We start from the raw sequence: 57671 nt of genomic DNA on the forward strand, positions 1-57671 counted from the left end.
CGCTTCGCAAATCGCTTCTGCATCGGCCATATCGTTTTTCTGACGCTTAACAAACGGCTTTATATAGGACGGTGGAATCAGACGCACGGTGTGACCCAGCTTGCCAAGCTCACGAGCCCAGTAATGAGCGCTGGCGCAGGCTTCCATCGCTACCAGGCACGCAGGCTGCTGGGCAAAGAAACCCAGCACTTTGTCACGACGCAGCTGTTTGCGGCAAACAACACCGCCGCTAGCGTCTGCGCCATGTGCCTGAAAAACATGTTTCGCCAAGTCTAGTCCAATCGTGCTAACTTCGTTCATGGACGCTTCCTCATTGTGACGGTTCAACACCCTTCACTTTGGCACATCGATGCCGTCAAGGGGCGTCCACCCCATCATAGCAACAGCAGCAGACAGAATCTCTGGCTGCGTGAAAGGAATCAGGAGCGATCAGTGTCCAACTAACAAGCCGGTTCAACCGGTCCCGCTCCGCGGGTCCATTTCAATACTGATCGGCTGAGTCGGAGGCAACCTCGCCTATTGCGCGTGATCTGTAGTAGTTGAGGCACTCGTCGATATGCGCCTCGAACCGAGAAGATCGCCGCCCATTCGAGAGAATGACTGGCTGGTCGTTGTGGCGCTGAGCGGTGCAGGACTTATCAGCTACGGCACACTTTATTATTGCGTGGCGGCCATTGTAAAAGAGGCTTCCCATGACCTCGCAGTCACAGAGGAGTGGTTAATTGGCTGTTTCTCCTTTGCTTTGCTTGCCAGTGCGCTGATATCGCTGGTTGCCGGTCGCCTGATGGACCGATACGGCGCAGGCACGACAATGAATGTCGCCTCGTTCGCTGGAAGTGCTAGCAAGTTGTCTAGCGAAAGGGCTGCACATTGCTTGCCGTAGAGCCGATCCAACGTGGTCATCATCGTGCCATCGACGGAGCAATCCGTGAGTGCCGGCATTGCGTTTATGCACGCGGTGCAATGATCGATGGCTGCAGATATCTTGTCCAAAGTGCATTGTAGCGGTCGACCAACTGTCCTGGCACTAAATTGGCCTCGGTGTCTTCCGGGCAAATTTCCGACAGGTACACTCTAAGAACATCGATGGAAAGATTTGGAATTCGAGCGATTGCACCCGCCCAGATTACGTGCCCCCGACTGGTGGAGAACTTCGATCCGTTCAGCCGAAGGAAGTGATTAAAGAAGATCCGATCAAATGGGCGAAACGAGTTCTGGCCCAACGCGCATCCGGCAACGCGACAAGCATCGGAACCGTGTTATCGATGCCGGTAGCGCTGATGAGGAACGCATCGGAATCGCGAGAAAACGGGCTTTGCTTGCCGGAGCCCGCCGTATCCTTGTCGCCGCAACAAAGAGAATGCGCGTAGAGCAGAGAGAAGTAGCTAAACAATATCTGCCGAGTGTTGAAATGCCGCGAATTCCAAGCCAGCCCGTGCAATCCCGGTACAGTCACCCGGATCTGCTGCCCTTTGCGACATACCGCTTTCCTATCTCCAGAAAGCTGGATTCGACGGCCGCGTCGTGCCACGTCCGTAGAAGCCGGTCTGTTCCCGCAATCGAAAGATAGGCGGAAATGTTGTCCGTCCATTCTACGATCCGTGCTCGCCTCGATACTGGTTTCAGTGCTTCATCAGTCGAAATGATGGCTGCATTCTTCGGCAGAAGAAGCTACCCGCAGATGCCCCGCAGACAGGACAAGTTGCACTAAACCAGCCTCCAATGCAAAATCGCTCTTCTTGTGGCAGCAGAACCCGCATCGTCCATTGGCAAGCGCACTGCGCGGAAATGTAGGGAGCCAGCTGCATATAACGCGTCCATCAGGGCGTTGCTGACATCCGCAAATCGCTGCAGATTGCTGCCATGCGCTGGATCGTCGAATGATCGAAAACGATCCCGACCGAGGCGAGATCGTCAAGAATCTTGACATGGAAGCCGTGTGCCATGTCCGACGGGTCAATGTTCTCACGAGCCGCTCGGACCAGAACATGGTTCTCGAAACCATCAGTCCTGCCATTGGCTGTCAAGTTGACGGGGGAAATATACACATCAGCAGCTTGGCTACATCGATCCGTGAGATAGGTAGGCTTCTGCTCATCTTCATTCATCCACAAATGACTCCACGAAGACATGATGACGCGTGCCAGCGGCGTGATAGCCGTCACGCATCATACGTCAGATGCTCGATGCAAAACGTTTCTTCGTAGCAGACGGCGTAACGGCGTAAATGGACCAGCGTTCAATTACCATTTGGTAGTTGATCGGAGCGTATCTGGTGATAAAGGTGCAGTCGGGGCGGCGGCTTTCCCTAACAGACTCCCTTATGGGGCGGCTTCAGAACTCAAAGGCGCGCCATCGTCGAGAGTCGGTCATCTGCATGGTGCATCTTGCAAAGACTCTCGGCGTTCTGAGATCGCCGAACGGGCTCGTTCTACCCGCCCAGCGGCTGCTAAGAACGTTTGACGGATATTGCGGTCGCCGACCGGCATTGCGATGGCTCCTTACGACTGGAGTAATTGTGTTGTGGAGCTCTATTTGTAGCCAAGATGGCTGAGCGTTCCGTCGTCAGAGCCAGGATGGCGTTGCTGATCAGCGGTCTGAGCCAATCCTCCAGCGGCTCCGAGTCCACCTCCACCCGCCTGCGGGAAAGCAGAGTGTTAACCAGGTACAGTCAAGTGCTCGCGCAATAAACAGCACGACGCATCTTGGCTTTTCCCCCTCTCAAAAATGAACTCAATATGCCGCTTGGCAGCCACATGGTGTCGTCGTCCCTTAACCGGCAGGCGCGATACGCTTGGGGAAAGTGCAAATGCGCTTTAATGTATTCGACGTTGTTCGCGCGCTGAGCTGCTTTCTGCCATCGTGGGTGTCTCAGTGGTTAGGCGCCTATGCTCAATATGCCGCGACGTGCCTGTTGCTGGCGGGCATCATGGGAGGTTTGATCATCAGCGGCAAGCGCGTCGCTCATGCGATTGATGACAGAATGACAGCGCTTTGGCGCAGAGCCGTCACGCCAACGCTTCGCGCACTCAATATTGCTCCCAGCTCAGCATCCAATAGACGTGACCTCATCCTGATGGGATTGCGTTCGGGATGGCGCCATTACATGAGTCCAGCGCTTCCGGTCGTTGCCATTGCTTATCTAGGAATCACGGTGGGCAACCGCCTTGTGTTCACAGCCGTGGATCAAGCTGGCTTTTTTTGCAAGCCGACGAAGAACCCTGAATCCATCCCGGATGCAGGTGCGCTGGTCTCATTTGAGACCTCCAACATTTGCTTTGCTACGGGCTACAAGGTCGCTCGTCTTGAGCGATACTATGTCTGGACCAATCCGGAGCCGGCAGCCCTTGCCAGGCAGTACAAGGATTATGCGACCAGCAAGGACACCTGCAAAGTCACCGCGGCGACCGGACCCTCCATTCTTGCAAACGGTGGCGTTGAGACGGACGCAAGAGGGTACTCGACCTTTCGCCATCAGGGTGACGGCACCCAGCTCTCCTGGACAGAGACTGCTGTTCACATCCTCATATTGCCACTTCGGCGCTACTATTTCCAGTCTTGGTTCCAGCCGGTGGCGCGCTACGGCTGCTCGGCAGCGGAGTGGACTTCCTGGAGCCTGACCCCGGCGGGCGCGTGAAGAACATGTCTGCGTACGTCAGGCCCAAGGTGACAGACGAGCTGTTCTCTTACGTGAACGATGCAGTCCTCGCCCTCCCGCGTAAGTATCAGTGGCTCTACAAGGACAATGCGGGATGCATCTCATTCTTCATCAAGCCGTCGAAGTAGCCTTTACGGACGGACGTGGGGACCTGGTGGGCTCCGTAAATGGGGCTGGCCGCCCCTGGCGTAGCGACGATTGGCTTTCACCATGCGAACTATAACCTGAAGCTGCGGTGAACGAGGACGTTGCTCTCTTTTGAATGAGTCTGGCTCTTTTAGACTTCAGGACGGTCGCCTTTAGCCGGCCCACGACGGCCGGCAAGTCTGCTTTCGATATAAACGCGAATGCGTTTGAGTCATCGACATCGGCTTCTCGATTCAGCGGCTGAGCTCGAATGGATCGTCCTTATGGACAGTCCACAAGCGCAGTACTCAGTTTGAAGGGATTGAGGTGGTCGAAACTGGTCGCCGGCGGCGCTGGTCGGATGACGAGAAGCTGCGAATCGTCACCGGATGGTTATGATAATGCTCTAGAGCAGGCAACGAAGCCGCTGTGCGCCGGTCGCGGCGTCGAACACTGGCACCTTACCGCCCACGCATTCGGCGCCAGAACACACCGGCAGTATTCGGCGGAAGAGAAGATGCTATCATTGGAAAGACTGCGGGGCGAGGAGAGTATCTTTAGAGCTCTGCCGGCGCGGGGGCATTGCCGCCTCGATGTAGTATGGCGGGCCAAAGGAGTTCGTGGGGTGCGGCAACTTCTGGCGAGATGAAAGATCTGCGTCGTGAGACGACGGCGCCAAAGGAAATCGGTGGCCGACCTTGCGCTGGGGAACCGGTCGCCCGAAAAAGCATGAACGGGGATGGGGGGAGGACGAGGCATGAGATATCCTGCGTTCGAGGAAAACCGACCATTTAGCTGGTGGAGCAATCGCATTTCTGGCCAGGCGGGACAGTCTTGGTATCCCACGCGCCACATTCTATCGCTGGTATGAGGGTTACCGGGAGGGCGGCAGCGACATGCTGACCGATCATCGATTTCGACCGGAGCGGGTCTCGGCGAAGACGAGAACTGGCTGTCAGACGTCGCCTTTAAACCTTAAATGGACCCCGAGGACGGCCTCATCTGATCTTCGGTCTCGGTGACCGTGGCATCATGGCGTTGCGAGAACCTTGGTGGAGCTCATCAGGATACACAAGGAAAGCCTGAACTCCTCAAGCGGTGACATAGGTGGGTCCATTGTCCGCCCCGGTGAGGTTTGCGGCAGTCGCGAAATTGATGTGAGCGGCTTGGGCAGCAAGTACAAAGCTCGTGCGTGAGGAGTGTTATTTCTTTCTGCTACGTGGGGGTAGGGGCTTTCGACCCTTACGCAACGGCTTGGGAGCCGTCGCCCCTTTGGGTGGCTGAAGAAAGAATTCAGACAAATGAACCCCAAGCGTTTCCGCGATACGATCGAGAAGATCGATTGTCGGGTTCTCCGATTGCTGCTCGATACCGCCCATATAGGAGCGGTCGATCTTGGCATCGTATGCCAATCGCTCTTGCGAAACACCGCGATCTACGCGGATCCGGCGCACATTCCAGGCGACAAGCGCACGAGCTTTCATGCGCTAAAGCAGCCATTCCGACGGCCATCAAACCACTGGCTATAACCATACTATTGCGGTACGTTCGCCCAGCTGAGCAGAGTCCGTAATCCGAATGAAGGAGCGGTACTGAATTCAGATGGCGCGCCGAATCAGCCTGTGCTGACGAGCTACGACGAGCTGCGTCCCATTTCGGCCTCTTGATTCGAAAGGCTGGACGACAGTTCTGCTGATCGAGCGGAACGGACTGCGATCAAATGCATTCGGACGATGATCGGAGCGAACGAATTGAAGGGAACGACGGCAGTCAGCGGTGTTAGGTATTCATTGACTTTGGCAAGAATGCTCCTGCAGGCCGCGACAATCGGCTCTCTACGAAAAGGTTCTGAATACGGCTACCGTCCCTAAAATCGAGGCTTCTCAATCTGTTAGGACTTTCAGGCCGTGCCGTCCGATCCCAAGATCGCAGATTTCGCGCCTAACGCGCCGCAGCTCACGCCCTATGACGAGCAACATGCCGTCACGTATATGCGTCTGCTGGATGCCGAGGCCGATAACGCTGATTGGCGAGAAGTTGCGCGCATTGTGCTTGGTATTGATGCCACCCTGGATCCGGATCGCGCCCGGCGTATCTTTGAAAGCCATCTGGCTCGCGCCAAGTGGGCGGCACGTCATGGCTTTCGGCAGCTCCTGCAGCGCGGTTGGCCGAAGAGTGAGGAATAAGTGCGTTCGAAACGGACGTCCCTTCTGGTGATGACCGATCGCAAAATTAGATCGTCATATCGCGCAAACTGCATCAATCGCGAAGACCTGCATTGGGTCAACCAGAAATAGTCACATTCGTCGGGCTGCAATTCCCTGCATGTGTGTTATCAACATACGGGGAAAGTGGTGCGATGCCAGGTGCTGACTGGAGATCAGAGAAGGCCTATCCCGATGCCAACAAAGCAGGGGCCGCGGACATAGCTTGGGAGTGGCTACGCCGCAACGGCGAGTACCAACGAGACTATTTGGCTCTCGCCATGAGCGAACGATCCGACGCGATGCCGGACCATTTCCGGCAGCAGTGGGGGCTGTCTTTTCGCAGCTGATCCGCAAAAGACCTTCGACCAACAAGCCATTTTCTGGGCGCCCGAGGTGCTCGCGACCGTGCTGCCCTTGCGCGCGGCTGTCCGCTCGGCAGCGTCGTACGATCTGGATTTCAGAAAATTGGCGGGTAGCGAGCTTCGCCATGCGCCGGATGGATGGCATGCCATCGTGGCGCTCGGAGGAGCAAAGCATCGCCTGTGGCTAACAGAACTTCCACCGAGCGGCTCCTCGCTTGCCGTCGACCTGCCGTTCGACGGCAGTTTCGAGGTTCGTTTGCGGGCAGCACATCGTTTTTGGCTGGCGCTCGAACGGCGCCCCATCGGACCACCGCCTCTGACGCTGCCAATCTTGACCCGCCGTCGGCTCATCCTCGCCTTGCGTGCGGTCGATGGGTCGTTGGAGGGACACAGCTATCGCGAAATCGCGCAAGGCTTGTTCGGCAAGCATCGCATTCCCGATCGCGGCTGGAAAACGCACGATCTGCGCAGCCGGACCATTCGCCTGGTCAAGACCGGGCTGCTTCTGGTGCGAGGCGGCTATCGCGCCTTGCTCCGTCGCAAGCGCAAAGGCGAGGGCGACCCGTCCTGAGCTTTGGCTGATCGGCTAGCCCGTATCTTACAAAACCATCGTAGTCGGCCGGTTTGAACGCGTTTTGGCAGGGCGCGGGTAACGTCTTCACTTGCAGGCTGGCCGCGGTGCTCGCAAAATGACGAGCTCGCCGGCAATCGGAACAGTCAGCATGTGGAAATGGATACGCTAAGATTCCAAAGATTGATCAAACGTCTGCCATCACGCAAATACGCGATTAGGCGGCTTCCGGAATCGCGGCCTTCTTACAGAGCCGCGCGACCCATCGGCAAAAGGCGCGAGCGACTTCGAGATTGTCACTTCGGTCCACCGCATAAGCCCGATATTGCATGCCGCTTGAAGTACGCGATCCCGGTATGACATGGAGTGCCCCTGTACGCACGAGATCGCTGACAATGATTTCCGGCGCCACCAGCAGGCATTTCCCGGTTATGACGGCGGGCAAAGCAAGGTAATTATGATCGTATCGCGCCCCCGACTTGATGTCCTTCGCGGTCAGGTTCATGGCTCTGAGCCAGGTGGGCAGTATGTCGGGCCTCGATGTGATATTCAGAATCGGCATTGAGCGGGCAGTGGAGAGCGTTTTTCCCACGACGTGATTTGGAGAGCCTACGCATACGAGCATCTCATTGTAGATCGCCCAATCGTCGGCCGGTTCAGCGACACAAAGATCGCGGGTAAGCAGGATGTCGAAATTGTCCGAGGATCTCGGTGGAGACAATGAGCTGATCACGTCGACGATGACGCCGCCCATCTCGGCAGAGAACGCCTGGAGATTGGGTATCAGGAAGGAGTAGGCGAAGGTGGAAAGAGAGGTGTGGACTACGATTCGATTGGCGTCCGTTCGGTTCCTGCGCCGCATTCTCTTCGCGGTGAAACACACTGTATCAAGCGGTTCGGCCACGGCGTTCGCAAAGAGCCTTCCAAATTCTGTCAATTCGCTGCGTCGACCCCGCCGTTGAACGAGATCCGTGCCAAAGTAGTCTTGCAACACAGCCAAATAGCGGCTGACCGAGCTCTGTGTCGTTCCCAGTGTGCTCGCCGCACGCGTGACGCTTCCCTCGCGCGCAATGGTCACAAAGACCCGGATAGCATTGAGGGGCACTTCATTGTGTTCGGCAGCCATTTTCTGCTCCGGTAGCTTCTGGGCTCTGCGCTGATTGTCACGGCGGGCCATTGCCAGAAGCTCCATCACATTATTCGATGTCTATAGCCGGATTGCCGCTTATAAGTGATATCTCGTGCACAAAATCTGCCTTCTCGAGGATTCGGGCGATCTGGCTCGGCGACTTCCATTGCTGTCGACGGCTTTCTAAGAGGTGATCTCCAGGTGCCGGCAGGGGGATGACTGCTGATATCGCGATCGACATCGAGGGCCGTCGAGATGACAGGCCCGAGACTTCTTAGGTGCGTTCAGGATTGCGTGCGAATCAGAGCTCGCTGCTGAGTGCCGTCTCAAAATCTCGCTGGCAGGCATCGGTTCAGCGTTTAGCGAAGGAAGCGAGCTTCAGCCGCCTTGGCCTCTTCCATTTTCTGGATTCTGAAGATCTCATCCACCGGCAGAATATCCTTGTGGACATTCTGGACGCCACCATCCGCGATGATCCGGCGGAAGGTCTCCTGCATGGCGGTTGCAGCAGCACGAATGCCGTAATTGCCATAAATCATCACGCGGATGTTGCCGAGCATTTTGACCCGTTTGGCATCGAGGTCAGGGTAGGCGTTCGGCACGATGACCAGCGGCACCGTTCCGGTCCAGGCGCGCGCAAAGCTTTCGATCTAGCAAGGAGTCTTGCTTTTCGAATGGATCAGGATCATGTCCGCGCCAGCTTCCATATAAGCATGTGCCCGATGCAGGGCCTCCACTTCGCCGAGGCCGGCGATCAGGGCTTCTGTGCGGGCGATGACGAGGAAATCCGGATCTGATCTTGCCGAGATGGCAGCCTCGATCTTCCCCTGGAATTCTTCAATGCGCAACAGGTCCTGGCGGCCCTCGGCAGCAAGGCTCGTTACTTTTGGAAAAGTCTTGTCCTCAATGACAACGGCACTGGCGCCGGCCCGCTCATATTCCGTGATAGCGTGAATGACGTGTAATCGCATTGCCATAACCTGTATCAATGTCCGCGACGATGGGAAGCCTCGTGCGTCCGGCGATCGCCCGCAGCATGTCGAGATGCTGTGTCATTGAGATCAGGCTCATATCCGGCAGCCCATAAAGCGCAGACAGCTCGAAGCCGGACGCCCACACTCCGTCGAATCCGGCTTCTTCAGCGAGCATCGCTGAGAATGGGCTGTGGGCAGCCATGACGTGGACAAGGCCAATCTCGGCCATGCGGGCACGAAGGCGTTTGGCAGAGGACATCGGAAAATCCTTTTAGGACAGGCTCGCGCAGGCGGCGATGATCCGGTCGCAGGCGCGCGTGAGGTCCTGGAGCGAGGAAGCATCGGAGATGCGGATATAGGGCGAAGCCATGAAGCCGCTGCCAGGCACGACAGTCACGGCGAAAGCGTCGAGCAGATACACGGCAAAATCACTGTCGGTCTCGATCATCTTGCCGTCGGCCGTGCGCTTGCCAATGACCCCCGCGCAGGAGGGGAAAACATAAAAGGCACCGTCCGGCACACGGCAGGCAACCCCTTGGCCTGGTTCAGCTTGGCGATAACAAGATCGCGTCGCTGCATAAACGCGAGCGCGAACTCCTTGATATGGTCCCGTCTCCCTGACAGCGCCTCGAGCGCGGCATATTGAGAAACCGAGCTGGTGTGCGAAGAGGTCTGGCCCTGGATGACATTCATGGCTTTGATCAGCGCCAAAGGCCCGGCACCGTAGCGCGCCAGCCGGTCGTCGCGTCTGCCTTGGACACCCCGTTGACCGTTAAGAACGCCCGCACAGGTCCGGCGCGATTGCGGCCATCGTTGCAAAGTCGGCGTCATAGGTGAGCTTTTCATAGATGTCGTCGGATAGCACATGCACATGGCCATGCCGGCGCAATATCAGGGCGAGCGCGAGCAAATCATTTCGACTGTAGACCGCACCGGTCGGATTGCATGGCGAATTCAACATCAACCATTTGGTGCGCGGCGTGATCGCCTGGTCCAGTACCTCGGGGCGCAGCTTGAAGCCATCGCGTTCACTGCAGGCGACGAGCACCGGCTTGCCACCTGCAAGCGCCACCATGTCGGGATAGGAGACCCAGCATGGCGTCGGGATCACAACCTCGTCGCCCGGATCGAGGCTGGCAAATAGTGCGTTGAACACAACCTGTACTTCGTCTGCCCGGCACGGATGGCCCGGATGCCAGCTTCACAGATGACGGATGGCGTATCGAAGTCCGGCTCGCCTTGGCTGAGCGTGATCACATCGGTTCCCTGATCTCGCAGCTCGGCGGCGCGAGCCGTCATGACCTTGGTTTGAGAGGGACGGACGACCTTGAGCCGTTCTGAAACGAGAGGCAAGACACGATACCCTACGCGTTCGAATGAGCGATTGGGGGTCTATCCGAAGTCGAACGGCCAGACGAGCCAGGTGATCGCGGCTTTGGATATAATCATCGAAGATTACGATAATTGTATCGCTTCTTCGTGCGGCTCTGTTGGCGTTCGCATGAGGCCTTTGCGTCTCAGCTCCTCCTCATCATCGGCCTGCCGATCATCGCATAGTTGCAAGCACACATCGACTTATTCGATGTGTGTCATTCTGGTGTAGCAGTTCAGGCTTTTAAGCTCGCGCACAATCGCGAGATTGAGCAACACAAGCGCTCGATTTCGGGGATCGAGACTTTGTGCCGGTCGAACAATTCGCGGGCTGGCATTCGCATCAATCGACGTGGAAGCGGAGGCGGTGATGACCCGTATCGATCTGACGCGACGGCAAGCCATCGCAGGTAGCCTTGCCGCAAGCGTGGTAGCCAGCACAGGCGCCGGCGCTGTGGAGAGTGAGCCTAAGACATTGCCGCGTCGCCGCCTCAAAGTCGGCATGTCCGGATTTCCGCGATCGTTCGACCCGGTTATCGCGACCGATACTGCCATTCGTCGGGTCGTGCCGCAGCTTTTTGATACGCTGATCAGAGTAGACCATGCTCACGACATGACGCTACGGCCGGGCTTGGCCGAGCGTTGGGAGCGGATCAACGCGCAGTCATTGCGGCTGTTCTTGCGCAAGGAAGTCGTTTTCCACGATGGGGCGCCTTTGACGGCTGAAGATGTTGCCTTTAGCCTTGGTCCTGACCATCTGCTGGGACCTGGACGCAGCGGCATGTCCGAGGCGCTTCAGTCGCTTGATCGGCTCGAGAAGGTCGAAATCCTCGATCCTTACATCGTCATTGTGCATGCAAAGCGCGCCGACGCGCTCCTCGAGCAGCGTCTGGCTGCTTGGGGATCGGAGATCGTGAGCCAGCGTGCCTTTTTGGCGGCGGGCTCGTGGGAGCGCTGGACCACTGCCCCTGTCGGAAGCGGTCCCTATAAGCTCGTCGATCACAAGCTTGATATTCGTGTCTCATTGAGCGCCCACGATGCGTATTGGGGCGGGCGGCCGCCATTCGATGGCATCGAATACCGTATCATTCCCGAGCTTTCCGCGCGCGTGAACGGCCTGCTCGCCAGCGAGCTCGACATTGCCACTGACATTCCGCCCGACCAGTTCGCGGGCATCCAGAAGCGTGCTGATCTCGAGATCGTGGGTGGTGCCGTGCAGAATATCCGCTCGCTCGCCCTCGATCAGACTGATCCCATTCTGAAGGATGCGCGTGTTCGCCGTGCGATGAGCCTTGCGCTCGACCGCAAGCTGATCGTGCAAAGCTTGTGGGAGAACCGGGTCCCGATTCCGAACGGCTACCAGCTGCCGAGCTACGGGGAAGGCTACATCCACGAATTCCCCTCGCTTGCCTACGATCCCGGCAAGGCCAAGGAGTTGCTGGCTGATGCGGGCTACAAGGGAGAGCAGATCACCTATCGTCTGCTCAACAATTACTACCCCAATCAGGTCTCTGGCGCGCAAACGATGATCGAGATGTGGCGCGCGGTTGGCCTGAACGTCAAAATCCAGATGATGGAAAACTTCGCGCAAGTTCAGCGCCAGCCGGTCCGTGCCATCTTCGATACGTCGAATACTCCGCTGTTCCTGGATCATCTCGGCCATCCCTGGCGTGAATTCGGGCCCAGCGGCACTCTGCCAAGGTCGATCGGAGTCTGGAGGAACGAGGAATATTTTGCGCTCGGCGCCAAGCTCCTGGACACCGTGCAAAGCGAACAGCGCCGGCCGATCATCCGTCGCATGCTCGAGATCATCCATGAGGTCGATCCCCCTTGCGTGATCTTGCACGTCTCAGGGCAGTTCTATGGCAAGCGCCGCGATGTGCCATGGCTGCCGGGATTGACGCTCGACCTCAATTTCGGCCCATTCAACAGAGCTCTGATCCGGACAGAATCGCCATGACGCATACCTTGAATCGGATTAAAGCGGATGCGGCCTATATGATGGACGAGCAGGGGCCTCGCATGGAGGCGCTTCTTCATATCGCAGGTTTACGTGTCGCGTTCGACGGTGTGCCGACGCTGCGCGGAATCAATCTCACGCTCGCGCGCGGCGAGTCGCTGGGCATGGTCGGTGAAAGCGGTTGCGGCAAATCGGTGACATGGCTTGCTGCGCTTGGACTGTTGACGCGGCGCGCTAAAGCAACGGGCAGCGTACGCTTGGCCGGAGAGGAGCTGCTCCATGCACCAGCCTCTCGCCTGGACAAGATGCGGGGTGGGCAGATCGCCATGATTTTCCAGGACCCGGCGAGCGCGCTTAATCCTGTGCACAGGGTGGGCGATCAGATCATAGAATCCTTGCGGCTTCATCGTGGTATGGATCACCGCACGGCCCTTGCCGAAGCGCGACGTCTGCTCGACCAGGTCGGCATCCCCGATGCAGCGCGCCGGCTTGGCGCCTATCCGCACGAATTCTCCGGTGGGCAGAACCAGCGCGTCATGATCGCCATGGCGCTTGCAGGACAGCCCGACATCTTGATCGCTGATGAGCCTACCACCGCCCTGGATGTCACTATTCAAGCGCAAATCCTTGAGCTTCTGCGGCAAATCCAGCGCGAGACGGGCATGGCGCTGGTCTTGATCTCGCACGATCTCGGTGTCGTCAGCGAGATCTGTGAACGTGTCATGGTGCTTTACGGGGGGCACATCGTCGAAGAATTGCCCGCCGACCGTCTCTTGAACCAACCTGCTCACCCATATACGAAAGGTCTTCTTGCGGCTCTTCCAAGCCTGGATGGGCCGCGGCAACGCCTCTTCGCCATTCCCGGTGTGGTGCCAAACGCAGCCGCGTTTCCGCCAGGCTGTCCTTTCGCCCCTCGATGCGATCGGCGGATCGGACGCTGTCGTGAATGGGCGATTGAGCTCGCCTCGCTGGATGGCGACATCAGACACAGGACTGCCTGCTTGCATGTCACGAGCGAGCCACCCGCGGGCGAGGTCGTGGCTGCATGACCGGGGCTGCCCCGCCGATCCTCCAAGCAGACGGGCTTGTCCGAAATTATCGCTTGCCACAGGGCCTTTTCCAACCTCCAGCGGTGGTCCACGCGGTCAATGGGCTCTCTCTGCAGCTGGCTCCCGGCGAGACCCTCGGACTGGTTGGCGAATCCGGCTGCGGTAAGTCGACTGCGGGCCGGCTCCTGATCGGCCTGGACCGGCCGGATGCCGGCAAGGTGACCTTCGGCGGAGAAGCTTTGCCCGCTATCGGCGATCGTCGATGGCGCCGGCTCAGGATGCGAATCCAAATGGTGTTCCAGGATCCGCTGGCTGCGCTCGATGCCCGACTGACGATCGGCGCGCAAATGGCCGAGCCGCTCGAAATTCATCGGGTTGGCAGCAAGTCTGAACGAGAGGAGCGGGTCAATGCGCTTCTTACGGATGTGGAGCTCAGGACCGACCACCTCGGGCGCTTTCCGCACGAGCTTTCAGGCGGCCAGCGCCAGCGTGCCGTCCTGGCTCGTGCGCTGGCCACCGATCCGGATCTCCTTGTCTGCGACGAGCCAGTATCGGCACTCGACGTCTCGATCCAGGCGCAAGTGATCAATCTTCTGCGGGACCTGCAGGAGCGGCGGCGCATGGCGATGATCTTCATCAGCCATGATTTGCGAGTGGTCCGGCTGATCAGCAATCGGATTGCTGTGATGTATCTCGGCAGCATCGTCGAGGAAGGATCGTCTGAAGCGGTTCTTCTGGATCCTTTGCATCCTTATTCGCGGGCGCTCGTTTCCGCGGTGCCGAGGCCAGGACGACATCGCTCTCGCACCATCCTTCAAGGAGATCCGCCCAATCCGGCTGCGCGACCGGGCGGCTGTGCATTTCATCCTCGCTGCCCGGTCGCTCTTCCGCTTTGCGCGCGGCTCGCTCCAGAGCTCAGATACGCTCCTGACAGGCGGCGCGTCGCCTGCCATCTGATCGGCGATCATGGTGCCGAACTCGACAAGGAGACATGATGGCTCGTTTTATTCTGGTCCGCTTGGCGCGCGCGTTCCTGACCATCGCAATTGTGGTTACATTCGCATTCGTGGTGCTGCGTGCCTCTGGCGATCCCGCCCTGGCGTTGTTGTCGCCGGAAACCCCCGCGGAAGCGGTCGAGGCCCTCCGAAAGGCCTGGGGGCTCGATGCGCCAATCTGGGTGCAATACGTCAGATACCTCTTTGCGCTCGTTCATGGAGATCTCGGCCAGTCGATGCGTGACGGACGTGCCGCGATCACCGTCGTTGCCGAGCGCATTCCTATCACGCTGATGCTGACTGCGCCGGCGCTGATCCTCAACTTGATGATCGGCATTTCGGCCGGCGTCTACGCGGCCCTCAAGCGGGATAGTCTAGCGGATCGCTTGGTGATGATGGTCGCCGTCATCGGCTTCACCGTGCCATCTTTCGTGCTTGGCCTCCTGTTCATACTCGCTTTCGCAGTCGAGCTCCCCTGGTTCCCCTCGGGCGGCGCCGGCACTTGGCACCATGTGGTGCTGCCGGTCATCACGCTCGGTCTGGGCGGCGCGGCCGTTCTGGCCCGCTTCAGCCGCAGCGCCATGCTCGAGGTGCTTGGACAGCCCTATATTCGTGCGGCCAGCGCCAAGGGCGTGCCTTGGGTCAGGGTCGTGACCGGTCACGCTCTGCCCAACGCCGCGATAGCGGTGCTGACCATCGTCGGCTTCATGGTCGGCAATCTCATCGCGGGAACGGTGCTGGTTGAAAGCGTGTATTCGTGGCCAGGCATTGGCAGTCTGCTGGTCGTGTCAGTCGCCAGTCGCGATTTGGCTGTCGTCCAGTGCATCCTGCTCGTCGTGGCCGCCGCCATGATCACCACCAATCTTACGATCGATCTGCTCTATGGCATGCTCGATCCACGTTTGCGCCAGTTGCACTCTGGGAGGCGATAATTGAGCATTTTCGCAGACCAGGTTCTGCCGTCTTCAAAGATGCGAAAGGTGTGGTGGTGGCGCGACCGCGCGATCGGAATAGCAGTCGCCTGGCTGGTTTTCATGCTTCTTGTCGCGATATCTGCAGATCACCTCGCTCCGTATGACTATGCAGCCCTTGACCTTCATCATCGCCTCGCCGCACCTCTTGGCCTTGGCGGAACCATCGCGCATCCCTTCGGTTCAGATGAGCTCGGTCGGGACGTACTGGCACGCCTGGTCATATCCGTTCGCATCAGCCTCCTTATTGCTTTTGGGGCGACGTTGATCGGCGCCATCCTTGGCATCACGCTCGGCTTTTTGGCCGCTCACTTCCGCGGCTGGGTAGAGCAGGTCATCCTCGGCTGTGTCGATTTTCAGGCAAGCATGCCGTTTCTCGTTCTGGCGCTCGCGGTGCTTGCCTTCTTCGGCAACTCTCTGCTCCTGTTCGTTGGGCTCATCGGTCTCCACGGATGGGAACGCTACGCCCGCGTCACCCGCGCGCTTGCGATGAGTGCCAACGAGCAAGCCTATGTGATCGCCGTACGGCAGCTTGGCGCAAGTCCATGGCGTCTCTACCTGCGCCACATCATGCCGAACATCGCTTCGACGTTGATCGTCACTATGACACTTGCCTTTCCAGACATCATTCTGCTCGAGAGTGGCCTTAGCTTTCTTGGACTTGGGGTGCAGCCGCCGCTGACTTCCCTTGGCAATATGGTCGGCTACGGCCGTGACTATCTGACCCGTGCTCCCTGGATCCTTGTTCTGCCTTCGCTGGTCATCTCGCTTACGACCTTGTCGATTTCGCTGGTCGGCGACTGGCTGCGCGACCGGATCGACAAAACATTGTCGTGAGACTTTGAAAAGCGAGATCGAAGATATCTCATTGCTCGCAGGGGAGACGATCGTACTCTTTCGGCACCATAGCAGACAAGTTCATGCCTTCGTCGGACCTTTCACGTCTCAAGGTGATCTGTTCCTGCAATGGCAAGGCAAGAGAAGCGCCGGGCGCCCGGTTCGGCTTGGAGTTTCCTGGCTGGCAAACCTCAAGACGCGTGTCTCACCAGCGGGGCTTGTTCGACAATGATCGTCAACAACAATACCGCTAAGGCGGGTTGGACGTGCAGCAATGCGAGTTTGCTTTGTGCCGACCTCGATCTCGATTTACATGCTGTTGTAGCCTGATAGGGGGCGCACGCCGCGGCCTCGAGCGCGCGGTTTGGCTCAAGCTAATGTTGGATGCTGTAAAGCGGCTTGCTGTGCGCGGGTGCCCGCACGAGCCGTCCAGGTACTGCGCGGGATACTTACTCCAGTCGAGCCTCTCCCACTGTATGCCGCAGGGAAGCGTAGCAAGCAAATGTTGAAGGTTATTCGGAATTCGTAAGACGTCGCAAACCTCCGAAAGGAGCGGTGGTCCCTATGCGCAGGGCATGCTTTTTGGCAACCTTCACAAGGTGCGTCGGTCCTGTCTTTCAACAAGCTTTCGCATTATGAGTGGGGCTCGACGCGAAAGAACCAGTAAAGGCTTGCGCACAATACCAGCCTTCTTAAGGCTTGGCGCGTGCCACGCGACTCGTGGCGCTCATCGCGCTCACTCGGTATTCTGGCCGGGCGCGCCTTTGCGTTCCTTTTCATGAGGCCCTCCTCAATGGCTGAATGGGAGGTAATGGGTCAGTTTTAATATGACGCAGCCCTTACGAGGGGATGGCGTCAATTGCTGTTTCTATCGGGAGAAGAAACGTTCTTGATCCCATCGGACTCTCGATAAATTCGGCATCCGTCCAAAAGGCGGCGGCCTTTTCATCGATGGCATGCACCAGAATAGCGCGGATGCCGATCGTTTCTGATGCGTGTACGATTTGATGTAGCGCGTGCTGACGCAGGTCTTGGCCAAGACCTTTACCCTTATAGGTAAGGTCGCGAGCCAACCGTCCTATGATGGCGACTGGCACTGGATTTGGCAGGCCATGTCTTTTCATCGGCGGCTTTGGGATCGCTGCCCGTTCAACGCTGCCAGATGCTATGCAGTATAGCCAATGATTACATTGTCCTCACACACCAGGTATGTGCGAGCAGTTTTGCCCTCGCTTTCGAGAGAGCGGTTTTTGAGCCAATCGTTCAGCGCTTCATTGCCACAGCCAAAACGGCTGAAGTCGTGCGTAGGCTTGAGAAGCGTGGGGGCTGTCATGCCCGCACGCTTCCCCGGATGTTGGATTACTTCTGCCAAAGCGGCTTACGCTTCATCAGTGCCTTCAGCTTGGTTCCGGCCGGTGGCGGGTTATCAAGCGCATTCAAGAAGGCGGCGTGCTTCTCTGGATCGAGAATAAACAATCTTTGAGCCAAAAGCATATGAATGGCATGTTGCCGCGCGCTATCCAGCATAAATTCGCTAAGCGTCTTACCCACTGCAACGGCGGCAGTATCGATCAGATGCTTCACCTGTGCGGTAGCGCGAATGTGGATATTGGTTTCGCTCCGGACGCGGCGCGACCTTACCCGCGCCCTAGGGCGCTCCAGTACTGCTGCTTCCATTGCGGTTACTCCTCACTGTCTCTCTGGACCTCTTATATTGCCGCCGCAGGACAAACAAAATGCACGTCTAAACGGGCGTTAATCTCCGAGGGGGAGCAATGTCCTGCACTTTGCGATGGCATCTTCCAGAACGCCATCGGGGGCCCGGCACGCGTAGTCCGACTTTCTTTCAAGCCAAGACATACTTTTGAGCTGATCGGCCACAACGCAGCCGCCGCGCTCCGTGCCGCCAGGAACTTCAAATTCCTCCGGGAAAAGCGACTCGAACGGATAGCCCTTTACCTTGCTAGTGATCGGGAAAAGAAGGCAAAGGCGGGAGAATTGATTATATTTGCGGGGCGACACCACTAACGCGGAGTGTCGTCCCGCCATTTCACGACCAGCCTGCGGATCGAAGTTGAGCCAGATAATATCACCGACGTCTGGGCAATACGGCTCTTTAGGAGCCGAACTCTTCGCCGACTGCAGCAGTCGTGTTATATTCCTCATGCAAGTTCTCGGGAGTCATGCCAGCTAGAAGCCCGTCTAACGTGTAAATGGGAGTCTTGCGCGGTTCTACGACTAATCTGCCGTTTTGAACCGTGATTTCGGCTTCCCGACCCGCGAACGCATGGATTTCCTTTGCGTAGGCGCTCGGAATGCGGAGAGCCAAGCTATTGCCCCACATTGCAAACTGAACGACCATCGCTACCTCCAAACGAGATACCCGGCAGGTATCAACAACGAAGATACACTAATAAAGTTGCTGCGCAACTAGATAGTGTAGATACATTGTATCGACAGGAGGATCAAGGTTCGATGTAAATAAGACTATAACGAATAATTCAACTATGGAACCGACGAATGAAGGCCCAAAAGGCGAGAAGCGCCACGCCGACACCGTACATCGGCAGGATTGCGACCGGTGAGGTCGCGGACACGCCCAGCAAGGCGCCGGGACGGGCTGCCGGCGGCCGCGGGAGGTCCTAAGCGCGGCTTAGTTGGCTGGAAGGCTCCGGCCGCCAAAATGAGTGCTGCCGACCCGAAAACCCTCTGCGCTTAAGGTATTCGAGCGCGCTGGCCGGGCCAGGGGAGATAGGTTCGAGCCAGTCCTCGGCTTTGGGGCTTCCGACATCGCCTCCTTGTCCTCTTTCCAGTTCCGGCCCGATACCATTCCTTGAGCCCTGCAGACCATGCTTGGCCAGATTTGCCTGGGCGGCGAAGCCAGCCGGCGTATGTCCCGTAGCCGGCGCATAGCGCTTCTGGCGCAGATATATCGGGAATTCCAAACCTCTATTGCCTCAAATCGGGCTTACAGGGTGATCTGTTTTAGCAGATCAAATGCCAGTCGCGATCTGTTTTTACACCTCCGAACGGCCCGGGAGGCCATCGGCTTGAGTCAACGCGATCTGAGTGCCCGGATCACAGTACCGCAGAGCCACATTTCCAAAATCGAGAGCGGCGGCGCCGATCTGAGGCTCTCCAGCCTCGTCGAGCTCGCGCGCGCTCGACCATGAAGTGGTTCTGGTGCCGCGCAAGCTTTTGCGGGCGGTCGAGGCTATCGTCCGGAACGCTTCGTCTGCACTTTCCGATGACGCGCGCTTGCGCTCCAGCGTGCTGAGCCGCGCGCAGGCAGCCGTAACCAGGCTAAATCGACTGCATCAAAATGCGACGGGCCTAGAAGGCCTGAACCAAGCCTTACGCGAGCTCGCAAATTTGCAACTCGGAAGCTCAGAACTTGAAGCGATCCGGCGCATCACCGACCGGTTGATGAAGTTGCCGACGGGTCCGAACGCGCTACCTATGGTCCAGAGCGCCTCAAAACAACTGAGAGAGTTGCGCAACCGCATCGCCCACGCGTTGCCGGAAGCGCCGCGCCCGGCTTACGCACTCGACGAGGAGGAGGACGATGCCTGATGTTTCCGTCCTCGACGTTCTGCTGTATGGAGAGCAAATCGGAACCCTGACACTCGTCAAAGGCACTCAAACGCTATGCACCAATGAAGTCGATGGACATCATTGCAGCCCTAAAAGCCGACGGTTGGACGCAGGTAGCCAGAAAGGTAGCCAGGTTCAGCTCAAGCATCCGACCAAACCGCGCGTGACGGTCCCTCGTAATTTTTTCCTGCTTATCGCGGCAGAACTCGGTACCTCAGCTCGTTTGGCTCGGGGCAAATGATCATCGCTCTCGCTTGCATAAGCTTGAGCTGATGCCATCGGGACAAAGCCGATTTGGAGGCCGAAGGCCTTACCAATTTTGGCAAGAGTCTCCGCAGTTGGCTTGGCTGTCCTTTTCCTCAAAGCCCTTCCACTTTTCGCGCTTGATCAACACCTTTAGCGCGGCGTCGACAATTGCGAAGTAAAGTGTCGCCGCTTCAGCAGGACCGTTGCCTTTGACGAAGTTCATCGGCAGGTACGCCATGGACGCTTCCTCCAAGCGATCGGTCGTGGCGGCACAGCCGGCAACGGCAGTCTCTCATCGCCCAGCTGTCCCCTCGGCCTGTCCCTGGGGCTGTCCTTTCGTCACAGATTCATTGAGCTTCTCAGCGGCGTCAAGGACCTCAAGCCTCTCGAGGATCTTTCGTCCATGCGCAGTGATGATCCAATATCCTTCCTCCCGCTCGATCAGCCTTTGTCCAAAGATATCGAGGTTCGGCTCGCGGCTCGCAATGCGCTTCATGCGCGCTGGCCACTCGGGCCCACTGGTGTAAAAGATCGCCAAGTGCTGTTTGACGAGTTCAAGACTGGCTCGGCCGCCCGGTTGCCCGGCAAGTATCTTCAGGATGGACAGCTGAAAGCTCATGTGGGCACGTAATGATTCAACGAAAGCGAGACAATGCCGGCGGTACCAGAGGCACGTAGCGCACATCATCGGTTTTCAAACGGAAACCTTGCCGGCTAGGCCAGAGTACCGCATTTCATGTGCAGCTTTCGAGCGTTCATGTTCCCTTGCAGCTCGGAATCGTGCTGCTTGTCGGAGCCGAGTTGCGCGTCGCCTCACGAGACTGCCGATCGGAGACCTGACTCTTCGTTCATAATTTGTTCTCATGGCCTCGGCGGTCGATCCGCAAGCTGGCGCATGGCATCGCCGACGGGCGCGAGATCGTCGTGGCGCGATGGAGCATGCCGCGATTGCACCAATCGCTACTGGACGCCACTCAGAAATAGAAGATCGCGAACGGCAAGACAGTCGATCCCGAGCAACTGCTTCGCATAGGCCCGGACAGTGGCCACCAATTTAGCGTCAACAGCGCGCATTGGAGGCGCTGACTTGGTCAGGAGCACCGGTGGCTCATGCCGTTCGCGCGCTTCAAGCCAATACGATGGGATTGACGACAGGAAGGTGCCGGTCTGATTGGCCCCAGACAAGACCCGTGCCGTGCTCGCCTTCGCCGGGCCGTCATCGAGGCCGCGCAGCTCATCGATATGACTGCATATCGATATCTGTGATCCAGTCGAGCAAGCGCGAACATTCAGAGCTCGTGATGATCATCCCGGCAGGTCTTCATAACCGGTGAAAATCGCCACTCACTGTGGTCGCATTGGCGCCCACTCGGGCTGAACGTGCGATGCCGATCGTCTTATTCGCGACATGCTGTCGATCCCCCGACAGGTCGGTTTGGGATGAATGCAAGCATCCAGCTGTCGCAGTTGGCACGAGCTTTGAAGGATTGGGATCTCATCGATCGCTCAGGAATGCAGGAATGGCTTACGGGATGATGAGCCTTCAGTTCATCGGGTTGATCAGGTCCAAGTTCGGTCCTCCAACCTGTGGCATCAACTCAGGAGCTCGCGCATGAATTCGCCTCCCTGATCGAGCTCGCTCGACTCCGATGCGCGCCGTCACCATTGCGCGAGTGGTAATCGGCCAATCAGTTTGAGACGGCATCTGCAAGCTCTCCTCTACTTATCGCATGCGACAATCGCTGGCCGCGCTGGTCGAAGCCCAGCGCGAACGTATCGTCGACTGACCCACGAGTTCACGTCAGTAGGTGGATGCTTTCGAGAAAGAGGCAGTGCTTCGCTCGCCGAGCCAAGCGGCGCCATGATGACATGGACAAAATAGCCGAGACAAAGCCGACATCAAATTTGCGCCCGGAAGTGACGAGACGGGCGGCCATGCATTGTCTCGCTGTCGAGCTCGGCGAAATCGCGAAACTCGCGTGGCCAATGGTGCTGACGCAGGTTGGGCAGATCGCGATGATGTCGACTGATCTTGCCTTGATCGGTCGGATCAGCGCTGAGGCGCTTGCTGCGGCCGCGCTGGCAGGCCGGTTCTATCTCATTAGCTTCGCCTTCGGCGCGGGGCTACTAAGTGCCATCGCGCCCATGGCGGCGCGGGCGTTTGGGGCAAATAATCTAGCCGCAGTACGGGGTGCGCTGCGCATGGGGTTATGGGCCGCCATGATCCTGTCTTTCCCAATTATTGCTGTGGCGCTGCGAGCAGAGCAAATACTGCTTGCGTTGGGCCAAGCCCCAGATGTTGCGCGGCTCGCCCAGCAATACCTCTTTGGATTAGGATTCGGCGCCGCGCCGGCACTTTCGTTCTTGGCCATCCGCAGTTTCATGGGCGCGGTCAATCGGCCACAGCCGGTCTTGTGGATTACGCTATCAGCGACTCCCCTGAATGCTTTGCTGGTCTATATGCTGGCCTACGGAAAGCTTGGACTGCCTCGGCTGGAGCTGCTGGGGGCAGGTCTTGCGACCACGCTGGTGAACTGCAGCATGTTTTTAGCCGGCTTGTGGTTCGCTGCACTGCGTCGTCCGTTCCGTCACTACCATGTACTTGCACATCTCTGGCGTTTCGATTGGCGCACAATGCGACAGCTCATCGCAATCGGAGTGCCGATATCAATGGCTTCATGGATCGAGTCGGGACTATTTTGGGCCACATCGATTCTGGCGGGCTTGATCAGCACCAGTGCACTGGCCGCTCATCAGATCGCTGTACAGCTCGCCGCGATCCTGTTCATGATTTATGTGGGCGTTGGCACGGCCGCAGCCGTGCGCGTTGGCTATGCGGCCGGCCGCAACGACATTGCAAGGGCCAAGCAGGCATATCTGGCAGCGATGCTGATCGGTATTGTCGTAGCTGCATCGTTAACGCTCGCACTGATCGCTGCGCGCTTTGAGATCGTCGAGCTGTTTCTGGGCAGATCGGCCGGTTCGGCGGCAACGATTAGCCTTGCTGCAGAGCTCCTCGTGGTCGGCGCAACGCTGTTTATCACTGACGCTGTCCAGTGCATTGCGGCGGGCGGCCTGCGCGGACTAAAGGACTCGCGAATGCCGCTTCTGTTTGCGATCATTGGTTGGTGGCTGATCGGCTTTTCCCTCAGCTATTGGCTCGGCTTGAAGGTCTGTCTTGGCGCCACTGGTATATGGATCGGCTTGTCGACCGGAACGACAATCTATGCGGCGCTTCTCGTCCTGCGATTCCGCAACTTGACAAGCCGCGCTCACTGATGCGGGCGTATCGCTGATGCCAAGCGGCGACGATATGCCAGGATACTTGCACTGGCCGATACGAGCGGGCCGAAACTCGAGATTGGCTGAAAATTGGACGTTGCTCCTGATGGCGCGACTGCAAGCGTAAAGAGACGCCTAGCGCATCGCGTTATTCGATCATTCCGTTCCAAAAAGCGATACGCAAAGTGGTTAGCTCGTTCGGGAGCTAGTAGGACTCCTCAAGGCGTCCTTCGCAATTCGCGAGCTTTCCAACTTGTTACCCCCGACAGAATGGCTCAACGGGTTTTCCCTTCGAAAGCGTTGCTGTGACAGGTAGCCACATGCAAAACGCGCTGACGCGATGACTCTCAATCAGGGCATATCGACTTTCCAGACGCCGGCCGTTGACTGCGAGCTCCGCAGCCGCGGAATTCCTGCCAAGCACCCGCGATATATCGCAATCGCCGGAATCAAGCTGCCACACAATCCGCGGCAGCAGCAGTCACAACGCCGGGCTCAACCGCAATGTCGACCAGATCAGGATCGGCTACTGCGCCGAGCGAGCTTGATTCGACGAAGCATTTGTTATTTTTGTTTGCGAGGCAAGGCTGCCCTTGGCTTGTTGGATGTCTCACCTGACGTCCTCGCTCAGAAGCCGCTAGCGATGCAGTCGCTGTCCAATATCACCCGGTGCAGTCTAAGACTGAGGAGAGCTGCTGGCGCTCGCACGCCACTGATCGCGGCACGGTGCCGGTCGGCACGCCGGCCAGGCGTTGGTCGGCATGACTGGGAGCTCCATACCGGCATCACCCTCGCGCAAGCGATCAGCGTCCATCCCGAAGACAATGGCGCTAGGCTGCGTCAGGTCAGCCAAGCCCCGGCCGATCCGCTACGTCCCAGCTAAACGAAAGCTTACGATCATGTTCAACCGACCGGACCGGTATCGGGTTCTCATCGTGCTATTTGATGGGCTTCGGCCGGATCTCATCAAACCATCGCTGACGCCGAATCTGGTCAGGCTCCAGCGCCGCGGTGCGGTGCTGGCCCGGCAGCGCACCGTTTATCCCAGCGAAACACGGATAGCGCTCACGAGCCTCATCACGGGCGCAACGCCGGATCGCCACGGCATTGTTGGCAATCAGTATCTCGACCGGCACTTTCCGGCACCGCGCTTGGTTGAGACAAGTAATGCGCGTCTGATCGAGGACCTCGATGCCGCGAGCGACGGCCATCTACTCGGTGTGGCGTCACTTGGCGAGATCCTCGCGGCGAACGGCAGGACATTGTCAGTCCTGGCATCCAACTCGGCGGGGGCAACCCGTCTGCTGAACCATAAGGCCCGAAAGTTCGGCCAGGTGACGCTCTCGGGCCACTTCCCTTCTATCGCGACCTCGGCCGAGATGCTCAGACAGGTGGAGAGCCTGCTTGGGCCGACGCCTGCGACGCCACCCCCCGGCACCCCGGATCTTGCCTCTCAAGCCTTTCTGACTTCAGCGTTCCTCGACGTCATCTGGCCTCAGATTCGGCCCGACGTCGCAATCCTCTCGTTCGGCGAACCCGATGGTTCCTCCCACGATTGTGGAACCGGCGCGCCAAGAACTCTGGAAGCGATCAGCTTTGTCGATCGGCAGTTTGGCCGGGTGCTCGATTGGTGGGAAGCTGAAGGCGTGTGCCAGGGCGTGCACCTGATCGCAGCCTCCGATCACGGGCACGTGACGGTGCATGCGCGGGCCGATCTCTTGCAGACGCTTGAGGCTGCGGGGCTGCGCTGCGGCCCGGCACCGGCGGCTGGGATCGACGCCATCGTCATACCTGGGCAGGTCGGAGCAATTTACCTGGCCGAGCCCTCGCAGATCGTTATCCGCCGCGCCGTCGGGGCAATGATCGAAAGGCCCTGGTGCGGTCCGGTGTTCACCGCTGGCGGCGCGGTCGATGGCATTGCGCCCGGCAGCTTCGCCCGTCATCTCGTGTTCGCCGACCATGCCCGATCGGCAGATATCCTGTTCTCGTTTCGATCCGATGGCCGCCTTGATCGTTTTGGTCTTATCGGTCGCAGTTGGAGTGCGGATGGGCCAGTCGGCTTAGGAGTGCACGGCGGGTTGCATGCCAAGGAGATGTCGTCTGTCGGCATTTTGGCAGGACCGCTCGTCAAAGGCGGCTTCGTCTCAAAAGTCCCCTCAAGTATTTGCGATTTTGCGCCCACAGTGCTCGGTCTTCTGGGCATCTCGCGGCCAGCAACGATGACCGGCCGCGGCCTCACTGAGGTCTTCATCGACGAGGGAGGGGACGTGCCTCGGACGATCGAAAAGGTCTACGAGACCAGCAGCGGCGCATACCACCAGCACCTCCGTCATGTGCAGGTCGGTGAGGCAGTCTATCTTGATTCTGCTGACGTGGTGGGTCGTCCCAACAATCTCACATAAACTGAGCGTCGATCCGTAGGCCTCATCAGGGCGATAACACGCAGAAATCTTTCTTTTTGCTGCGTAGCGCATCGGTCGAACGTGATCGGCAGCCATGCGCAAGCGTGGCGCGCAGGCGTCGCCATGTCACAGAAGCGCAAGAAAGTGGCGTCGGGGACGGATCATGCGCTGACAGTGCACGCAAGAAGACGGGCAGGAGTGCCAGTCGCGGCCGCCGTCTAGCGTAGAAAAGCTGTATGCAGCAGCTTGGCTGCCTCGATCGAGCCGCCGGTGAAGTTATCGCTGCCTTGGGACGCGGCGGAACGACACCGGGCCGGTGGCCGCCAACGGTACGCCCGGCGCTCAGGGCGCCAAGCCAGCGCTATGCAGCAATCTTCCGCGAGCGATCCAAGTTGTGTCAGAGCGCCGCAGGGTTTTTGCCCGCCCCGTCGGCCTTCCTCTATTTCAAATCGATAAAATCAGTGGTTGTATACGGTGATTTCAGCGACCGCGCTCGCTCTATCGTTTTTTGGAGTTATCGATGAATTACACAGGCCTGAGGTGGATCAAGGACGACAAGCAGCGCCAGAGGATTGTTGCGGGGCTCAGCAAACTGCGCACCGGGCTTAAGAAGAAGGTGCCTGCCAAGAGTGACGGTACGCTGCTGCTGGCAACCTGGAATATCCGCGAGTTCGGCGGGACCAAGTATGGCGGCCGAACGACCGACGCAATGTACTACATCGCGGAGTGCATAAGCCGCTTCGACTTGATCGCGGTGCAGGAGGTACGGGCCGACCTCAAGGCGCTCAAGGAAATTCTACGTCTGCTTGGCCGGCAGTGGGACGTCATCTTCACAGACGTCAGTTTCGCCGACGGCGGCAATTTCGAGCGGCTCGCTTTTGTCTACAACACGGCCAAGGTCAGCTTCACCGGACTTGCCGGCGAACTGGTTCTGCCGAGCAAGACCGCCACCGAGCGAATGAGCCAGGTCGCCCGTACCCCCTTCGTCTGCGGTTTCCAGGTGGGCTGGGCCAAGTTCAACCTATGTACGGTCCACATCTACTACGGTACCGCCAAAGCGGAGGATCCGCGGCGCGTCGACGAGATCAACGCGCTTGCCAAGCTGCTTGCCACCAAGGCCAAGGATTACATCAACACAAGCGCCCCGGCCGACTACTCGCCCGAACACCTCGTACTGCTCGGCGACTTCAATATCTTTTCCCGCACGGATAAGACTTACGAGGCGATCACCAGAAACAGGTTCGAGGTCCCGGCCGAGCTGCAAAAGCTGCCAGGGAGTAACGTGGACCAGAACAAGTTCTACGACCAAATCGCATTTTTCAAGCAGAAGGTAGGTGTGAAAAGCACTAACGCAGGCGTTTTCAATTTCTTCGACTATGTCTTCGACGATCCGAAGGAATTCAGAGGCGGTAAAGGCGCGCCGACCGCTAACATGTTCAGGCAGTGGCGCACCTTCCAGATGTCGGACCACCTGATCATGTGGTGCGAGTTCAGCGTTGACCAAACAGATGCCTACCTGAAGGCGTTGGCCGCTTGGAACGGCAAGTAGGACGGCCGATCGCAGCTGGGTCTCTCTTTACGTTCGGCAGAAGAGGGCGTTGGGTGTCCCGCTGAAAAGACGATCGCGAAAATAGCGTCTTACCTCGGACGCTGCTGATGGACGATGGTATTTCTAGTTTCAGATTTGCCGAGTCTGCTGTTGGAGGCTGTGAAGAGGTACCGTCCGGTTCCGTGCGCGATAGGCGTTGCAGGCGTCGATGCCGCCGCAGCTATTGTCTATACTGCGTTAAAAGAGGACAGCAGAAGCGCCGCCAACCGCGCGGCTATCATGCTGGGCTTCATGGTCGTGCTGCTTGTGTTCGCGAGCCTGATGCGAACAAAGAGCACCACATACGTTATGCGGGCTTTCCTCATGATGTGGGTGATGGTGGCATGCTTCTGCCCCATCTTTGTGCAACTGAGTTCATTCATTTTTCGGTGGCCAACGGTTAATTTGGCACCGGCGAGTCTTTGGAGTGCGAGGAAAGCAGAAGAAAAAGCTGCGGAGAGGGCTTGTCGGACAGTTCAACAGATCAATGCGTCCTCACGTATAGGAGTTCCTCTTTCCTCAAAAGCGGCTCGCCTAATGACTGGCAAAGGCTGACCGAAAAGGCGAGGACCTACGCAAGATCGGTTAGCCAGCTCCCAGTCAGATGGCCAGCGAGCCGAACCGGTATGCAGCGCTGGCGGGCGCGCGTTTCACGCACTTCAATCAACTGCTGGATCGGAAGAGTGGGCTGGCCGTCGATCCGCTATTGTGGAATGCGGTACCGCCGCTTGAACTCCAACGCTTAGAGAGATAGCGGATGAGCTGAGGAATAAAGCCGCTGTCATTTGACGAGACCCTCGCTCGTATCCTCGCGGCGGTAAGAGCGAGGAGGCGCTCGAGTCGACGATCCTTCGCTCGGACATGCCGATTGAGTACGAGTCGTGTGAGAAGAAGCCGCCGAGGAACACGGAGAGCCGCTCACCGCTCACCGCACATCTGACAACTCCTAAAAGGCTTGCGGGTCGAGGCCCGAACCAGCAAGGTACTCTGCGGTCTTCCTGAGCGCCCTTGCGTCGCCGTCTCCGAGCTCGTCGCCTGCGATGTGGACGTCCTCATCGGCTTCCCCGGCGTCCGGGACGGCCGAGCCGTGCGACAGCCGAGGAGTGTGGAGCAAGAGAAAGGGCTGTTCGCGGGAGCATTCACCACCTATCCGATCGGCCGGAGCCGGCGTGCAGCATGCGTTTCGTGTCCGACCTCAGACGCTCGGCCCGTTTCAAAATCCACCGATCTTGTTGCGAAGACAACATCGAGGTCGAAAACCGCAGCGAATGCGCATTGCGTCCGCTGGCCTAGATCCTGCAAACCGCAACCGCTGTGGAAGCGGCGCTAACAACGTCGGCCATTTGGCTGTCGTTGCAAGGTGGCGCGCGTCTGTGTTCGTGAGGTGAAATGCGGTCCCAACTTCTTTTTTACGCTGTCGCAACAGCTGCGCTCATTGCAGGCGGCGCTGTCAATTCGGCCGATCTCAAGCCGGCAGTAAAGGTCCCACTCGCCGTCTGGAGCTGGACCGGAGGATATATCGGCGGGCACGTCGGTGGGGGCTACGGGCAAACATCATTCAGCGACCCCTATGGCCAGTCACTCTATGGTGACGTTGTCGACACCCCTGTGTTCCTGGCCGGAGGTCAGATCGGCTACAACTGGCAGAGGGAACGCTGGGTTTTTGGCGTTGAACTGGACGCCAGTCGCGCTGTCTCAGACGGCAGAAACACCTGTCTTGCCGCCTCCAGCTCTGTCATCAGCGCAAACTGCAGCGCTGGTCCAAGCGTCTTTGCGACCGGGACGGGTCGCCTTGGGTATGCGTTCGGCCCGCATGGCCAAACACTTGTTTATCTCAAGGGGGGCGTGGCCTGGCAGCACAATAGCGGCGTTGTCGCCAACAATAACGAATTCCGTAGCAGAAGTCACCCATTTGGCTTGGCGCCACAGAATGCCACCGATTTCGATTATGGTCGAGTCGGTGGCACGATCGGCCTGGGCGTCGAGCAAGCACTCGCGAACGCATGGTCCGTGACGTTTGAGTACGATTATCTGGGATTCACCGGTCCAAGTGTCGCGACCCCTCCGACCCTACAGAGGCCGCCCTTGGCAACCATCCCCGCCAACACCACCAGCCTGTCCAGCAGCTATCACATCGGTAAGCTCGGTCTGAACTACCATTTTGACGCACACCCACGGACGGCAGGATGGTCAGATACGCCGCTATACGCAACGAAGCCGACCGTCAGCGCCTCGCCGATTGGCTTCGCTGATGGGTGGTCGCTGGAAAGCGGCACACGGCTGTGGTTAAGCCGCGGAAGCTTTCAATGGGACCACGGGAGTACTGATCTCGTATCAAAGCTCACCTACCATGGGCAGGATGGGATTTCTGGTGAGTTGTTCGAACGGCTGGACAGCCCCTGGGGAATCTTCCTGAAGGGCAATATCGGGTTTGGGCGCTTCAGCAATGGAAAGATGAACGATGAAGATTGGGGCGGGGACCCGCTCGCTTATCAAAACACACTATCGGGCCAGGGCAACGGAAGGTTCACGTACTTCACCGCGGATGCCGGTTACGATTTCCTGCATGGCAGCACCTACAAGGTTGGTGGGTTCATGGGCTGGAGCTACTACGGCCAGAAGTCTGACACGATCGGATGTGTGCAGACCGCCTCCCCCAACGTTGCACCTTGCCTTGTGCCGGGCGATAGTAGGATTGTCGGCAGCCAAGACACTGATTGGAATGCGCTGCGCATCGGCCTTAGCGCTGAGACCATGTTGTTCGATCGCTGGCGCGTAAGTGCCGACGTTGCTTACTTGCCGTGGACGGACTTCCGAGGGCGCGACAACCATCTGATGCGCCAATTCACGACCTTCCTTGATCAACGCGGGAGTGGTGGCGGTGGTGTGCAGGTTGAGGCAGCCCTATCCTACTTTATCACTAAGAACGTCAGCGTTGGCTTCGGTGGCCGCTATTCGGCTATGTGGACGCCAAACCAACGTAAGACGCTCGCTACCGGAGCCAACCAGGAGAACCGCCCTCCTGCTACCTCTGGGCCCCTTCCGGGGGACTATCGCATGGAACGATGGGGCACGTTCTTACAGGTCTCCTACAAGTTTGACTGAACTGCTTGCTCCTTGCTCTAAGCGTCGAACGGCATTATGGCGCGGATACTGGTTACGCCTCCGTATTCTTCGCGGATGCGGAGGGCGTGATCAGCACGAAGCCGATCTGGAATCCGAACGCGGGTCCGATTTTGTGAAGCGTCTCTGAGGTCGGATTGGTCACACGCGTTCGATCTCGGCTCGGATCCGACGCTCCAGTGTGCGACGGGTGCCGGCTCGGAGTTCGGCATGGCGCCGAAACATCTCCTCGAAGATCCCGACGGGCCGCAGCCCGGGAGCGGCCTTCAGCATCGGCACCATCTCTGTCTCAAACACGCTGGCCAACGGGCTCAGCCGGCGACGGCCGCGGGGAGCCTTCTCTGCGATGGAAGCCGGGGATCCTTCTCGATCCGGTAAGCGGTCGAGGTGCTCAACGACGCCTTGCCGCGGCCGCTGGCGGGCTATCGGTCTACGGTACTTCATGTAGAGCCTCAGCGCTGTCTGGCTGTTTTGAGGGGCGAGCGCCGGAAGGCCACTAGCTTCGCTCCCTCGGAGCGGAGGCTGTGCCTTTCAATGCCGAAGGATGTCTCAAGTCTCGAATGCTCGGTGACTGAAGACAAGTTGCGCTAATCAGCAACTTCTTTCAATGCTTCCACCAAGAGTTTATTGTCTTCATCAGTGCGGCATGCGATGCGCAAGAACCGCTTGCCATTTTGAAGCGTCTTTCCGCCACTGTGCCTGATCAATATGCGTCTATCTTTTAAAAGCGTTGAGGCGATCACGTCCCCATCCGGCCAGTGGGGCGGCAGTTCGCAGAACACGAAATTCGCGTCGGGCTTTAGAACTCTCATTCCGTCGATGCTGCGCAGGTCTGCGTATAGTTTGTCTCTGTCGCTGCCTACCCTCATCCAACTCTGCTGTGCCGCGTGCGCGAGGTGAGGGAGCCTGCTCAGAAAAAACTCGCCAACCGTATTGACATTCCACGTGGGGAGCGCCGCTCTAATTTCCTTCATCATCTGTTCATTTGCGGATGCCGCATACCCCATCCGCAAACCGCATGTTCCGTAAATCTTTCCGAGGCTTTTGAGAACGATCACATTGGGAAATTCGAGCAAGTGATTTTCCAGGCTAGCACTTCGTCCGAGCTCACTAAACTCTATAAATGACTCATCGATCAGTAGCAGTTGCTGTTGAGCTCGAAGCGCGGAAGCGAGATATAGTAAATCCGCATAGGGAACCATCCGCGAAGTGGGATTATTCGGCGATATCACGACTGCGCCGTTGACGCCATTTGTACGCGCAAATGCTGCGTAGCGGTGCACATCGAGTTCAAAATCTGGCGGTGACAGAAAAAAGCGTGACAACCGCCCGGGCAAGGCGGTGGTTTCATAAGGATTGAAGGTTGGGACCTCATTCCCAGTCGACCAAGGAAGATGGGAATGAGTTCAGCCACGCCATTGCAAATGACAAGTTTATTCGCTGGCGTCTTCACCGCATCCGCAAGAAGCTGGACCATCTGCGCATTAGGAGAGGGATAGCAGGTGATAAGCCGCGGTAGCGCGTTCTTAAGTTCGTCAAGGAACGCCTGCGGCGGAAAATAAGGGTTTACCAGAAGGACGAAGTCCTTGATGTCATATTTCCAATAGCCGCCGGGGAATCGGTTGATCAGGTCAGAGACCTCGTCCGACCTAAGGGGTGGGTCCATTTGTGCTGCCCTCTTCATGCGTGCGACTAGCTCAACATTTCAGGACAAACGAAAATTGCAAGATGGTCGCCATCTCTCGACAAGCTCACGGCGAACAAGCATCGAGCAGTGCCGATTGGTGCGGAAATGCTCTCGGCAACAAGTCTGGTGCACGCCGCGGTTGGCGAGACTACATGTCATCATGTGACCTGCATGGAGGGAAGCCTGCAACACGAAGAAGGTAGTCGCTGGATCATACTTCCATCCGCAATCAAAAGGAGCGACTGGCTAAAACCACCGACGACACGACGGCGAAGATGCTTATTGCCGTATACATTGTTGCGCCCAGTGGTGGCACGCGAACAGGCGCGACATGCGCTGTAGCGAGCAGCAAGAAGCCAATGTTTACGACGTCAGGAAATGCTTCAGCAGGAATAAGAGGCTTAAAAAGAAATAGAAGCGCCAGGAGCGGCACGTCGTATGACAAGGGGACGCCCAAGAAGCGTCCATCGCGCGATCTGCCGAAGTTCGCAAAGTAGCTAAGCCTTATTGCTCCGGTCACCAGTAGAGCGGTTGCGGTCGCAAGCGCGAGTTGTGAAGCTTGGCTGACTTGTACCACAACTACCGCAGGCACGACGGCTCCATAGACGATATCTGCAAACCCATCGAGGCTCGCTCCCATTTTTGCGACATCTGGATCGCGACCTTTCGTGCGACCTGCCACAACCCCGTCGAGGTGGTCCGATAGAACGGCCCAAAGCGCTGCTGCCACGGATAGCTCAAGGCGGTCAGAGAGAGCTAAAAACAGGCTGGCGGAGGAAAAGAGAAGACCTGTGATCGTTATAGCGTTCGCTGGATCCCAAAGGTATTTTAGCATTGCACTCTCACCTCATTTGCAAATCACGTCTCGCCATGTAGGCCTTCGTTCGGTCCTTGAAAATGCGCTCGGCAATCTCCAAATCGTCAGCGTTATCAATTTCGTACCAGCTGAGGCCATCGCATCGCGCCGCGGCGAGCTGGAGGCCTCGCCTCTCTATCAGATAACCCAAAAGTTCTTCGGTGTAGGTCTGCCGAGCTCCAGCGGCGATGATATCGTCCAGTGTCGGAACGATCGTTGCCTTGAGTGTCGGCGCCGAAAGCCGTAGGAGGTTCATTGTCTTGAAAAGCTTTGGGCCATCCGCAATAAGATTTGCCGCGGTTTGCTTCAATCGAAAACCTGAGATGAAGCCGTTCTGCGACAACAGGACGGCCGACCCTTCCATTGAATCACCGAAGGGAACGACTGCAGCTACGTCTGTCCCCCGGCAGACCATCAAGTGTCGCAGCGCATCCTCTTCGAAAAATACGTCGCCCTCGAGAAGAAAGCAGTCTCCGGAGAGAAGAGCGTCGCGCGCCAGCCACAAAGAATAGGCGCTTCCGGTGCGGTCGAAGACGGTCGACTCGACATATTTGATTTTGAGTTCGCCAAAGTGGCTACCGCAGGCATATTGAATGGCATCTTTGCGGTAACCCACCACGATCGTCACCTCTTCCACGCCAACAGATTCCAGATTGCGCAGAGCGTTGTGAAGAATCGAAGTGCCGTTGACCTCGACCAGCGACTTCGGCCGCAGATCTGTCAGAGGACGCAGGCGAGAGCCGCAGCCAGCGGCGAGAATGACGGCGTTCTTGGGAGCATCGGTCACCGTTTAGTTCCTTTCTCGTCGCGCCTCTAAGGTGAAACACCGACGGCGTCTTCGTCGCCAGCGTAGGCATGCTGAAGCGACATCAGGTCTGCGGGAGCCATCTGAAAATGGAGCACAAGCGTGAAGACAGGCAAATGGTCCTCGTCGGTCCTTTCTCCAGAGAGAAGGAAGGCGCTGGATCCGGTGCCTCGAGCTGCCGAGATGGCAAAGTGCGCATTTCGGTTGAGTGAGGCGTGCTACGCCATCTAAGGACATCTCAGTGCAATGGTTAGGGATTTGAGATTGCAGTCGAACCTGGCCAGCTAGGAGGAAGTCCAGGACAGGAGGTCTTCGACCATGACTATGCGCTCCTATGTCGACGAAACCCTATTTGCGCAGTTCAGCGTCGGGCCGCAAATATCGCGTTTCCGCACGGGCCAGTTCGTCGTACTTGAACAGTTCGAAGACTTCCTCGAGAGTGGCAATATGCGGCTCAATGCTCGCGGTGCTTTCCTCAGCGATGATGCGACCGCAGACTTGACGCATTGCCGCCGTTGCCGCTCGCATGGAGTGGTTGGCCCAGATCACCGTAGAGATGTTGGCTTTGCGGTATGCGGAGATCGGTGTTCGATAGTATTTCGTCGGAACGATCACGACCGGCAATCTGTTCTGCCAAGCGCGCGCGAACGAAAGGATTTCGTCCGCGGTTCTCTTTCGCGAATGAATAAGGATCGCATCGGCTCCCGCGTCGGCGTAGGCGTGAGCGCGCGAAAGTGCTTCGTCCATCTCATGCCCAGCGATCAATGCCTCGATCCTTGCCACCAAGATCAAGTCGTCCGCGACTGTATCCTTCACTGCCCGGAGGCGGCCAGAGAATTCGTCGATGTCGGCGAGGGGGTGCCGATCCCCAACAAACGAGTTCATCTTCGGAAAACAGCTGTCCTCGAGCGCGACGCCGGCTGCTCCACGCTGACGGAGCCTGCGTGTCACGAGGCGTGCATTGTTGAAATTCCCGAAGCCGCCATCTCCGTCAACGAGCACAGGCAGTTCGCTCGATTCCACGATCCGCTCGACTACGTCTACGAGTTGGCTCCACGACGCTTCGTTGGCATCGCGGTAGCCCAGGGAGCAGGCAATAGACAGGCCAGACGCCCAGAGGCCTTTGAACCCTGCGCGCTCAGCGATCGCGGCGGAGAGACCATCATGCGCTTCCATGAGGAACGATAGCTCTCTGCGGGAGCAGATTTCGGCGCGCAGGATTTCAGCACGTGAGGAACCGGCGGATTGATCAGGGCCGTTGGCGAGAACAGATGGTAATCGGTGTTGCATGCCAATTCCTTGTGATGACCGGCGTAACGTGGAGACCGGCCGATTTCATCAATCGATAGGTGACATGCTTCCGTCATCTAGATCAATTACGAGGGTTGGTAGTTGATCGGGCCCGCAAACCTGTTCCGTCTCGCAGTGCTCGAGGATCACTGCTAAGCTCCGCCGATCATTTGAGTGATGGCACAAATTGAAAGCACAGTTGTGCCCTGGTCGGGGCGCCGACCAACGGCATCATCGATCTTGCATTTGTCCACGCGGTTTTGAGACTGCACGATCTGCGCGAAGGCTTCTGAAGTCGATAGCATTCTAGAGAGTGCGGGCTCAAGCAAGTCAGGGCGCGAATTCATTGTGGACGCGCGCGCCTTTAAGGTTTGGGGAGGGCGCAGTGCGCCAAATTCTGATCCCCGCAGCGGCGGCATACCATGGCGACCGTCGCTTTCTAGGGGCGGGAGACGCCTCGGTGGCATACTGAGAAAATTGGTGGCTCAGTGCCCCGAACTTGAAGAGAGCTCTTCAGCCAGCTTTAATTCGAGGATCGGGATGATGTTCGCGCTGAGGGTATTATGGAGTCGCTTCCTTCGGGGCATGGAAGCACGGCGCGGTTTACTTCAGCCGGAGATTCGGCGATCGATCGGGCGGGCGAGGAAGGCCTTCACCTTGTCGTCGATCTCGCCACACAGCCGGCTGACCTGGCTTTGGAGATGCCAGTCATGCCCATCGCCTGCACCAGGTCGCCCGCCGAACGGGTCGAGACGCCCTGCACATAAGCTTCCTGCATGCGGTGAGCGCCTTCTCGGCCATGCGGCGCGGCTCCAGGAAACCCGGAAAGTAGGAGCCTTTGCGCAGCTTTGGAATGCACAATTCGACCGCGCCGGCGCGGGTCTCCCAGATCCGCTCCCGGTAACCGTTGCGCTGGGCCAGGCGCTCGGGGCTCTTCTCGCCGTAGCTCGCCCCGGTCTGGCCCTCGACTTCCAACTCCATAGACGCTGGGCGGCAAAGCCGATCATCTCGCGCAGCAGATCGGCATCAGGGTTTTCTCTACGAGTGTGCGCAGGTTCATCATGCCGTCGGTCATCGGTGGTTGCTCGGTTGGGTTGGCGTGTCGCAACCCGATCTTACCGGAGAACTGCCGGTGACCAGCGCACGACCGCCCGCCCGCTACGGCGCTATTGGGGGCGCGTCCGGGCGGCTTTGCTCTACCGAGCTACACCACCACCGGGAACACGACCCGGTGTTGCCCTGCTGAAGGAATTAAAGTCAATACCGTGGCCGTCGTCGAACCGCAATTCGGAAGTGCCTTCAACTGGTCTCACATTGTCCAAGATTGCCGAGTTCGAGAAGGCGCATGCGGGCGGCGATTGAGCAAATGGCATTCGCATCTTTCAGCGGCCGGAGCCAATTCCCGAAGATGTCTGTCTGGCAGACTCGAGCATGCGTCCTAATACACAGGGCAGCCGGGAAGTTGGCGGCTACAACACACAACCGAGAGGAGGGTCCTTCCATATTCCCAAATTTCTGAATCACCTTGGCGTTCCCCAACTCGACGCTCGATGGATCGGTCGTCCTTGAGAAGGCGAGGGTGCAGACAGACCTAGCTTGCGCGAGAGAGCTGCGGCGTACCTGACAGTCGCTTGGCGCTGAAACATTCCGTCGCCTTCCGGGCGCGTTGCCTTCGTCAGAGGGGGCGAAGGACAAAGCAAGTAGTAAGTCACTTCAGACATCAGTCGTATCCGCGAGCTAAGCGCGCCTCTTTCAGGGTACTCACTCGATAGTCCCTCCACATGGAGTCCAGCCGATCTGATAGGATGTGTATTGAGCCAAATCGTAGATCCCCCGGTTCATCCCGCCGCGCAGTTTGCAAAGAAAGCGATGGGATACCGCAGCCTACACTGCACGCGAACTCCAAAACCGTTGACGGCCCCTATGAGCTTCTGTTGATGATCGCGAGTGTCAAACTGTTTGATGAGTTGCGCCTCGAAATTGCCCACCAAAACAAGGGGGCGACAGCATACTTGGTGTAGGGCAAGTATGCTTTGCGAGCGTCCTCTGCTAGGCCGCTTGCAGAGAAGGACAGTCGGATGATTGCGCCGATTCGACGTAACTGGAATCCAAAAGACTTTTTCGATGAGTTGACGCCTGCGATGTTCACGGCCGGACCATCGACTGTGCGCGCACGTCGGGACAAGTTGTGGCCTGAGTTGTATACTGAATACGACGCGAGGCACTTAAAACAAGAATTGTTCAACCGAAATCTGATCGCCACCAACGAAGCTGAGGCGTTCTTTAGTGCCTGGGCCGCGGATGAAGAGCGCCACACCGATGCTTTCATCCGGATCATGGAGCTTGTCGCTGGTGAATCCGAAAAAGATCTTCGAGACAGATTGGAAGCTCGATCGCATAGTTTTTCTGCAATCAATGAATACTTGAAGGACGAATTCTCTCTGATCGTTATGATCGCATTTGATGAGATGTGTACTTGCCGCGCCTATGCTGCGGATAGAGAGTTCTATGCCGGACTTGGCAGCAGCTTCCTTCGTTGCCTGAGAGAGGTGATTGCCGACGAGGCAGTTCACTCGATGAACGCTGTTAATGTTCTCCGTGCCCGTTACTGCGAGCGCATTCCCGAAATCGGCGAGATTCTCGACAGCATAATCTGCAGCGTGGGCGATGATCCGGATTATACCGGCACCTTCGTGCTGGATTACTTCGGCGGGAATTACACGAAGCAGATGTTTGTCAACTGCCGCGCCGCTGTCCTGAGAAACGTTGCTAAGCCGCTAAAAGCCGCAATGACGGATTGAAGCGTCGGCGCGCAAGTGGACCAACGAGCGTCTGCGCCTCATCTCCTGTCGGTGCCTCAGAATTGCATGTATTGGTCGGTCAGAGCGGATTCGGCTCATAGATGAGTCAGATAGCCTGCCTGCGCTGCCCTTGAACTTTTCCGCTTGTCTCAAGTTTCTTGGCAAGCCACAGGCAATAATGAGCGATCCAGCGGTGCCTTGCACAAGGGGTACCGATCAGACGTCAAGAGAAAATTCAGTCAGGCAATCATCACGAACAACCAAGCCAAATGGCGCTGTCGGCTTTCCTCCTGATGTCGCGAATACTTCAACGCACGCGCCCGCGGAATCTATCCCAATCCTCAAGTCATTGTCGTTAAATCCGATTTTTTGGACGGTGCAACTGGTACGACACTTGCTGTTCTCATCGCCAGGTTCTCGCCCTTCCGGAGATGCGTATGCAAAGTGCCCTCTGCACCAAGCAGAATTTTCATGCTCGCCGGCAAGCCGAACATCGGCGGTGACACCGGGCTCCTTGAGCTCGGGATGACGGAGCGGCTCGGCGACGGATTGGAACTTGCCTCCGCTCAAAACCAGCTCAATGGAGCGGCGCAATACCGACCTTTCGGGCCAGCCTGCTGAGGCGCCAAAAAATGGATCTTTTCAGCTTCACCGAATGCGCGACGCGAACACAATGCCTCAGACCGCTTTTCGAGCTTCTCGTGAGCTGTGCGAGCGACGAAGGCTTCAGCGAAGTCTCTTACGGAGCGCTCAATTTCGCGGAGCCACTTCGTCTACCGGAGTATCCGCCACCGGCGGTGGCCGTAAAGTGGCCGCCCGAATGGTGTGAACGATATTTTAAGCGAAAGTACCACAAAATCGATCCAGTAGTCCGGCGGACACCGACGCTTTCGCGGCCCTTTCTGTGGGATCAACTCGCCGAGCAATATCAACTACAGCCCGACGAACGGCGCGTACTTGATGAGGCCAGAGAGGCCGGTCTCAAGCACGGCATGAGTGTACCGTTGTTTGGGCCATTGGGTCGGTTATCCGTCGTATCGTTTGCATCTCGGTTCGACGATGCCGATCCTCAACATTCCAAAGGCCATCTCAACGCACTAGCCTGGCACTTTCACACCGCTTGTGTGGAGATCACACGTCCGGCCGAAGATAACTGCAATGTGAGAGTTGCGCTATCGCAGCGGGAACTAGATTGCCTACGGTGGGTGGCAGAGGGCAAATCGTCATGGGAAATCGGGAGGATATTACAAATCAGCGAGAATACGGTGAACTTTCATCTTAAGAACGCGATGCGAAAGCTGGGCGCGACCAGCCGGATCCAAGCCGCCATTGTGGCGATCCGCCTCAACCTTATCTTTGACGTCCATGTTGCGTGAGCATCTTGATGGGACGATGATTGTATCGAAGCCAGTTTGCGTATCAAAACAGCTGTGAAGACAAAAAGCGATCCTATGGGCAATCGTTCGCCAAGGCATTGAGCAAGCTCGACCTGCCATGTGAGGAAGCCACTTGCTGCTAGCGCGCACGTTGTATACGGCAACTACGAGCTTAGTCTCGGGCATTCTTTGGAGCGGCAAGTTAGAATAGGTCTGGCTAGGGAGTCCAGCATTTGCAGGTGTTCGTAGGACGTGAGGGTTTCAGTCGATCGTAGCTAGGCGCCAATGAAGATCGGTAGTTTGATTCGAGCTGATCGGTTTGCTTCAGTTGATTTTTGTCATGAGTTTAAAACTGCTACTTCCTTGACTATCTTACAAGTATGAATCGATCAAAAGACCAGCTTCTAGACCTAGTCGACAAGCTCCTTCTGGAGGTCATTGCGCGCATCCGGTTTTTAGCCAAGCGCCGGGCAGCCGGCATCGGTGACGGCGGTACGAACTGAAGCAAGCAGCGTGCCGGTTGAAAACTGAAGGTTCTCTAGTCGCCTCATGTTGCGCGGGCGCGTCAGATTGGAAACATCGATATCTCGAACCTGACAATCGCGTCATTAGCCTTGACCGTACACACCACGCCGTCAAAGGTCGAAGGCTGGGATCTGGCGCGTACACCCAGTGTGCCGCTGCCGGCGGGGCGCGTGTCGCCGGCGCCAGTGCAGAAGATCATGTCCCTTGCGTAACTTGGAAAGGCGGCGCTTCGGCAAAAGCGGCCAGTTAGCGCTGCGCGAAAGAGCACTCCGAAGAAAAAGTCCCGACCGAAGGTCGGGGCTCCTCGATCCGGCGCAAACGTGTTGAGATCGCCATTTTCCAACCACCGGAAACAGCTTGTAGTAAAGCCGAAGGGTCATCATATCGACATCCTGGTGAATGCGATCCGTCCCGACAGCGGGGAAGGTCACGTTGCTCTCCGGCATGAACAGGTGGTCATACTCGACGCCAACTGACCAGCTGGGCGCGAAGTTAACTTTCCAGGCCAGCCCCTACGGCGCGCCCCCAACGGACATTATCGCTTTTAGCAAGCTCCGCCCCAGTGACCGTCGGAGTTGATCTGGTCTGTTTTGCTGGTCATCACAGCACCGCCTGGCCTAAAGCAGCACGGTTTTGAATGCGTAGCCGAGCTAGCCGGTGAGCAAGCCGAACGCATCCGTCTTGGTTCGATTGATGTTCGACGGGAAAGCGGTGCTGATATTTGGAGCCGCTGAAGCTTGCCCAGTTGCCCTGGCCTTCAACGCCGTAGACCACATTGAAAGATCTGCCAGCGATAGCCAATCTGGCCACCGATAGTGCCGGCCGTCGTACCATGGCAGCCTTCGGGAGTAACGCCTGCGAAATCCTAGCAGTTATGGCTCGAACCCAGCCGCCGTTATGCCCATATATAGTAACCGGTCCAGTCACAGATCGCGGGAGCGACCGACAGCTGCGGCGCGTTGGTTTGGACAGGCTGTGGAGCGAGATCCGCGCCAAGTGCGGGACCGCCGCGTTGATTGCGACGATGCTTGCAGTCAGAAGGAAATTCTTCATTGGAGTTCTATTCCACACTTGAGCCCGGCTCTGCGCGCCTTGGCAACATCATCGTGAATTGCTGTAACTTCAGCACAACATTCCTCCGAAACTAAATCGCCCTAATCTCACGTTGCGTTAGGTACTGGAGCTAGAATCCCGCCATTTCCAGAATTTTAGCGTCATGCGCGTATTGGTTCAGGCACGTGGGAGTTAGCTGCCAAACTTGGGAAGGCGGCTCGCATCAAAGAGCGCAGTTAGTGCAGATCTCGGCAAAGCGCCCGACAACGAAATGCGCGTCCACGGTCCGTGAGCAGCGGGTTCCGATCTTGGGCATCGTCGACTAACTTCGGAAAGCGTTGAAGGCATCAGACCCTTCCGAAGGTTGCCTGTCGGAGCTGCGCAATCATGGTCTTAACGCATCGATGATGGGCCATCAGTGATCATCGAATGCTGCCGCGCACAATGTCTGACGTCAAACAACCCTCAACTCCTTAAAGCTTTGCGGTATGTTGACGAGATGTCTGATGCTCAGCTCCTTGAGCATCCGGCTAAACATGTCCATCGACATATTCCAAACGCCGGCTCAACAACCTCATCAGCCAGGACACGTTCGCGGTGCAATTCCGCATAGTCTACCCGGCATCGTCAGAAAGTTATGCAACCGCTTTGTGGCCGGTGACGTCCTCGAGCTCTTTCACTTCCGTATGTGGCTGTTGCGCAAATCGCGGTCTCCTCTCTCGTGATCGCCTGGTATTCTTCAAAGAGCTTGGAGAAAGCGGGAACGATGGCCGGGCCTGCGTGCTCAAAACAGCAGCCCGGGATCGAGCATCGCTATGAAGTACAAAAGCATCTAGCCGATGCTTTCGCCATCCGTGTGAAGGCGACGCTGGAGAACAGGAAGACACGGATTGTAGAGATTTGTTTTGGGTGCGTCGCTGCTAGTTCTGCTGTGATTCGTCATCCCTTAACGAAAGCGCAAGATGAGGCAAGGTCAATTCACCTTTGCCTTCGGCGAGACAGGTTTGGAACTTTTGCGCGGCGGCAGTCAGAACTGGGACCTTCAACGCGGTTTCGTTCGCTAATCGCACGCTGCAGTCAATATCCTTTTTGGCGTTTCTGATCGATATTGCCAAAGCATCCGGCTTTTCGTCCAACAAAAAGGCTGCAAAGTTTTGGAATATCCCGCTGTTGGTCGCGCCGCGACTGACCAAGGAGCGTAAGATTGCAAGGTCGACGTCAATGGCATCGGCAAGCTGGCAAGCTTCCGCTACCACCGCCGCCATGCCCATCGTCATGCTATTATAGACAAGTTTGAGCTTATGGCCCTGTCCAATATCACCCACATGGACGATGTTCTCGCAAAATGCGGTAAGAACACGAGCCGCCATAGGAAACGTGTTCTGATCAGATCCAACGATGGCGTTGAGACGCCCTTGCTCTGCTTGTTCAGGGCTTCGTGTTACGGGCGCATCTATGAAGTGCAATGCATGCTTTTTTGCCTGTTCGGCTAGAGTGAGGGTTGAAGCAGGATAGGACGTGGTGCAGTCAAGTATCAAACTCTGTCGGGGCAAATGTGCAAATAGCCCATGTTGCCCAAGGCAAACTTCCTCGACCTCGCAACTTGAGGGCAGGGATAAAACGACGGCACTTACATGCCGGGCTAATTCGGAAATTGCGGTGTGCTCATGAGCACCCATGCCAGTCAAGCGTTCCGCGCCAACACGGGTTCTGTTGACTTTGATATGCAGTTCAGTGCCATGACGCAAAAGACTGATTCCTATGCCTGTTCCCATGCGCCCTGCGCCGATTAGGCCGATTCGTTGTCCGACTTTCCCAGGCGTTTCAGTTGACGGAGTTTCAGTCATGCTCTGCGTCGTTATGAGTTCTGAAAAAGGCCACGCTCCTGCAGAATGGGCAGCAGCTTATGATGGTCCTCGATGAGATAATCCGGCTGCGCCGCTCGCAGACGCGTCTCGGAAACAAATCCGCCCGTAATGGCTACGCTGATCAAGCCAAGTTCGCGTGCAATATCCGTTTCGACCGGCATGTCCCCGACGATGAAAGTTGAGCTGGGGTCCAGATTGTATGCTCGCATATACAGACGAAGCCGCTCTCCTTTGCTTATGCCTTTATATTGAGTAGCGCGGCTTTCAAACGCCAGAACCTCCGCGACACAATCTTCGATTCCATGTCTTCGCAATTGGGTAATAAGGGGGTCGACTATATGGTTACTGACAATAATGCTGGAAACGTGTTGTTGACGTGCCGTTTCCAAAATGCAACGCGCGCCGTCGCGCAGATCGGCTTTGCTCGCCAGTGGTTCGTAGGTGTCGTGAAAAATAGCACTGTCATGGCTATCCACCGTTTCTATTTCACTCTGCGACATTCCTAGATTGCGGAAAAAAACCGAAAGTGGAACATCGAAATGATCCCGAAAGGTTTGCATATCAATGGCAGCCCGGCCTAAGCGACCCAAAATGGTGTTCGTCGTTTGTAGCAAGGCGTCGGCGTCGTCGAGGAGAGTGCCGTTCCAGTCGAATACAAGAGCAGGTTTCATCATGGCCTCATGCTGCAGACGTTTTCGTTGAGGTGAGCTCGGCGATCAATCTATTCAAATTCTCGTCTGCGCGTTTTTGCCCGCAAGGGGTCGGCATCTCGAACGTAAACGCAGAAAGATCGATTCCCTCATGTCCCCGCGGCAGCAAGGAAAGCAGATCTTCAAAGGGCAAATACGTAATGGTAGCAGCGTTGATCGATAGAGCAATTTTGCGTTCGATCACCCGAAGCGTTTGCGGCGCGATCCTATGAAAGCGCAGGCTATCCTGCCGCGTTTCGGGTGCCAGGCTTTTCCATATTTTCCAGAACGCTAGCTCATCTATGGTCTCGATACCCATGCCGTAGTAATTTGGTGCAACGATAGGCGGCGAACCGATTGCCCAATGCACAGCCTTTGCCCCAGCGGCAAGGAGCATCTCCGTCACTGCGCGGCTTGTATCGCCACGAATAAGAGCCTCATCGGCTACGACGATGATTCTATCCGTGACGTCGTTCGTTGCGACGCGGTACTTTTGCCAGATGAGGGAGTTGCGCTCGCCAAGAGACCCGATAAGTGTGCGCTGAGAGCGGTTGACTGCGATCACCTCGTGCCGTTGGACGAGCGCACTTTGCTGCTTGGCCAGCGATGCAAATAGACCGTCAGCATACGGTGTCCCGGTGCGCGGCATAGAAGAAACGATTATGGGAGCGGAGCTTGTTTCGACCGCTAATCGCGGCCAGACAATTCGGCCCAAGGTCATGCCTATATCATGACGAGTTGCTAGATGAGATTGCCCTTGCACCAACGTTCTTGCATTTCCCAGATAAAGCGTTTCGTAGGCGCAAAGCTTCGGACTGTGCCGAGCTTGGCCCACAAAGTGATCAAGGCAGTCTCCCGTTCTGCCGTTCACATGCTTGATGTGACTTGGCCGAATTTCGTCGACTCGGCCTTGTAGACCAGAGAAAGCACTGTTTTCTGAGGCAAAAAGTAGAAAACCATCTTCGGTTTGCATGAATTCCAAAGGCCGCAAACCCCTGCGATTGCGGAAGGCGGTCAGATTTCCTAGGCCATCCAACAAGAGTGCACTGACGGCTCCGTCAACACCCTTGTCAATGTCTTGGAAAACCTTCTCGTAGTTAACCGGCAGACCGTGCTGCCAATAATCTCTTTGACAAATGTTCTCGATAAGCTTGAGCAAGAGCTCCGCATCGGTGTTGCCGCTGATGGAATGACCTTCGGCGCGCAGTTCTTTCCTAAGTTCATCAGCGTTGACCAGAGCCCCGTTCAAACAAACCGTCAAACGGCGGCAGGAGGTTTTATGATTGTCAAAGGGCTGGAAGTCGGCGTCACTCTTCTCTCTGTGAGAGGGAGTGCGAACGTGTGCTATAGCTACATGCGGTCTGAAATGCGCGTCCTGCTCAGTGAAATCAACACCTGCTAGTGTGCCTGCTGGCCGGCATGACTTTGTATGTTGAAACAGTTCTTCATGCATAAACGCGGCAACGCCGAACCCCTCCTGTCCACGGTTTTCAAGCCTCGGCACCATGTGCTTGAGCTGATCGTAAACCGTCCTTTGTGAGCGGCTTGAAGGCAGCAGAAATGCGCCTGCAACACCGGACATGCTATGTCTCCTTGATCGACGATTATGGCTATCGCCCGTTGCGCGTTGTTGTTTTCCACCCTGTCCGGTTGCAGACATCCAATGTCTGGAACCGACACCGAGCGGAGGTAATCCGTCGGCTCGCGCGAAGCACATGGTTTCGCGGCTCAGCAAGCAAGGCTCGTACCAAGCCCTCTTTCGCGCGCATGAGGCTTCGCCGAGATTGGCAAACGAAGTGTGTGATTCGAAAAGGCCGCCCTGATCCGGCTGCCGGACTTCCGAGATGGCGGCCACCAAAAGTCAGCTTTGGTGGGCACGGTGCCTGATGGGGGCTATCCCGCGATGCTCCGCCTAGAAGCCGCAGCAAAGAGGGTTACGCGACTGTTGCCGCGGCGGGAATGTCTTTGTCCAATCCTCAAGCCGCCAGTCCCAACCGTACGCTGAAGAACGAAGACGTTCAGCGAACTGGACGCCCCACCGAGGGACCATCGGGCCCTGTTTGCTGTTTGAATTCGTGCGCGCTCCGATCTCCTTGATGTCACGGAGCGAACAGCGCTGTCCGCCGTTGTTGCCGCTTTGAAGGGGTAGACGCTCCGTGACGGCATCGATGCGCAAAGTGAAGGCTATTGAAGCGTCACATAAATGAGGAGGCGTTTGTGAACGAAGCTCGCACGATTGGGCTAGACTTCACAGAACGTAGTTTCAGGCACATGGCGCAGACGCGAGGGAGGTCGGCAAGGGCACCGTATTATGTTTTGACTCCCCTATGTTTGTTTTCAGCCGTGTCGTCTTGAAGACGTTCATGTCCGGCCGCTGACATCAGGCTAAAATGTTTCCGCGCGCGCTCGCAAAGCACATGGTGTTGTTGTCTTGCAGCAAGACTAGCATAACGGTTTTCGGTATGTTGATTGCAGCGACGGTGAAGGACGCATTTCAAGAACAGCGGTCTCTCGCCGTCACGATTCAAGAGTTTAGATGAAAGCTATCTATTCTATCGAGCAACTCCGTCATTCTTCGAACGTTGGCGGCGCTACGCAGCACAATGGATGGCATCGCGCGACCGGCCATATTGCCGACACGGTGGAAATCTCGAAATCATCCAGGATCTCAAGCCCAGCGCGGCAGGTAATCGCAAATCAGGTGGCGACAAGCGGCCGTTCCGACGGCCAGGGGCATCATGTGGATTGCCGAAATGCAGAAGCGCCCGCAGATCAACTTGTTCGCGCAAGAGCGAAGCAAAGCGCCCGGCTAGGATATTTGTGAGCTCAACGCAAGCAATTCGTAGACGCCACGCCTGTATCTGGCAACCAGGCGCCCTGTGGATCTGGAAACGCGGAGCGTTCGCGGCGAGGCGAGACGACATGATTTCGCTACAGCAGGCTCAAATGCGTGCGATCCCCTACGAGAACTTTGATGTTCTGCTAGGCGATATCGCCGATCTGACTGAAAGTCGATCTGGGCCAAACTGATCAATGCCCGGCGAGGCGGCTATTGCTTCGAATTGAACAATTTGTTTGGCTTGGCGCTCGAAGCACTCGATTTCACGGTCCGGGCCATTCTTTGCAGGGGGCGCATGGGGGCTCCGGAAGGTGGCCCACGCACACATCAGGCATTGATCGTGACCATAGAGGACTGCGACTGGCTTGCCGATGCCGGCTTTCCCGGTCCGGCACCGATTGCACCGCTACGAATCGATACGAAGGAGCAGCAAATAGTTGGCCATGACGTGTTTCGTCTGAGGGCCGACCCCTCCAGTGGAGAGCTCGTGCTTGAACGCAAGAACGAAGATGAATGGTTCGCTCTTTTCGGTATCGATCGAGCCGTCGCCCTGCCACCAGATTTCGAGGGCGCCAACTTCATCTGCGCACGCTGGGACCGTATGCCCTTTCCATCCGTCCTCATGATGAGTGTGCTGACATCCGAGGGGCGTGCAACCTTGCTTAACAGGAAGCTCCGATTGACTCGCAGCCAATTTAAGGACCACGCGTTCGTCAAACGCCTGCACCCGCGAAGCTTGCGCAGACGCATCGCTTAATCGGCTGTGCAGCCGTCGTGCCCTACCAGTTCTTCCGAGGTCGGCAAATAGTTCGTCGAAGCCATTTATCTTCAACAGTCGGAAATTTGTGTCGAGCCTCCGTGCGAACGAGTCGGCACACGGACGCAGCGTTTCGCCATCACGTATGCCCCCTTGTATGTATGCCGTGAGGAAATTCGAGCTACCCTTCCTTGTTCTGTGCAACGTTGCTCACCCATTACGGGATCGCTTATCCCGATGTAGAGACCCGTCGGTCGCCCGGCGAGTCGATCCCTCGCTTTGGCCGCCCAACGGGTCACGATCAGGTCTACGCCAGTGTTCAAGGCGACGGAAATCGTGCCGAGCACAACGAACTACAGCGCCACGTTCACGCTCGTGTCGACGAACTGCGGAATAAAGGCAAGGAAGAACGCGACCGTCTTTGGATTCAGCGCCTCCACGACGATGCCTTCGCGCAGTGCACGGCCAGCGCCGTCGTCTGGACTTCGGCCGGCGCGGGGACTCGCGCTTCCCTCCAAGTCTTGATGCCGAGCCAGATGAGATAGAGCGCGCCGGCGATCTTCAGCGCAGTGAACGCTTCCGCGCTCGCCATCACCAGGGCCGAGATGTACGAAACCACTGAGACCCAAGCCGACGCTGGATGCTGATCCCTCGGTCCGGCCGCCAGGCAGCGTGCGGGCGACGATGTAGAAAATGCCCGGTCCCGGCGTGACCGCCACGACCGTAGCGGCGGCCAAGAACAGCGCGAACGTCTGAAGCTCGAACATCGTACCTCCGAAAGCTAGACAGGTACGGGAATTAGAGGGGCCGCGGCGCGATCCGCAGGATTCTCGCTGGCCGCCAAGCCCGCCGCGACGCCGACGCGATCGGCCTCTGGACGGTTCTGGCTCATCTTGCGCTTGCCTTCGAAGCGCACCACGGGGATGCGGATCCCGACGATGCCGCGCAACTGGCCGGCAATGAAATCCGCGGGAGCGTCCGAGACGGCCCATGGCTTCGCACGCGCTGCTTCGTGCTTCCGCGTCAGGCGAGTCACCACGTCGAGCAGACGCTCTGGATCATGGAAGAACTCGGCCGGTCCGAACGCTTGCACAGCGACGTAGTTCCATGTGGGCACGACCTTGCCGGTCTCCTGCTTGGTCGCGTACCAGGAAGGCGTTACATAGGCGTCCGGACCCATGAAGATCGCGAGCGCGTTTCCGATCGGAGGAACCCGCCACTGCGGATTGGCCTTCGCCAGATGCCCGTAGATCACGCCGCGCTCGCCCTCGCTTTCGTCGAGAAACAATGGAAGCGGCGTCGCAAGCGGGCCCTCGGCAGTCGCCGTCACCAGATTGGCCAGGCGGGCGTCGCGGATGGTCGCGCGGATACTCTCGACGTCTTCGTCCTTGAATGCGGGAGGCGTATACATGGCTTGTCTCCGTTAATGGGTCAAAGGTGGTCCGCTCCGCGCGAGCGCTCATGGAGCAGGGCTACTTGTCCGTTGTGAATTCCGGCTTGCTCGTCGCATCCGGCGGGGCGAGATGACCGATCAGTCCGTGGATGTCGCCCAAGACCCACAGATCGCTCACCTTGTCGCCTCGAAACGTGAAGATCGGCGCACCGTACCACCACACGTGGCGTCCGGTGGGTGCATGGCCGAACATCGGCTTCCGATGGATGCCGTGGAAGCGCAGCTTTCCCGAGACCGCGTTGCCCTCCTCGAGCAGATCGAGGATATCAGACGTGTAGTTCTCCAGAGAGTCTGTCACCCATCTGACGTAGTCCGCGAACTGATCGAAGCCGACGAGGACAGGACCGAGGGAGCCCCGGAAGGTGAATCCGGGCTGAAATATTTCGGGGATTAGAGCAACGTCCGCATTGTCCCACATGTCCTTGTAGAACTTTCGGACGACTTCTTTCTGCGCGGTTAGACCAACCCGAGCAAAGTCCATGGCGGGCTCGAGTCCTGGCGGCGGGGCAATCATGTTTGGCCTCTCCTTGACGAACACTCGTTGCGGGTGAACTAAAGACGGTTTAGGGACTGCCCGAGGTCGCCGAGCAAATCTGCCTCGTCTTCCAGACCAACCGACAGGCGAATCAAGTCGTCTCCGACGCCCCTTTGAAGGCGTGCTTCGGGACGAACAGCGCGCCGGGCATGAACCAAGCTCGCGGGATGCATGATGAGCGTTTCAGCGTCTCCGAGACTGACGGCAAGCGTAATGAGCTTGAGATGGTCGAGAAAACAGCGGGCAGCATCAAAACCACCACGAAGACCAAAGGACAGCATTCCGGATCCCGCTGACATTTGTCTCTTTGCGAGAGCATGCCGCGGATGGGACGGCAGAAAGGGATAATTCACCCACTCTACTGCCGAGTGGGCGTCGAGCATGCGCGCAATCGCAAGTGCGTTGGACCCGTGGCGGTCCATCCGGAGAGGAAGTGTCTTGATGCCGCGCAAAATCAGAGACGAAACCATCGGCGACATGACGGCACCGGTGATGTAGCGCAAGCCGCGATCACGTATTTTTTCGATCAGCTCGGTCCGTCCCAGGAGAGCCCCTCCGAGAACGTCTCCATGCCCGCTGATATATTTGGTAAGGGAGTGGAGCACGATGTCCGCCCATTGGAGAGGCCTCTGCAGCGCGGGAGATGCAAATGTACCGTCGACGATCACCAGGAGGCCGGCCCGCCGCGCACGTTTCGCAATGGCTTCGATGTCGAGGACGTCCCCTGTGGGATTGACCGGCGTCTCAAAGTAGACGGCTCTACTGCGAGATGTGAGAACAGTATCCAGATTGGCGGGGTCACTGAGATCGACAGGGATGGTCTTTATGCCGAAGCGTGGCAAGCCCTGTTCCGTCATGGTCGTCGTATTCGAATACAAGGTCCGATGGACGATGAGTTCGTCATCTTGGGATAAGAGCGAAAGAACCAAGGCACCGAACGCGGCCATTCCCGAGGCCAGTACGACGGCGTCTTCGGCACCCTCCAAGTTTGCCAAGCGGGATTCCAGCAATGCGGTCGTCGGATTGAACTCCCGCCCATACAGTTTGCCCCCCAATGCGGCCGCCGCATCCAATTCGGCGACGCTGTCGAAGGCGAAGGTCGACGTCATATGAATGGGATGGGATACCGCGCGAGAGTGATGGGCAGGGTCATACCCATGGTGGATCGCTCGTGTCGAGAACCCGAACCCAGGTCCATCCCTTGCAACTAATTCCGAAGCAGCCATATTGGGGATCTCCCATCTTTGGACGAGCGGTCATTGCCTTCAGGTTTGTTTCGAGGCGCGACCGCCCCAGTCGCATCGCGCTACTTTTCGGTCGATGTCATCTATTGACGTTGACGACCGTGCGCCCGCGCACTTGGCCACTCATCAGGCCGCCAGCCGCGGCGACGACGTCGTTCAGACCGATCTCGACCGCCGTCTTCTCCAGATCGGCTTCGGTTAGCAAGGAAGCGAGACGGTCCCAGGCTTCGACGCGTTCTACCTTCGGGCGGGTCACGCTGTTGATGCCGAACAGCGCCACTCCGCGCAGGATGAAGGGGGCGACGCTTGCGGGAAAATCCAATCCCTGCGCCATGCCGCACGCAGCAACCGCTCCGTCCGCTTTGATTCCGGCGCACACATTGGCGAGTGTATGGCTGCCTACCGAGTCGATCGCGGCGATCCACCGTTCCTTCTGCAGCGGCTTGCCGGGCTGCGACAATTGTGACCGGTCGATGATCTCGGCAGCGCCCAGGCTCTTAAGATAGGGCTCCTCGTCCGGTCGGCCCGTCGAAGCCACGACGCGGAAACCGAGCTTGTGGAGAAGCATGATCGCGATGCTACCGACGCCTCCGCCGGCGCCGGTCACCAGCACGTCGCCCGCGCCGGGACGGATGCCATACTTCTCGAGGGCTACGACCGACAGCATCGCGGTATAGCCCGCGGTACCAATGATCATCGCGCGGCGGGAAGGCATCGAGGGCGGCAGCTTGATCAACCAGTCGGCCTTGACCTTTGCTCGCTGCGCCAGGCCGCCCCAATGTTGTTCGCCGACACCCCAGCCGTTGAGAACTACCCGGTCCCCCGGCGCGAAGGTCGGGTCGGAGCTCGACGACACCACGCCAGCGAAGTCGATCCCGGGCACCAGCGGGAAGGATCTCACGATCGGGCCCTTGCCGGTAATCGCTAGGCCGTCCTTGTAGTTCAGCGTGCTGAACTCGACCTCGACGGTCACCTCACCGTCGGGCAGGCGGCTGTCCGGCAATTCGGCGACGTCGGCGCGATATCCCCGCTCGTCCTTCTCGATCAACACGGCTTTGAACAACTCGAACTCCTCTTCACGATTTTCTTCTGGACCTGGCCTTCGGCTCGTCCGGACGCGGCAGGCCGGCGACGAAGCCGGCGATGAAGGTATCGAGCGGGAGGCCATTCTTGACGAGGCGCGCCCGCATCACCGCTCCCTCCCAGCCGATCCAGAAGAACTCAGCCAAGGCGTCGCAGTCCGCGCTGCCGATCTCGCCGGCCTCGTATGCGCGTTCCAGGCAATGCGCCACCTTCCGCTGCCATCCCTTGACGATCTCGTCCAACGCGGACCTGTAGTCCTCGGGCAGCGCTTCGACCTCTTGGCTGAGGTTTCCGACGAGGCAGCCGCGCGTATAACTGTATTTCGCCATGCCCGCTTTGGCGTCTTCGACGAAAGCTCGCATGCGCGCCAACGGCGCAAGCCTTTGGTCGTTCAGGGCGCGGTCCAGCTTGTGTCGGAAGAAGGAGTCGTAGGCCTTCATGATTTCGCGGCCGAAGTCGGCCTTGCTTTCGAAGTAGTGGTAGAATGAACCCTTTGGCACCGTGGCACGGCGCAGCAGCGCGTCCAGACCCGTAGCTGCGAAACCTTGCTGGGTCATCACCTCCATTCCGCAACGGATCAGAACGTCACGGGTCGGCGCATAGCCGACTTCGTTTCGGCTCGACACGTTCAGCTGGCGGTAATTATCTGCAGATTTAACCATTGCGTCCTCACTAGACCGATCGTCTAGAACACAATCATTGGGCCTGGCAAGCATGTAACTCGGCTAGCTGGCGGCAAAATCGGCCCAATTCTTGCTAGTTTTCGCACATTGTATGCTTATTCGGCAGCTTTTGCCGAGTCATTGTGCGCCTCGGGTCTGGTCACGTTAGTTTCTTACTTGACACAAAGTGTCATTGGCTCGAAGGTGGATCGTCCTTCGAGGTAGGTGCCATTGTTTCGATCTTTCCGAAAAGCTACGTCGATTGCCACCGGCGCCGCCATTCTTTGTCTCGGCTTTCTTGCTGAGCCGGCCGATGCGGCCGATGCCTATCCCTCGACCACGATCAAGCTGGTCGTCGGATTCCCGGCTGGAGGCCCGACTGACATCATTGGCCGCGTCATCGGCCGTCTGCTCTCGAAGGAGTTGAACCAGACCGTCATCGTCGAGAACAACGGTGGTGCCGGCGGAATGATCGCCGCGTCAAACGTCTCCCGCGCGAAGCCCGACGGGTACACGCTTCTCGTCGCGGTGGAGTCCTCGAATACTCGCGCCAAGGCACTCTATGCGTCCGTGCGCTACGATCAGCAGAATGGCTTCACCTACATTCGGAAGGTCGCGAAGCAGCGGAATCTGCTGGTCGTGAGCCCGAAATTTCCCGTGGCCAGCGTTCCGGAACTCGTCGCCTATCTGAAGGCGCACCCGGGAGAGGTGAACTTCGGCGGTACGTTCGGGGCGACATCTCACATCGGTGGCACGCTGTTCGATATGGCCTACGACACGAAAATGTCGTTCATCAACTACTCGGGCGGCAATCAACCGATCGTCGATTGCATGTCGGGAATCTTGCAGGTGGGCTTCTTTACCGAAGCCACGATCGGACAGCAGGTCAAGGCCGGCACCCTCAAGGCGCTCGCGGTGACGTCGGCCGACCGGTCGCCGGCCTTCCCGGATCTGCCGACGATCGAGCAGGCGGGCGGCAAGCGTCTCGATATCTCGCCGTGGTTCGGGGTCGCGGGTCCGTCGGGCCTTCCGGCCGAAGTCGTCGCCAAGATTGGCGCCGCCCTCGACAAGGCTTCGAGCGATCCGGAGTTCCTGAAGCAGTTGGAGACGATCGGCGCAACTCCGATCGCTGGTTCGACGGTGGAGACCTTCACGGCCGACGTCGGAAATGAAGAAGCTTACTGGAATCAGTGGGCCAAGGACATCGGAGCGCCGCTTCAGAAGTAGCTCGCCGAAGGATCTTCTATGGACTTCTATCACCAGTACGACGCTCAACTTTCTGCGGAAGAGCGCGAGCATGTCGCGAAGGCGCGGGCATTCTGCGCCGGCCCCTTTTCGGAGAGTGTCTTCGCAGCGCACATCGCGGGCGAGGCGTTTCCCGAAAAATGGATCGCCGAATGGGCGGCACTCGGCATGTTGGGACTTCAGGCGAAGCGCGCTCACGGCGGCTTGGAAGCGTCGTACCTGTGCAAGATCCGCGTAGCGCAGGAGATGGCGCGTCACGGCTTCGCAGCGGCGTTCTGCCTGAACCATCACCAAGGCGGAGCGACGCGTCTTTCCCAGACCGGTACGCCGGTCCAGATCGAGCGTCTCCTGCAGCCCGCGTTGCGCGGCGAGCTGCTCCTGACGACGGCTATGACTGAGCCGGCGGGCGGAAGCGATGTCTCGGCCCTTGCCACCACGGCTGTTCCCGTTGACGGCGGCTGGACTCTGACCGGCACCAAGGCGTGGATGACGAATGGCTTGTTGGTCGGTGGATTGATTGTCCTCGCCCGCGTCGGCGACGCTGCAGGCGCAGCGGACATCGCCAGCTTCTATGTGCCATTCGGCGATGCCGGGACGGTGAGGCGCAGCGAGATCGTCGTTCCTGGAGCGCGTTCCTTCCGCCTGGCCGAGATTGCCTTCGATGCCCACCTCATTCCCGAGTGGTGCCTGATCGCGGCGCCAGGCTCGGCACTCAAGGCATCGATGACTTCGGTCAACGCGGCTCGCGTCCACGTGGCCGCCATGTGCGTCGCGACGCTATATGCGGCACTGTGCGAGGCGGTGGACTACTGCGAAGGCCGGCAGGCCTTTGGAAAGCCGCTGACTGGACATCAGGGCCTGCGCTGGGAGCTGGCGGAGGTGTCGGTCCGGCTCGAGGCCGCCAACGCGCTCGTCTTCCGCGCCGCCGAGCAGATCCAGATCGGGGGAAATCCGGTCGCGCTGGCTGCGCAAGCGAAGAAGTTCGCTGTCGACACTGCGCTTTGGGGCATCGATCAGTGCGTCCGAATCGTGGGCGCGACGGGCGCCGGCGCGGCCCACCGCCTGAACATGCATTTCGCCGAGGTCCGGATGGCGGCCTACGCCGACGGCACCAACGAGATGCTGCTCGACCGGGTCGGCCGCGGCCTGTCCGCGACGTACCCCAAATCAATCCCGTAGCAAACACGGCGGACGAAACGATGCGCAACGTAGTGGTTCAAGACGCGGCGGCGGCCGTGGAGGGCATCAAGGACGGCGACACCGTCATGATGGGCGGGTTCGGCGGAGCGGGTCTTCCGCTCGGAGTGGTCAAGGCGGTGCTCGACCGCGGCGTCCGCGACCTGACGCTGATATCGAACAACGCCGGCTCCACGGAGGACGATCTGTCGCTGTGGTTCGAAGCCAGGATCGTTCGCAAGATCGTCTGCTCCTACCCGCGCAGCGCTAAGCAGTTCGCCGAACAATATCGTGCCGGCACGGTCGAGCTCGAACTCGTTCCGCAGGGCACGTTGGTGGAGCGCATCCGGGCGGGCGGCGCCGGTCTCGGCGGCTTCCTTTCTCCCGTCGGCGTCGGAACGGTATTCGCTGACGGCAAGGAGAAGATCGTCGTCGACGGACGCGAATTCATTCTTGAGCTACCGCTTCATGCAGATTTCGCTTTCGTCAAAGGTCACCTCGCCGACACGCTCGGCAACATCACCTACAACAAGACGGCGCGCAACCACTGCGCGGTCATGGCGACCGCCGGCCGGACGGTCGCCGTGGAAGTCGACCGCGTGGTCAACGTCGGCGATTTGGATCCGGAAGCCATAGTCACTCCATGCATCTTCGTCGATCGCGTTTTCGCAAGGAGCTCCCGATGATACCGCTTTCACGCGATGCGCTGGCGCGCATGGTCGCACTTCATTTGCCGCAGGAAGGATTCGTCAATCTCGGTATCGGCGCCCCGACTCACGTCGCTGACTACCTACCGGAAGGGTCTGGCGTGATCCTTCACAGCGAGAACGGCGTGCTTAACGTGGGTCCGAAGCCGGCGGCGGGCGAAGAGGACTGGGATCTCATCAATGCAGGGAAGATGCCCATCTCGCTCCGGACCGGCGGTTCCTACTTCGACTCCAGCCTCTCATTCGCGATGATGCGAGGCGGTCATCTCGACGTCGCCGTGCTCGGAGCCTTTCAGGTGTCCAAGGCCGGCGATCTCGCCAACTGGACGACCGGTGACAACGGGTCTCCGCCCGGCATCGGCGGAGCCATCGATCTGGCGGTCGGCGCCAAGTCGATCTGGGTAATGATGGATCACACCACTAAGGATAGCCGCTCCCGCATCGTGGAGCGATGTGGATATCCGCTCACGGCGCGCGGAGTGGTGACCCGCATCTTCACCAACCTCTGCATCATCGACGTAACCGAGGATGGCCTGGCCGTTCGGGCGCTACTCGACGGCCTCGCGATCGAGGCGCTGCGAGATCGGACGGAGGCGCCACTGCGCGTCATGGGCGACTCCCTGACCATCACGCAGGACGGGAGCGTCGCATGATCTATCGCGTCGCGGAACTCGTCGCGGACTGTCTCGTCGCGCACGGCGTGGACGGGGCCTTCGGCGTACCGGGAGAAAGCTTTCTGGCGCTGCTGGCCGCGCTGCGCGACCGCAACGATTTCGATCTGGTGACCTGCCGGCACGAAGGAAGCGCGAGCCTCGCGGCGGTCGCGGACGCCAAACTCACAGGGTGCGCAGCCGTCGTGATGACGAGCCGTGGTCCGGGCGCCTTCAACGCAGCGCTCGGACTGCACGTGGCCGCGCAGGAGGCGATTCCGCTGGTAATGCTGGTCGGTCAGGTCGATCGTCCGAACCTCGCAAGGGACGCGGTGCAGGAGATCGACTGTGGCCGATCTTTCGATGGCGTGCTGAAGTGGTCGGTGCGTCTGAACTCGGCGGATCTCGCTCCAGAGATGATCGCCCGCGCGCTCGCGGTGGCCCATGCGGGAACGCCCGGTCCCGTCGCCATCGAACTGCCGGAAGATCTCCTTGAGGACCCGGCCGAGAGATTTGCGGCCACAGCCAACGGAGCTGTCCGTCCGGAGCCGGGCGCTGCGGCCATCGAACAGGCGAGGACGGCGTTGATAGCCGCGGAGCGACCGATCCTGCTGGTCGGCGGCGAATGTCGGACGGCATCGTTCCGCGAAGATCTGGTCGCGTTTTCCGAGAAATGGAACGTGCCGGTCGTCACTATGAACAAGATGCAGGACCAATTCCTGAACTCTCATCCGCTGTGGGCCGGTCAGTTCGGGTTCTTTACGTCTCAGCCTGATGTGAAACTGCTCGAACGCGCCGACCTCGTCGTTGCCGTCGGAACGCGTCTGGGCGATCTATCCTCGCTTGGCTTCGCATTTCCCAGACAGGCCAAACCGCGCCAGCCGTTGGTCCACGTCTATCCGGATCCCGATGCGATCGGAAAGCGCGTTCGGACCGACGTCCCGGTGGTATCCGGATCGCACGCGTTCGTGTCGGCCATGCTCGCTGCTCCCGTGACGGCGCGGGACCGCGCCGAGTGGCTTCACGCGGCTGCCGCGGCGCGGATGGCCACGCATGGTTGGCCTCGGTTCGGCGTACCACCGGCGGACGTCTTCGATCACGCGGTGACGGCCATCGCTGCGCACTTCAGGCCCGATGGCATCGTCACGACTGACTCCGGCAATTTCGCCGGATGGGTCCATCGCATCTTCAGCCTCGAGCCGACCGCGCGGCTGCTCGGCTCGGCTTGCGGAGCGATGGGCAGCGGAGACCCGTACGGGCTCGCCGCAAGCCTTCGTTTTCCGGGGCGGCAGGTGGTCGCCTTCTGCGGAGACGGCGGCTTCCTGATGACGGGCAATGTCTTTGCGAGGACTGTCGCCAGAGGCGCGAACCTCAAGATCGTCGTATCCAATAACTGGTCCTACGGGACCAAACGGTCGCACCAGGAGCGGGCCTTTCCCGATCGTCCGTACGGCACGGATTTTTCGAATCCCGACTTTGCCGCTTTGGCGCGCGCCTTCGGCGCGACGGGCTTCGTCATTGAGGACGCGGAACGTGCCCCATCGACGGTCGCGGAGGCGATGACGACCAAGGGGCCGGTCGTCTCCAGGTACGCTCGGACGTGCGCCAGACGCTCGATAAATCGCTCGCCGCTTCACGATGAAGCCAATTCGGATTAAGACCCAGGGAGAAAACACGATGGACGCGATCGCAATCGATCAGCCCGAGGTCACGATGTCTTGGCAGGGCGTCGTTCGCTTCTTGCACAAGACCCCGCGCGCCTTTTTGCCGATGCGCTCGTTTCCCTCGCTCGAGCTCGTCGCTGGACGCGGTATCGAGGGCGATCGATATTTCGTCGGCCACGAAGCAGGCTTCTACTCCCACAAGCCGGAGGAGGGACGGCAGGTCACCCTGTTCGAGATGGAGACGTTCGAGGCCCTGCAACG

51 protein-coding genes and 6 pseudogenes (1 of these 57 running past the window's edge) are annotated in these 57671 nt (G+C 58.3%); 28 read left to right on the forward strand and 29 right to left on the reverse strand.

Translation table 11 applies throughout. From position 1 onward, the window contains the following. Positions 1-300: pseudogene (locus IVB12_RS04740) on the reverse strand (IS110 family transposase); the annotation flags it as partial. A 256-nt stretch (positions 301-556) separates the two neighbouring features. Here IVB12_RS04740 and IVB12_RS04745 point away from each other — a divergent pair. Continuing rightward, positions 557-883, forward strand: a complete 327-nt coding sequence (locus IVB12_RS04745; protein ID WP_247296137.1) for a hypothetical protein — start codon at positions 557-559, stop codon at positions 881-883. A 279-nt stretch (positions 884-1162) separates the two neighbouring features. On the opposite strand, the gene IVB12_RS04750 is transcribed toward IVB12_RS04745, so the two are convergent. Beyond that, on the reverse strand, positions 1163-1591 hold the full coding sequence (locus IVB12_RS04750) for a hypothetical protein (protein WP_247296139.1): 429 nt from the start codon (positions 1589-1591) through the stop codon (positions 1163-1165). Between the two features lie 229 nt (positions 1592-1820). Next, a complete protein-coding gene (locus tag IVB12_RS04755; RefSeq protein ID WP_247296141.1) occupies positions 1821-2165 on the reverse strand; it encodes a hypothetical protein in 345 nt (114 codons plus the stop codon). A 644-nt stretch (positions 2166-2809) separates the two neighbouring features. On the opposite strand from IVB12_RS04755, the gene IVB12_RS04760 reads away from it, so the two are divergent. From IVB12_RS04760 to IVB12_RS04770, 3 genes and pseudogenes are all read left to right on the forward strand, one after another. Continuing rightward, complete coding sequence (locus tag IVB12_RS04760) at positions 2810-3637, forward strand: hypothetical protein (protein WP_247296143.1); 828 nt, start codon at positions 2810-2812, stop codon at positions 3635-3637. Positions 3638-3642: 5 nt separating this feature from the next. Then, entirely contained in the window at positions 3643-3786 is a 144-nt protein-coding gene (locus IVB12_RS04765; protein WP_247296145.1) for a hypothetical protein, read from the forward strand. 485 nt (positions 3787-4271) lie between these two features. Next, positions 4272-4716 (forward strand): annotated as a pseudogene (locus tag IVB12_RS04770) (IS3 family transposase); the annotation flags it as partial. 270 nt (positions 4717-4986) lie between these two features. On the opposite strand, the gene IVB12_RS04775 reads toward IVB12_RS04770, so the two are convergent. Beyond that, positions 4987-5268 (reverse strand): helix-turn-helix transcriptional regulator, encoded by a 282-nt coding sequence (locus IVB12_RS04775; protein WP_247296147.1) that lies wholly within the window; start codon positions 5266-5268, stop codon positions 4987-4989. A 423-nt stretch (positions 5269-5691) separates the two neighbouring features. On the opposite strand from IVB12_RS04775, the gene IVB12_RS04780 reads away from it, so the two are divergent. Next, the gene (locus IVB12_RS04780) at positions 5692-5970 is read left to right on the forward strand and encodes a DUF2285 domain-containing protein (RefSeq protein WP_247296149.1); all 279 of its coding nucleotides are present in this window, start codon (positions 5692-5694) and stop codon (positions 5968-5970) included. Positions 5971-6384: 414 nt separating this feature from the next. Further along, the gene (locus tag IVB12_RS04785) at positions 6385-6924 is read left to right on the forward strand and encodes a DUF2285 domain-containing protein (protein WP_247296151.1); all 540 of its coding nucleotides are present in this window, start codon (positions 6385-6387) and stop codon (positions 6922-6924) included. A gap of 217 nt (positions 6925-7141) precedes the next feature. Here the strand turns inward: IVB12_RS04785 and IVB12_RS04790 are convergent, their stop codons facing one another. The 4 genes and pseudogenes from IVB12_RS04790 to IVB12_RS04805 all read right to left on the reverse strand — a co-directional run bounded on the left by IVB12_RS04790 (position 7142) and on the right by IVB12_RS04805 (position 10380). Next, positions 7142-8050 carry a LysR family transcriptional regulator gene (locus tag IVB12_RS04790; RefSeq protein WP_247296241.1) on the reverse strand — a complete coding sequence of 303 codons (909 nt, stop codon included), beginning with the start codon at positions 8048-8050 and terminating at the stop codon, positions 7142-7144. Positions 8051-8412: 362 nt separating this feature from the next. Next, complete coding sequence (locus IVB12_RS04795; RefSeq protein WP_247296152.1) at positions 8413-8670, reverse strand: hypothetical protein; 258 nt, start codon at positions 8668-8670, stop codon at positions 8413-8415. A 33-nt stretch (positions 8671-8703) separates the two neighbouring features. Beyond that, a pseudogene (locus IVB12_RS38320) lies at positions 8704-9286 on the reverse strand (isocitrate lyase/phosphoenolpyruvate mutase family protein). A 12-nt stretch (positions 9287-9298) separates the two neighbouring features. Next, positions 9299-10380: pseudogene (locus IVB12_RS04805) on the reverse strand (pyridoxal phosphate-dependent aminotransferase). Between the two features lie 388 nt (positions 10381-10768). On the opposite strand from IVB12_RS04805, the gene IVB12_RS04810 reads away from it, so the two are divergent. The 5 genes from IVB12_RS04810 to IVB12_RS04830 all read left to right on the forward strand — a co-directional run bounded on the left by IVB12_RS04810 (position 10769) and on the right by IVB12_RS04830 (position 16210). Beyond that, a complete protein-coding gene (locus IVB12_RS04810) occupies positions 10769-12358 on the forward strand; it encodes an ABC transporter substrate-binding protein (protein ID WP_247296154.1) in 1590 nt (529 codons plus the stop codon). Positions 12359-12420: 62 nt separating this feature from the next. After that, positions 12421-13407 carry an ABC transporter ATP-binding protein gene (locus IVB12_RS04815; protein ID WP_247296242.1) on the forward strand — a complete coding sequence of 329 codons (987 nt, stop codon included), beginning with the start codon at positions 12421-12423 and terminating at the stop codon, positions 13405-13407. After that, complete coding sequence (locus tag IVB12_RS04820) at positions 13404-14402, forward strand: oligopeptide/dipeptide ABC transporter ATP-binding protein (protein WP_247296156.1); 999 nt, start codon at positions 13404-13406, stop codon at positions 14400-14402. The genes IVB12_RS04815 and IVB12_RS04820 overlap by 4 nt, the downstream gene beginning before the upstream one ends. Beyond that, on the forward strand, positions 14402-15334 hold the full coding sequence (locus tag IVB12_RS04825; protein ID WP_247296159.1) for an ABC transporter permease: 933 nt from the start codon (positions 14402-14404) through the stop codon (positions 15332-15334). Before IVB12_RS04820 ends, IVB12_RS04825 begins: the two co-directional genes overlap by 1 nt. Positions 15335-15373: 39 nt before the next feature. Further along, positions 15374-16210 (forward strand): ABC transporter permease, encoded by an 837-nt coding sequence (locus IVB12_RS04830; protein WP_247296244.1) that lies wholly within the window; start codon positions 15374-15376, stop codon positions 16208-16210. 839 nt (positions 16211-17049) lie between these two features. Here the strand turns inward: IVB12_RS04830 and IVB12_RS04835 are convergent. From IVB12_RS04835 to IVB12_RS04850, 4 genes are all read right to left on the reverse strand, one after another. Next, entirely contained in the window at positions 17050-17334 is a 285-nt protein-coding gene (locus IVB12_RS04835; protein WP_247296160.1) for a hypothetical protein, read from the reverse strand. A gap of 235 nt (positions 17335-17569) precedes the next feature. Continuing rightward, positions 17570-17887: a DUF1778 domain-containing protein gene (locus tag IVB12_RS04840; RefSeq protein WP_247296162.1), complete on the reverse strand. Its 318-nt coding sequence runs from the start codon at positions 17885-17887 to the stop codon at positions 17570-17572. A 78-nt stretch (positions 17888-17965) separates the two neighbouring features. Beyond that, entirely contained in the window at positions 17966-18376 is a 411-nt protein-coding gene (locus IVB12_RS04845; protein WP_247296165.1) for a type II toxin-antitoxin system PemK/MazF family toxin, read from the reverse strand. Next, positions 18327-18572 carry an AbrB/MazE/SpoVT family DNA-binding domain-containing protein gene (locus IVB12_RS04850; RefSeq protein ID WP_346658481.1) on the reverse strand — a complete coding sequence of 82 codons (246 nt, stop codon included), beginning with the start codon at positions 18570-18572 and terminating at the stop codon, positions 18327-18329. Before IVB12_RS04850 ends, IVB12_RS04845 begins: the two co-directional genes overlap by 50 nt. A 529-nt stretch (positions 18573-19101) precedes the next feature. Between IVB12_RS04850 and IVB12_RS38325 the strand changes: the two genes are divergently transcribed. The 3 genes from IVB12_RS38325 to IVB12_RS04860 are packed head-to-tail and all read left to right on the forward strand — an operon-like array spanning position 19102 to position 20045. Beyond that, positions 19102-19383, forward strand: a complete 282-nt coding sequence (locus tag IVB12_RS38325) for a helix-turn-helix transcriptional regulator (RefSeq protein ID WP_346658483.1) — start codon at positions 19102-19104, stop codon at positions 19381-19383. A 10-nt stretch (positions 19384-19393) separates the two neighbouring features. Then, positions 19394-19783, forward strand: a complete 390-nt coding sequence (locus IVB12_RS04855; protein ID WP_247296167.1) for a hypothetical protein — start codon at positions 19394-19396, stop codon at positions 19781-19783. After that, the gene (locus IVB12_RS04860) at positions 19776-20045 is read left to right on the forward strand and encodes a hypothetical protein (protein WP_247296169.1); all 270 of its coding nucleotides are present in this window, start codon (positions 19776-19778) and stop codon (positions 20043-20045) included. Before IVB12_RS04855 ends, IVB12_RS04860 begins: the two co-directional genes overlap by 8 nt. Before the next feature lie 69 nt (positions 20046-20114). Here IVB12_RS04860 and IVB12_RS04865 read toward each other — a convergent pair whose 3' ends face one another. After that, entirely contained in the window at positions 20115-20288 is a 174-nt protein-coding gene (locus tag IVB12_RS04865) for a hypothetical protein (RefSeq protein WP_247281282.1), read from the reverse strand. Between the two features lie 54 nt (positions 20289-20342). Continuing rightward, a complete protein-coding gene (locus IVB12_RS04870; RefSeq protein WP_247296170.1) occupies positions 20343-20669 on the reverse strand; it encodes a hypothetical protein in 327 nt (108 codons plus the stop codon). Positions 20670-21919: 1250 nt separating this feature from the next. Here IVB12_RS04870 and IVB12_RS04875 point away from each other — a divergent pair. From IVB12_RS04875 to IVB12_RS04890, 4 genes are all read left to right on the forward strand, one after another. Next, on the forward strand, positions 21920-23329 hold the full coding sequence (locus tag IVB12_RS04875; RefSeq protein WP_247296172.1) for an MATE family efflux transporter: 1410 nt from the start codon (positions 21920-21922) through the stop codon (positions 23327-23329). 902 nt (positions 23330-24231) lie between these two features. Next, positions 24232-25734: an alkaline phosphatase family protein gene (locus tag IVB12_RS04880; protein ID WP_247296176.1), complete on the forward strand. Its 1503-nt coding sequence runs from the start codon at positions 24232-24234 to the stop codon at positions 25732-25734. Positions 25735-26254: 520 nt separating this feature from the next. Next, complete coding sequence (locus IVB12_RS04885; protein ID WP_247296178.1) at positions 26255-27283, forward strand: endonuclease/exonuclease/phosphatase family protein; 1029 nt, start codon at positions 26255-26257, stop codon at positions 27281-27283. A gap of 1428 nt (positions 27284-28711) precedes the next feature. Further along, positions 28712-30427 (forward strand): outer membrane beta-barrel protein, encoded by a 1716-nt coding sequence (locus IVB12_RS04890; RefSeq protein WP_247296181.1) that lies wholly within the window; start codon positions 28712-28714, stop codon positions 30425-30427. A gap of 177 nt (positions 30428-30604) precedes the next feature. Here IVB12_RS04890 and IVB12_RS04895 read toward each other — a convergent pair. The 6 genes and pseudogenes from IVB12_RS04895 to IVB12_RS04920 all read right to left on the reverse strand — a co-directional run. Next, positions 30605-30901: pseudogene (locus tag IVB12_RS04895) on the reverse strand (IS21 family transposase); the annotation flags it as partial. 131 nt (positions 30902-31032) lie between these two features. Beyond that, positions 31033-31782 carry an aminotransferase class I/II-fold pyridoxal phosphate-dependent enzyme gene (locus tag IVB12_RS04900; protein WP_247296183.1) on the reverse strand — a complete coding sequence of 250 codons (750 nt, stop codon included), beginning with the start codon at positions 31780-31782 and terminating at the stop codon, positions 31033-31035. A 579-nt stretch (positions 31783-32361) separates the two neighbouring features. Then, a complete protein-coding gene (locus tag IVB12_RS04905) occupies positions 32362-32967 on the reverse strand; it encodes a CDP-alcohol phosphatidyltransferase family protein (protein WP_247296185.1) in 606 nt (201 codons plus the stop codon). A gap of 7 nt (positions 32968-32974) precedes the next feature. Continuing rightward, entirely contained in the window at positions 32975-33775 is an 801-nt protein-coding gene (locus tag IVB12_RS04910; RefSeq protein WP_247296187.1) for a phosphocholine cytidylyltransferase family protein, read from the reverse strand. A gap of 366 nt (positions 33776-34141) precedes the next feature. Further along, on the reverse strand, positions 34142-35014 hold the full coding sequence (aepX, locus tag IVB12_RS04915; RefSeq protein ID WP_247296248.1) for a phosphoenolpyruvate mutase: 873 nt from the start codon (positions 35012-35014) through the stop codon (positions 34142-34144). A 695-nt stretch (positions 35015-35709) separates the two neighbouring features. Beyond that, positions 35710-36158, reverse strand: a pseudogene (locus IVB12_RS04920) (transposase); the annotation flags it as partial. A 1003-nt stretch (positions 36159-37161) separates the two neighbouring features. Between IVB12_RS04920 and IVB12_RS04925 the strand changes: the two are divergent. From IVB12_RS04925 to IVB12_RS04935, 3 genes are all read left to right on the forward strand, one after another. After that, on the forward strand, positions 37162-37884 hold the full coding sequence (locus IVB12_RS04925; protein ID WP_247296189.1) for a hypothetical protein: 723 nt from the start codon (positions 37162-37164) through the stop codon (positions 37882-37884). Between the two features lie 471 nt (positions 37885-38355). Beyond that, a complete protein-coding gene (locus tag IVB12_RS04930) occupies positions 38356-38505 on the forward strand; it encodes a hypothetical protein (protein ID WP_247296190.1) in 150 nt (49 codons plus the stop codon). A gap of 11 nt (positions 38506-38516) precedes the next feature. Further along, positions 38517-39260, forward strand: coding sequence for a LuxR family transcriptional regulator (locus IVB12_RS04935; RefSeq protein ID WP_247296192.1), 744 nt, complete (start codon positions 38517-38519; stop codon positions 39258-39260). A gap of 2498 nt (positions 39261-41758) precedes the next feature. Here IVB12_RS04935 and IVB12_RS04945 read toward each other — a convergent pair. From IVB12_RS04945 to IVB12_RS04955, 3 genes are read right to left on the reverse strand one after another with little or no spacing between them, the layout of a single operon-like run. Next, positions 41759-42685 carry an NAD(P)-dependent oxidoreductase gene (locus IVB12_RS04945; RefSeq protein WP_247296194.1) on the reverse strand — a complete coding sequence of 309 codons (927 nt, stop codon included), beginning with the start codon at positions 42683-42685 and terminating at the stop codon, positions 41759-41761. An 11-nt stretch (positions 42686-42696) separates the two neighbouring features. Further along, positions 42697-43380: an HAD hydrolase-like protein gene (locus IVB12_RS04950; protein ID WP_247296196.1), complete on the reverse strand. Its 684-nt coding sequence runs from the start codon at positions 43378-43380 to the stop codon at positions 42697-42699. Positions 43381-43384: 4 nt separating this feature from the next. Continuing rightward, complete coding sequence (locus IVB12_RS04955) at positions 43385-44977, reverse strand: class II glutamine amidotransferase (RefSeq protein ID WP_247296198.1); 1593 nt, start codon at positions 44975-44977, stop codon at positions 43385-43387. A gap of 1480 nt (positions 44978-46457) precedes the next feature. On the opposite strand from IVB12_RS04955, the gene IVB12_RS04960 reads away from it, so the two are divergent. Continuing rightward, complete coding sequence (locus tag IVB12_RS04960) at positions 46458-46991, forward strand: arylamine N-acetyltransferase (protein ID WP_247296199.1); 534 nt, start codon at positions 46458-46460, stop codon at positions 46989-46991. A 427-nt stretch (positions 46992-47418) separates the two neighbouring features. Here IVB12_RS04960 and IVB12_RS38330 read toward each other — a convergent pair whose 3' ends face one another. The 6 genes from IVB12_RS38330 to IVB12_RS04990 form a co-directional block, all read right to left on the reverse strand. After that, positions 47419-47583, reverse strand: a complete 165-nt coding sequence (locus IVB12_RS38330; protein WP_247473915.1) for a LysE family transporter — start codon at positions 47581-47583, stop codon at positions 47419-47421. A 189-nt stretch (positions 47584-47772) separates the two neighbouring features. After that, on the reverse strand, positions 47773-48402 hold the full coding sequence (locus tag IVB12_RS04970) for an FMN-binding negative transcriptional regulator (RefSeq protein WP_247296204.1): 630 nt from the start codon (positions 48400-48402) through the stop codon (positions 47773-47775). A 61-nt stretch (positions 48403-48463) separates the two neighbouring features. Further along, a complete protein-coding gene (locus IVB12_RS04975) occupies positions 48464-48958 on the reverse strand; it encodes an ester cyclase (RefSeq protein WP_247296206.1) in 495 nt (164 codons plus the stop codon). A 38-nt stretch (positions 48959-48996) separates the two neighbouring features. After that, a complete protein-coding gene (locus IVB12_RS04980) occupies positions 48997-50205 on the reverse strand; it encodes a PLP-dependent aspartate aminotransferase family protein (RefSeq protein WP_247296208.1) in 1209 nt (402 codons plus the stop codon). Between the two features lie 97 nt (positions 50206-50302). Continuing rightward, positions 50303-51286, reverse strand: a complete 984-nt coding sequence (locus tag IVB12_RS04985; protein WP_247296210.1) for an MDR family oxidoreductase — start codon at positions 51284-51286, stop codon at positions 50303-50305. A 13-nt stretch (positions 51287-51299) separates the two neighbouring features. Further along, a complete protein-coding gene (locus IVB12_RS04990) occupies positions 51300-51863 on the reverse strand; it encodes a TetR/AcrR family transcriptional regulator (RefSeq protein ID WP_247296212.1) in 564 nt (187 codons plus the stop codon). Positions 51864-52193: 330 nt separating this feature from the next. Between IVB12_RS04990 and IVB12_RS04995 the strand changes: the two genes are divergently transcribed. The 6 genes in view from IVB12_RS04995 to IVB12_RS05020 are tightly spaced (at most 20 nt apart) and all read left to right on the forward strand, a layout consistent with a single transcriptional unit that may run on beyond the window. Then, positions 52194-53195, forward strand: a complete 1002-nt coding sequence (locus IVB12_RS04995; protein WP_346658482.1) for a tripartite tricarboxylate transporter substrate binding protein — start codon at positions 52194-52196, stop codon at positions 53193-53195. An 18-nt stretch (positions 53196-53213) separates the two neighbouring features. Next, positions 53214-54392, forward strand: a complete 1179-nt coding sequence (locus tag IVB12_RS05000) for an acyl-CoA dehydrogenase family protein (RefSeq protein ID WP_247296218.1) — start codon at positions 53214-53216, stop codon at positions 54390-54392. 20 nt (positions 54393-54412) lie between these two features. After that, entirely contained in the window at positions 54413-55075 is a 663-nt protein-coding gene (locus IVB12_RS05005; protein ID WP_247296220.1) for a 3-oxoacid CoA-transferase subunit A, read from the forward strand. Further along, positions 55072-55749 carry a 3-oxoacid CoA-transferase subunit B gene (locus IVB12_RS05010; RefSeq protein WP_247296222.1) on the forward strand — a complete coding sequence of 226 codons (678 nt, stop codon included), beginning with the start codon at positions 55072-55074 and terminating at the stop codon, positions 55747-55749. The genes IVB12_RS05005 and IVB12_RS05010 overlap by 4 nt, the downstream gene beginning before the upstream one ends. Continuing rightward, positions 55746-57404: a thiamine pyrophosphate-dependent enzyme gene (locus IVB12_RS05015; protein WP_247296225.1), complete on the forward strand. Its 1659-nt coding sequence runs from the start codon at positions 55746-55748 to the stop codon at positions 57402-57404. Before IVB12_RS05010 ends, IVB12_RS05015 begins: the two co-directional genes overlap by 4 nt. A gap of 19 nt (positions 57405-57423) precedes the next feature. Continuing rightward, positions 57424-57671, forward strand: partial view of an MOSC domain-containing protein gene (locus IVB12_RS05020; protein WP_247296228.1) — the start only. It continues 262 nt past the right edge of the window; 248 of the gene's 510 nt are visible here — the first part of the coding sequence; it begins with the start codon at positions 57424-57426; its stop codon lies beyond the right edge, outside the window.

The organism is Bradyrhizobium sp. 179 (genome assembly GCF_023073535.1).
GTDB lineage: Bacteria > Pseudomonadota > Alphaproteobacteria > Rhizobiales > Xanthobacteraceae > Bradyrhizobium.

Coding starts and splice junctions, on each gene's coding strand:
- IVB12_RS04745 (WP_247296137.1), top strand. CDS start 557: ATGCGCCTCGAACCGAGAAGATCGCCGCCCATTCGAGAGAATGACTGG.
- IVB12_RS04750 (WP_247296139.1), bottom strand. CDS start 1,591: ATGGACGGACAACATTTCCGCCTATCTTTCGATTGCGGGAACAGACCG.
- IVB12_RS04760 (WP_247296143.1), top strand. CDS start 2,810: ATGCGCTTTAATGTATTCGACGTTGTTCGCGCGCTGAGCTGCTTTCTG.
- IVB12_RS04765 (WP_247296145.1), top strand. CDS start 3,643: ATGTCTGCGTACGTCAGGCCCAAGGTGACAGACGAGCTGTTCTCTTAC.
- IVB12_RS04775 (WP_247296147.1), bottom strand. CDS start 5,268: ATGAAAGCTCGTGCGCTTGTCGCCTGGAATGTGCGCCGGATCCGCGTA.
- IVB12_RS04790 (WP_247296241.1), bottom strand. CDS start 8,050: ATGGCTGCCGAACACAATGAAGTGCCCCTCAATGCTATCCGGGTCTTT.
- IVB12_RS04810 (WP_247296154.1), top strand. CDS start 10,769: ATGACCCGTATCGATCTGACGCGACGGCAAGCCATCGCAGGTAGCCTT.
- IVB12_RS04815 (WP_247296242.1), top strand. CDS start 12,421: ATGGAGGCGCTTCTTCATATCGCAGGTTTACGTGTCGCGTTCGACGGT.
- IVB12_RS04820 (WP_247296156.1), top strand. CDS start 13,404: ATGACCGGGGCTGCCCCGCCGATCCTCCAAGCAGACGGGCTTGTCCGA.
- IVB12_RS04825 (WP_247296159.1), top strand. CDS start 14,402: ATGGCTCGTTTTATTCTGGTCCGCTTGGCGCGCGCGTTCCTGACCATC.
- IVB12_RS04830 (WP_247296244.1), top strand. CDS start 15,374: ATGCGAAAGGTGTGGTGGTGGCGCGACCGCGCGATCGGAATAGCAGTC.
- IVB12_RS04835 (WP_247296160.1), bottom strand. CDS start 17,334: ATGAAAAGACATGGCCTGCCAAATCCAGTGCCAGTCGCCATCATAGGA.
- IVB12_RS04840 (WP_247296162.1), bottom strand. CDS start 17,887: ATGGAAGCAGCAGTACTGGAGCGCCCTAGGGCGCGGGTAAGGTCGCGC.
- IVB12_RS04845 (WP_247296165.1), bottom strand. CDS start 18,376: ATGAGGAATATAACACGACTGCTGCAGTCGGCGAAGAGTTCGGCTCCT.
- IVB12_RS04850 (WP_346658481.1), bottom strand. CDS start 18,572: ATGGTCGTTCAGTTTGCAATGTGGGGCAATAGCTTGGCTCTCCGCATT.
- IVB12_RS38325 (WP_346658483.1), top strand. CDS start 19,102: ATGTCCCGTAGCCGGCGCATAGCGCTTCTGGCGCAGATATATCGGGAA.
- IVB12_RS04860 (WP_247296169.1), top strand. CDS start 19,776: ATGCCTGATGTTTCCGTCCTCGACGTTCTGCTGTATGGAGAGCAAATC.
- IVB12_RS04865 (WP_247281282.1), bottom strand. CDS start 20,288: ATGGCGTACCTGCCGATGAACTTCGTCAAAGGCAACGGTCCTGCTGAA.
- IVB12_RS04870 (WP_247296170.1), bottom strand. CDS start 20,669: ATGAGCTTTCAGCTGTCCATCCTGAAGATACTTGCCGGGCAACCGGGC.
- IVB12_RS04875 (WP_247296172.1), top strand. CDS start 21,920: ATGGACAAAATAGCCGAGACAAAGCCGACATCAAATTTGCGCCCGGAA.
- IVB12_RS04880 (WP_247296176.1), top strand. CDS start 24,232: ATGTTCAACCGACCGGACCGGTATCGGGTTCTCATCGTGCTATTTGAT.
- IVB12_RS04885 (WP_247296178.1), top strand. CDS start 26,255: ATGAATTACACAGGCCTGAGGTGGATCAAGGACGACAAGCAGCGCCAG.
- IVB12_RS04890 (WP_247296181.1), top strand. CDS start 28,712: ATGCGGTCCCAACTTCTTTTTTACGCTGTCGCAACAGCTGCGCTCATT.
- IVB12_RS04905 (WP_247296185.1), bottom strand. CDS start 32,967: ATGCTAAAATACCTTTGGGATCCAGCGAACGCTATAACGATCACAGGT.
- IVB12_RS04925 (WP_247296189.1), top strand. CDS start 37,162: ATGATTGCGCCGATTCGACGTAACTGGAATCCAAAAGACTTTTTCGAT.
- IVB12_RS04930 (WP_247296190.1), top strand. CDS start 38,356: ATGCTCGCCGGCAAGCCGAACATCGGCGGTGACACCGGGCTCCTTGAG.
- IVB12_RS04935 (WP_247296192.1), top strand. CDS start 38,517: ATGGATCTTTTCAGCTTCACCGAATGCGCGACGCGAACACAATGCCTC.
- IVB12_RS04945 (WP_247296194.1), bottom strand. CDS start 42,685: ATGACTGAAACTCCGTCAACTGAAACGCCTGGGAAAGTCGGACAACGA.
- IVB12_RS04950 (WP_247296196.1), bottom strand. CDS start 43,380: ATGATGAAACCTGCTCTTGTATTCGACTGGAACGGCACTCTCCTCGAC.
- IVB12_RS04955 (WP_247296198.1), bottom strand. CDS start 44,977: ATGTCCGGTGTTGCAGGCGCATTTCTGCTGCCTTCAAGCCGCTCACAA.
- IVB12_RS38330 (WP_247473915.1), bottom strand. CDS start 47,583: ATGGCGAGCGCGGAAGCGTTCACTGCGCTGAAGATCGCCGGCGCGCTC.
- IVB12_RS04970 (WP_247296204.1), bottom strand. CDS start 48,402: ATGTATACGCCTCCCGCATTCAAGGACGAAGACGTCGAGAGTATCCGC.
- IVB12_RS04975 (WP_247296206.1), bottom strand. CDS start 48,958: ATGATTGCCCCGCCGCCAGGACTCGAGCCCGCCATGGACTTTGCTCGG.
- IVB12_RS04980 (WP_247296208.1), bottom strand. CDS start 50,205: ATGGCTGCTTCGGAATTAGTTGCAAGGGATGGACCTGGGTTCGGGTTC.
- IVB12_RS04990 (WP_247296212.1), bottom strand. CDS start 51,863: ATGACCCAGCAAGGTTTCGCAGCTACGGGTCTGGACGCGCTGCTGCGC.
- IVB12_RS05000 (WP_247296218.1), top strand. CDS start 53,214: ATGGACTTCTATCACCAGTACGACGCTCAACTTTCTGCGGAAGAGCGC.
- IVB12_RS05005 (WP_247296220.1), top strand. CDS start 54,413: ATGCGCAACGTAGTGGTTCAAGACGCGGCGGCGGCCGTGGAGGGCATC.
- IVB12_RS05010 (WP_247296222.1), top strand. CDS start 55,072: ATGATACCGCTTTCACGCGATGCGCTGGCGCGCATGGTCGCACTTCAT.
- IVB12_RS05015 (WP_247296225.1), top strand. CDS start 55,746: ATGATCTATCGCGTCGCGGAACTCGTCGCGGACTGTCTCGTCGCGCAC.